The following is a 48913-nucleotide window of genomic DNA, read 5'->3' on the forward strand; positions in this document are numbered from 1 at the left end:
CCTCCGGCCCGCCCGGGGCACTCTCCTCAGCGACGCTCCGGACCGCTCCCAGTGGCACACCGGACGCTCCGCGCGCCGCCGGACAGCCAATGCCGCAATCCGGGACACTCTGCGCACATCCTGCTGTGAGCCCGGGGAAAGGACGCGCTGCCATGCCCAAGGCCGCACCCACCCTGACTCCTGTCGCGCTGCTGCCCTCGCTGGCGCCGCTGCTGCACGAATGGCTCCCCAGACAGCGCTGGTTCGCGGGCAAGGGCCGCCCGGTCACCGGCTTCTCGCTGGCCTCGGTCACCGAGCTGCTCCCGGGCTGTCTGCACCTGCTCGTACGGGCCGAACAGCCCGGCGCCGCCCCCGAGCCCCCTGACGTCTACCAGCTGCTGCTCGGCGTACGGAAGATGCTGCCGCCGCCGCTCGCCCCCGCGCTCGTCGGCCACGCCACCGCCGGACCGCTGACCGGGCTCACCGTGTACGACGCGCTCCAGGACCCGCAGGTCGCCGCGCTGCTCCTGGAACGGCTGCGCACGCCGGGGCGGCTCGGCCCGCTGCGCTTCGGCTGCGACGCGGGCATCGCCGTCCCCGCCGGGCTCACGCCCCGCCTCCTCGCCGCCGAGCAGTCCAACTCCTCGCTGGTGTACGGAGATACGTTCATCCTCAAGGTGTTCCGCCGGATCCACTTCGGGATCAACCCGGACCTGGAGCTTCCGCTGGTCCTGGCCCGGCACGGGTGCCCCCGGGTGCCCGCGCCCGCGGCCTGGATCCAGACCGAGCGGCCCGAGCACGCCACGCTCGCCGTGCTCCAGCCGTTCCTGCGCGGCTCCCAGGACGGCTGGCAGCTGGCGCTGCGCGCACTCGCCGGCCGGCGCGACTTCACCCGGGAGGCGCACGCGCTCGGCCGGGCCACCGCCGAGGTGCACACCGCGCTCGCCGCCGCGCTGCCGGTGGTCACGCTCGGCCGGGCCCAGACCGAGCTGCTCGCGGCCGCGATGCGCGAGCGCCTGGAGGCGGCGGCGCAGGCGGTGCCGACGCTGCTGCCCCATGTGCCCGGGCTGCGCGCCGCGTTCGACGCGGTGACCCGGGTGGCCGGGTCCCGGCCCGCCCAGCGCGTCCACGGCGATCTGCACCTGGGCCAGACCCTGCGGACCGCCCGCGGCGACTGGGCGGTCATCGACTTCGAGGGCGAGCCCGCCCGGCCGCTGGCCGAGCGCCGCCGACCGCAGCCGCCGGTCCGCGATGTCGCCGGGATGCTGCGTTCCTTCGACTACGCCGCCCGCACCCAGCTGCCGTGGCGCCCCGACTGGGCCGAGTCCTGCCGGGACGCGTACTGCACGGGCTACGCGGCGGCCGCGGGCACCGACCCGCGCGACGAGCCCGAGCTGCTGCGGGCGTACGAGACCGACAAGGCGGTGTACGAGGTGCTCTACGAGGCCCGCCACCGCCCCGACTGGCTCGCCGTCCCGATGGCGGCGGTCCGCCGACTGGCCCAGGACTGACCCCGACCCCCGCACCACCCCCCGAGGAGGCCGTACCCGTGACCGCCCGCCCGCCCACCGGCGACCGCCCGCAGAACCCCGATCCCTCCCGGCCCGCCCGCGCCGCCGCGCCGTCGAAGCCGAAGCGCGGCGGGAGCCACGGCGTCCGGGCCGCGCGGCCGCTCGCCGCCGACGACCGCGCCCGGCTGCTCTCCGGGGCGCACCACGACCCGCACGCACTGCTCGGCGCGCACTCTTCCCCCAGCCCTCAACTCCGTTCGGGCAGGGGAGGCCCCAATGGCGGCGGCGTCGTGTTCCGGGTGCTGCGCCCGTACGCGCAGGCCGTGACCGTCCTGGCCAACGGGCTCCGCGCCGAGCTGCACGACGAGGGCGACGGTCTGTTCTGCGGGGTGCTGCCGCTGCGCCAGGTCCCCGAGTACTCGCTGCTCATCACCTACGACGACAACGAGACCGAGGCCGAGGACCCGTACCGCTTCCTGCCCGCGCTCGGCGACCTCGATCTGCATCTGATCGGCGAGGGCCGCCACGAGGAGCTGTGGACGGCGCTGGGCGCGCGCCCGATGACCCACCAGGGCGTGCCCGGCACCCGGTTCACCGTCTGGGCCCCCAACGCCCTCGGCGTCCGCGTCACCGGCGACTTCTGCTACTGGGACGGCACCGCGTACCCGATGCGCTCGCTCGGCTCCACCGGCGTGTGGGAGCTCTTCCTGCCGGGCGTCGGCGACGGCGCGCTCTACAAGTTCGACATCACCCGCCCCGACGGCTCGCACACCCTGCGGGCCGACCCGATGGCCCGGCGCACCGAGGTGCCGCCCGCGACCGCGTCGATCGTGACCGAGTCGCACCATGTGTGGCAGGACGAGCGGTGGATGGCGGCGCGGGGCGACCGGCCGGTCCACGAGTCCCCGTTCTCGGTGTACGAGGTACACCTGCCGTCCTGGCGACCGCGTCTGACATACCGTCAACTCGCCGAGCAGCTCCCGGCGTACGTACGCGACCTGGGCTTCACCCACGTCGAGTTCCTGCCGGTGGCCGAGCACCCCTTCGGGGGCTCCTGGGGCTACCAGGTGACCGGCTTCTACGCGCCCACCGCCCGGATGGGCACCCCGGACGACTTCCGCTTCCTGGTGGACGCGCTGCACCGGGCCGGCATCGGGGTGATCGTCGACTGGGTTCCCGCGCACTTCCCGAAGGACGACTGGGCGCTGGCCCGCTTCGACGGGCGCACCCTGTACGAGCACGAGGACCCGGCGCGCTCCGAGCACCCCGACTGGGGCACCCTCGAATTCGACTACGGCCGCAAGGAGGTCCGCAACTTCCTGGTGGCCAACGCCACGTACTGGTGCGAGGAGTTCCACGTCGACGGGCTGCGGGTGGACGCCGTCGCCTCGATGCTCTACCTGGACTACTCGCGCGAGGAGGGCGAGTGGGCGCCCAACGAGCACGGCGGCCGGGAGAACCTCGACGCGGTGGCCTTCCTCCAGGAGATGAACGCCACGGTCTACCGCCGCTGCCCGGGCGTGATCACCATCGCCGAGGAGTCCACGGCATGGGACGGCGTGACCCGCGCGACCCACCACGTGGGCCCCGGCGGCTTCGGCGGGCTCGGCTTCGGCCTGAAGTGGAACATGGGCTGGATGCACGACTCGCTGGGATACGCGGCCCACGAGCCGGTCCACCGCAAGTACCACCACCACGAGATGACGTTCTCGATGGTGTACGCGTACAGCGAGAACTACGTCCTGCCGGTCTCCCACGACGAGGTCGTCCACGGCAAGCGCTCGCTGGTCTCCAAGATGCCCGGCGACTGGTGGCAGCGGCGCGCCACCCACCGCGCCTATCTGGGCTTCATGTGGGCGCACCCGGGCAAGCAACTCCTCTTCATGGGCCAGGAGTTCGCCCAGGGGGCGGAGTGGTCGGAGGCGCACGGCCCCGACTGGTGGCTGCTCGACCCGTCGTACTCGGCCGAGCCGGACCACCGGGGCGTACGGGACCTGGTCCGCGACCTCAACACGGTCTACCGCGACGCCCCGCCGCTGTGGCAGCGGGACACCGACCCGGGCGGCTTCGCCTGGGTGGCGGGCGACGCGGCGGAGGACAACGTCTTCGCCTTCCTGCGCCACGACGCCTCCGGCGCCCCGCTGCTCGCCGTCTCCCACTTCTCCCCGGTGGTCCGCCACGACTACCGGCTCGGCGTCCCCGACACCGTCCCCGCCTGGGCGGAGGTCCTCAACACGGACGCCGCGCGCTACGGCGGCGGCGACATCCGCAACGAGGACCCCCTCAAGCCGGACTCCACGCCGGCCGACGGGCAGCCGGTCAGCATCCGGCTGACCCTGCCGCCGCTGGCCACGGTGTGGCTGCGGCCGGTGTGACTCAGCCGTCCAGCGCCTCTGCCAGCGCCTTCGGCAGGGGCTCCGAGTGCAGCACGCCGAGCCGCTGGGTGGCCCGGGTCAGCGCCACGTACAGGTCGCTGACCCCGTACTCGGCCGGCTCCACCACCAGGACCGTGTCGAACTCCAGCCCCTTGGCCTGACGCGGGTCGAGCAGGACGACCGGGCGGGTCAGATCGGGCTCGCCCGGCGGGACCTCCGGGAGCGCGGCGTGCAGCGCGGGGTGCAGGGTGCGGGGCGCGACGACCGCGAGGCGCCCCGCCCCGGGGGTCTCCGCCTTCACCGCGTCGGCGACGGCCCGCGCGAGGGCGTGCGGCGCCGCCTCACGCGCCCACGGCCGCACCCCCGTGGCCCGTACCGAGCTCGGCGGCTCGAACGACGGGTCCACCGCGCGGCAGACCTGCGCCGCCACCTCCATGATCTCGGCGGGCGTACGGTAGTTGACCCCGAGCCGCACATGTTCCCAGCGGTCCTCCACATACGGCTCCAGGATCCGCCGCCAGGAGCCGACGCCCGCCGCGTCGGCGGTCTGGGCGGGGTCCCCGACCAGGGTGAGCGAGCGGGTCGGGCAGCGGCGCATCAGCAGCCGCCAGGCCATCGCGGAGAGCTCCTGCGCCTCGTCCACGATGATGTGGCCGAACGCCCAGGTGCGGTCGGCGGCGGCGCGCTCGGCGGCGCTGCGGTGGTCGGCCTCCTCGTGGCGGTCCGCGAACCTCTCGGCGTCGATGATGTCGTGCGCCGCGAGCACCTCGGACTCCTCGTCCTCGAACTCGAAGCTCTCCGAGCCCGCGGAGAGGTCGAGGACGCCCTGCGCGTACGCGATCCGGTCCTGGCGCTCGGCCTCGGCGGCGGCGCGGGCAGCCGAGTCGTCCTCGCCGAGCAGTTCGGCGGCCTCGTCGAGCAGCGGCACGTCGGCCGCCGTCCAGTCACCGCCCTCGCGGCGGATCAAGTCGGCGTCGGAGTCCGGCAGATGGGACGGATCGGCCAGGAAGTCCGCGACGAACCCCTGTGGGGTGAGCACGGGCCAGAACTCGTCGATGGCGGTGTGCACCTCGCGGCTGGTGGCGATCTCCTTGCCGAGCTGGGCGAGGTCGTCGGGGCCGAGCAGGTTGTCGCCGCCGAACACATCCGCGCCGATCCGCTCCGCGAGCTGCGCGGTGAGCGCGTCGATGATGTGGAAGGCGAAGTGCGGGCGGGCCAGGTTGTGCGGCAGCCCGGACTCGCGGGCGCGCCAGCGGGCGTCCTCGGCCATGGCCCGGTCGAGGCTGAGCGTCCCGTACCCCTCGTGGTCGATCTCGGCGGCGGTGTGCGGCACGGTCTGCCGGTCGCGCACTGCTTTCGCCAGCACGTCGGCCATCTCGCTCCGGCCCTTGACCTCGGCGGCGGCCGGGGTGTCGGTACCGGTGGCGTGCACACCGGGGAAGAGCTCGCCCATGGTGGCGAGCAGCACGCCGGTCTCGCCGAGCGCCGGCAGCACCTCCCCGATGTAGCCGAGGAACGCCGGGTTGGGGCCGACGATCAGCACGGCACGCCGGGCCAGCTGCTCGCGGTAGGCATAGAGCAGATACGCCGCCCGGTGCAGCGCGACCGCCGTCTTGCCGGTGCCGGGCCCGCCCTCGACGACGAGGACGCCGCGCCGCGGGGCGCGGATGATCTTGTCCTGCTCGGCCTGGATGGTCTGCACGATGTCGTGCATCCGGCCGGTGCGGGCCGCGTCCAGCGCCGCGAGCAGCACGGCGTCGGCGTCCGCGCCCTCGTGCCCGGTGCGGGCCGCGTCCGTGAGGTCGAGGATCTCGTCGTGCAGCGCGGTGACCGTGCGCCCCTGGGTGGTGAGGTGCCGCCTGCGGCGCAGCCCCATCGGGGTGTACCCGGTGGCGAGATAGAACGGGCGCGCCACATCGGCCCGCCAGTCGATCACCAGGGGCGTACGTTCCCGGTCGTCACGGCGGATTCCGATGCGGCCGATGTGGTGGGCGCGCCCATCGGAAAAGTCGAGGCGGCCGAAGCAGAGCCCGTTCTCGCCGCCGTCGAGCGCGCTGAGCAGCCCGGACTGCTCGGCCACCAGCACATCGCGTTCGTGGCGCGCCTGGAGACCGGTGCCGACCTGCGCCAGGGCGCGCCGCACCGACACCTCGGCCTGCTCGCGCAGGTCTTCGAGGCGCGCGTAGAGCCCGTCGATGAATTGCTGTTCTTTCCGAATTTCCTCGGTTGACAATTCCGCTCCTGACGCGATACAGTGCTTTCCGTAAGGGCTTTTCGTGTGTTTTCAAGAGAACGCACACGAAGAACTCACTATACGCAGAGAAAAACCCCGGCCGCAATATCGGACCGGGGCTTTTTGGTTTCTCCCGCACTTTCTACAGCACGTCTTCGAGCTCCTGCATCAGACGGCGCTTGGGGCGCGCGCCCACCATCGCCTTCACCGGCTCGCCCGCGCGGAACACCATCAGCGTCGGCATCGACAGCACGCCGTACTTCACGGTCGTCTCCGGGTCCTTGTCCACGTCCAGCTGCACCACCTTGAGCCGGTCGCCCTCCTCGAAGGCGATCCGGCTCAGCACCGGCGCGAGCTGCCGGCACGGCCCGCACCACTCGGCGGTGAACTCCACCAGCACCGGCAGATCCGCCGCCAGCACCTCCGCGTCGAAGGTCGCATCCGTCACGACGTCCACACCCACGGCCTGCACGCTCATCCCAACCCCTCCTCGATACCCGTCATTTCGCACCCGGGGGCCCCGGGCACCAGCGAACCGGCCTCCAGCTCGGCGCGGGCCGTCTCGGCCCGCCCCAGCTGCGCGCCGACCTGATCGCGTACGGACTGGAGCTGCCCGATGAGCCCGTCGAGCTCGGCCAGCTTGCGCCGGTACACGGCGAGCGACGCGGGGCAGGTGTCCCCCGCCGGGTGGCCCGCCCGCAGGCACTCCACGAACGGCCTCGTCTCCTCCAGCTCGAACCCGAAGTCCTGCAGGGTCCGGATCTGGGTGAGCAGTCGCAGGTCGTCCTCGTCGTACGCGCGGTACCCGTTCTCCGCCCGGCGCGCGGTCAGCAGGCCGCGCGACTCGTAGTAGCGCAGCGCCCGGGTGGTGGTCCCGGCCCGCGCGGCCAACTCGCCGATTCGCATGCGGCGACGGTAATCCTTGACGCGGACGTCAAGGCAAGCGTTTCGCCGGCGACCGCGTTCGGGGGAGCGTGCCGTCACCCCGGCGGCAGCAGCGGTTTCCCGCTCACCGGGGACGACAGCACGATCGACGTCGTGGTCCGCCCCAGCGCCGACACCTCCCCCAGCACCTCCTCCAGGTGGACCGTGTCCGCGACCGCGACCTTGATGATCCAGCAATCCTCGCCCACCACGTGGTGGACCTCCCGGATCTCCTCGCGCTCCATCAGCTCCAGCGTCCTGGGGTGCTTCAGGGTGTAGCCGCCGTGCGGGTTGACCCGGATGAACGCCTGGATGCCGTAGCCGAGCCGCGCCGGGTCGATCCGCGCCCCGTACCCCGTGATCGCCCCGCTCGCCTCCAGCCGCCGCAGCCGTTCCGTGACGGCGGCGGGGCTCAGCCGCACCCTCCGGCCCAGCTCGCTCAGCTTGATCCGGCCCTCCGACTGGACCAGTTCGAGGAGCTGCCGGTCCACCTGATCGAAGGCCGGTGAGGAATCGTGGGTCAACGCCCTTGAACTCCGTGGTTCCTTCGGTACAGCGGACAGTTCTCCCATGTTTCCCCCTTCAGGACGCCGCCCGCCCACGTAACACTGTGTACATGGCAAACGACATGACGCAGAACACCCGAAACGTGCTGGTCATCGGCGGCAACCGATACTTCGGCAAGCGGCTCATCGCCCGGCTCGTCACCGCCGGTGACCACGTCACCGTACTGAACCGGGGGTCCTCACCGCCCCCGCCCGCCGCCGTCCACCTCGTCGCCGACCGCGACGACGAGGCCGCCCTCGAAGCCGCCCTCGGCGACCGGACGTTCGACGTCGTCTTCGACCAGGTCTGCTACACCCCGCGCCAGGCCGCCGCCGCCCGCCGCGTCTTCGCCCACCGCACCCGCCGGTACGTGATGACTTCGACGGTGGAGGTGTACGAGTACGAGGACTCGGCCCAGCCGGTGCGCGAAGCCGCCGTCGACCCCCTCGGCATCGCCTTCGACCTTGAACTCCCCTGGGAGGAGGGCGACTTCCTCGCATCCCATTACGGGGAAGGCAAGCGGCAGGCCGAAGCCGTGTTCGCCGCCGCGCCCGGCTTCCCCTACGTCTCCGTCCGCGTCGCCCACGTCCTCGGCGGCGCCGACGACTTCACCGGGCGCGTCGGCCACTACGCGGACCGTCTCCGCGACGGCGAGCCCGTCGCCGTACCGACCCCCAACCACCCCGCCACGTACATCAACGTCGACGAGATCGCCGACTTCCTCTTCTGGACGGCGGGGCAGGACTTCACCGGGCCCGTGAACGCCGCCTCGCACGGGCCGCTCAGCACCGAGGACATCGTGGCCGCGATCGGCGGCGGGCCCGCGCGGTACCGGGCGGTGGACGTCGGGGAGGTCTCACCGTTCTCCTTCCGGCGCTCGTACGGCATGGACAACAGCCGCGCCGAACAGCTCGGGTTCACCTTCTCGCACACCGAGGACTGGCTCACGGCCGCCGTGGCCGAGACGCTCAAGGGGAGCAACTGACATGCGGTACCGCGCACTTGGGGACGTGAGGGTCGGCGCCATCGGGTACGGCGCCATGCCCCTGTCCATCGAAGGGCGGCCCGACGAAGCGCGCGCCCTCGCCACCGTCCACGCGGCGCTCGACGCGGGGATGACCCTGCTCGACACCGCCGACTCGTACTACGCCCCCGGCGGCGAACCAGGTCACAACGAGCTGCTCCTCGCCCGCGCCCTCGCCTCGTACGGCGGCGACACGGACGGCGTCCTCGTCGCCACCAAGGGCGGGCGCGGGCGCACCCGCGACGGGGACTGGAGCGTCGACGGGCGGCCGGAGCATCTGAAGCGGGCCGCGAAGGAGTCGCTGCGGCGGCTCGGCACCGAGGCGATCGGCCTCTACCAGCTGCACAAGCCGGACCCGGCGATCCCGTACGCGGACTCGCTCGGCGCCGTGCGCGAGCTCCTCGACGACGGTACGGTCCGGCTCGCCGGGATCTCCAACGCCGACGCGCACCAGATCCGGCAGGCGAAGGAGATCCTCGGGGACCGGCTGGTGGCGGTGCAGAACCGCTACTCCCCCGCCGTCCGCGACGCCGAGCCCGAGCTGCGGCTCACCGCCGAGCTGGGGATCGCGTTCCTGCCGTGGAGTCCGCTCGGCGGCATCTCCCGCAGTTCGCTCGACGGGGCTTCGGGCATGGCGGCCGACTCCTCGTACGCCGGGTTCCACGCGGTCGCCGACGCCCGTGGCGTCAGCCCGCAGCAGATCGCCCTGGCGTGGCTGCTCGACCGCTCCCCGAACGTGATCCCCATTCCGGGCGGCAGCCGCCCCGAGTCCGTACGGGACTCGGCGGCGGCCGCCGATCTGGTCCTCACCGGGCAGGAGCTGGCGCTGCTGCCGTGACGGGCCCGTGCGTCAGGCCGTGCGCCGCCTGCGGATCCTGCGGACGATCAGCCAGATCACCAGGACGACCAGCGCCACGAAGAGCAGGAAGATCACCAGGAGGAAGATGCCCAGCTTCTTGAGGAAGCCCTTCTTCTTTTTCTTCTTCGGCTTGGCGAGCGTCACATGGGAAGCGTGGCCGGCCGTCCGGTGCGCCGCCGCCGGTGCGGCGGCGGGCGCGAGCGCGTCGGACGCCGGCTGCGCCGACACCGTCCGCACCACCGCGCTCGGCGCCGCCTCGGCCGCCGCCGGGGCCACCAGGGCCGTGCCCAGGATCAGGGCGAGTACCACTGCGAACTTCTTGCTCATCGTTCCGGTTCCCTTCACGTCGTCTCCACCGCGAGACCGGCCGTCGCCTCGACTTCCATCAGCGACGCGCTGTGCCTCTCCGCCTCAAAGGCTGCCCGCCCTCCGCGCAGGCCGAACAGGCGCTTGGAGAGCAGGATGTAGAGCACGGCGAGGACATTGAGCCCGAGCGTGACGATCTTGAGGTAGCTGATCTTCTCGATGAGCTCGTAGATCTCCAGCGGCAGGAACGCCGCCGTGGCGACCACGGTCAGGTACTCCGCCCAGCGCTCGGCCCGCCACAGCCCGACGGCCTCGACGATCTCGATCAGCGCGTACACGAGCAGCGCCGCCGCCACCGCCACCAGCGTGGAGTGCTTGTAGCCGAAGGACTTCTGGATGGTGCCCACGACGGGCGAGTGGTCGAGGTCGTAGTGGAAGTGCCGGAACACCGGGCGCAGGACGTCCAGGTTCTCGTCGAAGAGCCGGCGCACCGCGTCCTGGCTGTTGCTGAACTTCCACACCGCGGCCGCCACCAGGACGATGAACACCCCGCGCACCAGCCGCTCCACCGCCAGGAACCGCAGGATGAACAGGTCCCGCAGTACCTTGCCGCGCGGCACCAGCGGCGCGTCCTCGGCGGGCCCCGAGCCGTGCGGGGTACCGAGGGCGAAGTCGCCGCAGCGCAGACAGCGCCAGGCCTCGCCGAGCCCGGTGTGGGCGCGCAGCCGCCGGCGCAGCTCCGCCTCGCTCGGCTCGTACGTCACATGCCCCCGGCGCGCACAGGTGCGCCGGTCCCAGTCGATCTTCATTCCGCTCGCTTTCCCCGCCACCCGCTTCCGGACGGACGCCCCGCACGGTAGTGGACACCTGTCCGGACGCGTTCAGGGGGCAGCGGGTTCCCGCGCCTCGGGCACCTCCGGGGCGGGGGCGCCCTTGGCGAGCGTGACCTCGTGCTTCTGCGGCGCGGGCGCCGGCCCGGCAGGTCCGGCCGGACCGTGCGCGTCGCTCGCCGCGAACGTCACCTCGTCGAACGGGACCCGCCCCGCCAGGACCTCCTCGACCCGCGCCATGTCGATCTCCTTGGTCCAGGTGCCCACCAGGATCGTGGCGACGGCGTTGCCCGCGAAGTTGGTCAGCGCCCGCGCCTCGCTCATGAAGCGGTCGATGCCGACGATCAGGCCGACGCCGTCGACGAGTTCGGGGCGGTGCGACTGGAGGCCGCCGGCCAGGGTCGCCAGACCCGCGCCGGTGACTCCGGCCGCGCCCTTGGAGGCGACGATCATGAACAGGAGCAGCGAGATCTGCTGGCCGGCGCCGAGCGGGCTGCCCATCGCGTTGGCGATGAAGAGCGAGGACATCGTGAGGTAGATCGCGGTGCCGTCCAGGTTGAACGAGTAGCCCGTGGGCACGGTGATGCCCGCCACCGCCCGGCTCACGCCCAGGTGCTCCATCTTGGCGATCAGCCGCGGCAGCGCCGTCTCGGAGGACGAGGTGGAGAGGATCAGCAGGAACTCGCGGCCCAGGTACTTCAGCAGCCGGAAGATGTTCACCCCGGTCAGCAGGCGCAGCAGCGTACCGAGGACGACGAAGACGAAGAGCGCACAGGTGATGTAGAAGCCGATCATGATGACGGCCAGTGACTTCAGCGCGTCCATGCCGGTCTCGCCGACCACCGCCGCGATGGCGCCGAACGCGCCCACCGGCGCCGCCCACATCACCATCGACAGGATCCGGAAGACCAGCTTCTGGATGTGGCCGATGCCGCGCAGCACGGGCTCACCGGCGGAACCCATGGCCTGGAGCGCGAAGCCGACGAGCAGGGCGATCAGCAGGGTCTGCAGGACCTGGCCCTCGGTGAAGGCGGAGACCATCGTCTTGGGGATGATCCCGAGCAGGAAGTCGGCGGTGGACTCACTGGCCCCCGCCGCCTGCTTGGCGCCCGCGTGCCGGGCCGCCTCGGTGAGGTGCAGGCCCGAGCCGGGCTCCAGGATGTTGCCGACGGCCAGGCCGATGGCGAGCGCCACGGTCGACATCACCATGAAGTAGCCGAGCGCGAGTCCGCCGACCGCGCCGACCTTGGCGGCCTTGCGGACCGATCCGACGCCGAGCACGATCGTGCAGAAGATGATCGGCGAGATCATCATCTTGATCAGGTTCACGAAGCCGGTGCCGATGGGCTTCAGCTCGACGGCCACCCCGGGGGCGGCGAAGCCGACGGTGATGCCGATGAGCACCGCGGCGATCACGGCGAGGTAGAGGTAGTGCGTGGGGGTGCCTCCCTGGCCCTTAAGGCCTTGGGGGCGGTCCCGCCGGGCGGCTGCTGCGGTCACGGGGTGCCTCCTGCTGATTCGTACGCGTCCCGCGTACGTGCGTCTGTGTCCCGATGGCTCGATGGATCCCCGCGACTATCCATCAGGCTGTGACACCGGTCACCCTTGCGTGCATTTCGTTCACGCCGCTTGTCCGAACGGTGACCTGCGCGGGTGCACACTGTCCGGCATGCGCATACCCCGTCCCCGCAGCCTCGCGGGCCAGCTCTTCGCCATGCAGGTGGTGCTGGTCGCGGCGATCGTGGCGGGCTGCGCGCTCTACTCGTACGTCCAGGACCGGGCCCAGGCGGAGGAGACCGCCCGGCGCCAGACCACCGCGATCGCGACCGCCGTCGCCACCTCGCCCGCGGTGGTGGAGGCGGTCCGCTCCCCGGACCCGACGGCGGTCCTCCAGCCGTACGCGGAGACCCTGCGGCACACCTCGGGCGTCGACTTCGTGGTGATCCTCGCGCCGGACGGGACCCGCTGGACGCATCCGGTGCCCGGCGAGATCGGCCGCAAGTACCTCGGCGACATCCGGCCCGCGCTGCGCGGCGAGACGTTCAGCGAGACGCACATGGGCGTGCTCGGGCCGTCCGTGCGGGTCGTCTCGCCGGTGCGCGACCACGGCCGGATCACCGCCCTGGTCAGCGCGGGCATCACCATCGACAAGATCAGCGAGCAGGTGCGCAAGCAGGTGGCGGCGCTGCTCGCGGTCGCCTCCGGGGTGCTGGCGTTCGGCGGGCTCGGCACGTACGTGATCAACGCGCGGCTGCGGCGGCACACCCACGGGATGAACGCGGCCGAGCTGAGCCGGATGCACGACTACCACCAGGCCGCGCTGCACGCGGTGCGCGAGGGACTGCTGATGCTGGACGGGCAGCGCCGGATCGCGCTGATCAACGACGGCGCCCGGGAGCTGCTCGGGCTCGGCGAGGACGCGGTGGGACGGTCGGTGGCCGGGCTCGGCTTGCCCGCGCCGCTCGCTGGGGCGCTGCTCGCGAGCGAGCCGAGGGCGGACGAGGTCCATATGACGGCCGACCGGATCGTGGTGGTCAACACCCGCCCGGTCTCCAGCGGTGGCCGCCGGGGCACCGTGGTGACCCTGCGCGACCACACCGAACTCCAGTCGCTGGCGGGCGAGCTGGACTCCGAGCGCGGGTTCACCCAGGCGCTGCGGGCCCAGGCGCACGAGGCCGCGAACCGGCTGCACGCGGTGGTCTCGCTGATCGAGCTGGGCCGCGCCGGGGAGGCCGTGGAGTTCGCGACCGCCGAGCTGGAGCTCGCCCAGGCCCTCACCGACCAGGTCGTCACCGCGGTCGGCGAGCCGGTGCTCGCCGCGCTGCTGCTCGGCAAGGCCGCCCAGGCCAACGAGCACGGCGTCGAGCTGACGCTGACCGAGGGCAGCGCCATCGAGGACGGGCTGCTGCCGCCCACGCTTGCGCCCCGCGACCTGGTCACGGTCCTGGGCAACCTGGTGGACAACGCGGTGGACGCGGCGCAGGGCAGCGCCGGCGCCCGTGTCGCGGTCACCCTCACCACCGAGGACCAGGAGCTGGTGGTGCGGGTCGCGGACAGCGGGCACGGGGTCGACCCGGCCGCCGTGGACGCCGTCTTCGAGCGCGGCTGGTCGACCAAGAGCCCGGGGCGGGGCATCGGCCTGGCGCTCGTGCGTATGACGGCCGTGCGGCACGGTGGAAGCGTGGAGCTGACGCAAGGGCCTTACGGGGGCGCCGAGTTCACCGTGCGGCTGCCGCTGCGCAGCGGGGCGGTGGCGGTATGACGGCCGCCGGAGGGTCCGCCGGCGGTCCCATCAGAGTGCTGGTCGTCGAGGACGACCCGGTCGCCGCCGACGCGCACCAGCTGTACGTCGGCCGGGTGCCCGGCTTCACGGTGGCCGGGGCCGCCCACTCGCGGGCCGAGGCGCTGCGGGTGCTCGACCGCGTCGAGGTCGACCTGCTCCTGCTCGACCTCTATCTGCCGGACGGGCACGGCCTCCAGCTGGTGCGCTCGCTGCGGGCCGCCGGGCACGGCGCGGACGTCATCGCGGTGACCTCGGCCCGCGATCTGACGATGGTGCGCGAGGGCGTGTCGCTCGGCGTCGTCCAGTACGTCCTGAAGCCCTTCACCTTCGCCACCCTGCGCGACCGGCTGGTGCGGTACGCCGAGTTCCGCGCGACCGCCGGGGAGGCCAGCGGGCAGGAGGAGGTCGACCGGGCGCTGTCCACGCTGCGCGCCCCGCAGCCCACGGCCCTGCCGAAGGGGCTCAGCGCGCCCACGCTCCAGGCGGTGACCCGTACCCTGCGGTCCTCGCCGACGGGCGTCACCGCGTCGGCCGCCGCCGAGACCGTCGGCATCTCGCGCATCACCGCACGCCGCTATCTGGAGCACCTGGTCACCACGGGCCGCGCCGAGCGGACCCCGCAGTACGGGCAGATCGGCCGCCCGGAGCTCCAGTACAGATGGGTCGACTCCCGCCGCTGACAAGTGACTTGATGATCCGTCAGGCGATCACGACGGCCGACGGGCCCCATTGACCATGCCCCGGGGCGGCTTTACGTTCACCGGGCAGCCATTCGTGGCCCGAGGAGGTCGTGCCGTGCGCCCCACCGCCGTTGCCCCGCTGGTCCTCGCCACCGCGCTCGCCGCCGGTTCGCTCGCCGCCTGCGGCGGCGGCTCCGGCGGTGACTCCGCCACCGTCAAGGTCGCCTACAACCGCTCCACCGACAACAAGGTGCGCTTCAAGGACGCCTTCCTGGAGTCGGTGAAGGAGCAGTTCGAGAAGGACCACCCCGGCAAGAAGGTCAGACTCGTCCCCGTCCAGGCCCCGGACAACGACTACGCCACCAAGGCCCAGCAGATGATGCGCTCGGCGAAGACCGCGCCGGACCTGGTCTACGAGGACACCTTCCGCATCAACTCCGACATCAAGGCCGGGTACCTGAGACCGCTGGACGACCAGTTGGCGAAGTGGGACGCCTGGAGCCGCTTCGTCCCCACGGCGAGGGCGGCCGCCAAGGCGGAGGACGGCGCGACGTACGGCGTCCCGGACGGCACCGACACCCGGGGCCTGTGGTTCAACAAGCAGCTCTTCGCCAAGGCGGGCCTGCCCGTCGACTGGCAGCCCCGGAACTGGGCGGACATCCTCGACGCGGCCCGCACGGTCAGGAAGAAGGTCCCCGGCGTCATCCCGCTCAACGTCCTGACCGGCAAGGCGGTCGGCGAGGCGGCGGTGATGCAGGGCTTCGAGATGCTGCTGTACGGAACCGGTGAGAACCCGCTGTACGACCCGGCCGCCAAGAAGTGGGTCACCGGATCGCAGGGCTTCAAGGACGCGCTGGACTTCGTACGGACGGTGTACGGGGAGAAGCTCGGCCCGGACGTCTCCGACGCGCTCGACCCCAATGTGAACACCCGCGTCGCCACCGAGTGGCTGCCCGAGGGCAAGCTCGCGATCGCGCTGGACGGCTCGTGGCTGGGCCAGTTCTGGGGAGCCAAGGGCGCGAAGGAGTGGCCCGACTGGCCGGCCGTGCTCGGGCAGGCCGCGATGCCGACCAAGGACGGGCAGGCGCCCGGCCGGGTCTCCCTCTCCGGCGGCTGGACCTGGGCGATCCCGCGGAAGGCCGGGAACCCGGAGCTGGCCTGGGAGTTCCTCAAGCAGATGCAGACCCCGGCCAACGCGGTGAAGTGGGATGTGGTGGACGCGCAGATCGCGGTGCGCGACGACGTGGCGAAGGATCCCGCGTATCTGAAGTCCATGCCGGGCATCGACTTCTTCACCGGCCTGGTGAAGTACACCCACTACCGCCCGGCCCTGCCGGTCTACCCGCAGGTCTCCTCCGCGATCGGGGAGGCGATGGAGGCGGTGACCACGGGCGACTCGTCGACGGAGAAGGCGGCCGAGGCGTACGACGGGCAGCTGCGGACGATCGCCGAGGGGGCGGTGACCCGGTGAGGGCCCGGCCGGTCCGCTGGCTGCCGCTGGCCCCCGCCACCCTCCTCCTGCTGGTCTTCCTCGCCGGGCCCATCGGCTACTGCGTCTACATCGCCTTCACCGACATGCAGCTGACCGGCTCGTCCGGCACCAGCTTCGTCGGGTTCGACAACTTCCGGCGGGCGTTCGCCGACCCCGGCTTCCGCAACGCGGTGTGGCTGACGGTGGTGTTCACCGTGGTCTCCTCGGTCCTGGGGCAGAACACCCTGGGCCTCGCCCTGGCCGCCCTGATGCGGCGCGCCTCACGGCCGGTGCGCACGCTCACCGGGACGCTGGTGATCGCGGCCTGGGTGCTGCCGGAGATCGTCGCGGCGTTCCTGCTGTACGCCTTCTTCCGCCGCGAGGGCACTCTCAACACCCTCCTCCACTGGCTCCATCTGCCCACCCAGAACTGGCTGTTCAGCCTCCCCATCCTGGCGGTCTCCTTCGCCAACGTCTGGCGTGGCACCGCCTTCTCCATGCTGATCTACTCGGCCGCGCTCGCCGAGATCCCGCAGGAGATCACCGAGGCGGCGGAGGTGGACGGCGCGAGCGGCCTTCGCCGCCTGTGGCACATCACGCTGCCGATGATCCGCCGCTCCATCGGCACCAATCTGATGCTCAACACCCTCCAGACGCTCTCCGTGTTCGGGCTGATCTGGGCGATGACCCGGGGCGGGCCGGGCCGGCGCAGCCAGACGCTCCCGGTGTTCATGTACGACCAGGCGTTCCTGAAGAGCCTGATCGGGTACGGGACGGCGGTGGCGCTGCTGCTGCTCCTGGTGGGGGCGCTGTTCTCCGTCGTCTATCTGCGGCTGATGAAGGCGGAGGTATGAGGGTGCCCCGACGCACGGTGCCCGGACGCGTGCCCCGGCGCGCGCCCCGACGCGGGCCGCGCCGCCGGACCCGGGAGCGGCTGGCCGCCGACGCCGCGCTGTTCGCGGTCGCCGCCGCGTTCGCGCTGCCGCTGCTGTGGCTGCTGCTCTCCTCGCTCGACACGGACGCGGACCTGCGGGTCCGGGTGCCGGGCAACCCCGCCCTGGACAACTTCTCCGCCGTGTGGACCGACGAGATCACCTTCACGCCGATGCTCAACAGCCTGGTGCTGTGCGGCGGCGCGACCGCCTTGACGGTGGTGTGCGCGGTGCTCGCCGCCTATCCGCTCTCCCGCTACCGCTCCCGGCTGACCCGCCCGTACCTCCTGACCGTCCTGTTCACCACGTGCCTGCCGATCACCGCGGTGATGGTCCCGGTGTACGGGCTCTTCGTGCAGGTCGACCTGATCGACACGGTGTACGGCACGGCCCTGTTCCTGGCCACCGCGCAGCTCCCGTTCGCCATCTGGCTGATGAAGAACTTCATGGACGGCGTGCCCAGGGTCCTGGAGGAGGCGGCGTGGACGGACGGGGCGTCGATGCCGCAGACGCTGTGGCGGGTGGTGCTGCCGCTGATGGGGCCGGGCGTGACGGTGGTGACGATCTACACCTTCATCATGCTGTGGGGGAACTTCTTCGTCCCGTTCATGCTGCTGCTCTCGCCGGACCGGCTGCCCGCCTCGGTCTCGATCTTCACCTTCTTCGGCAACTACGGCTCGGTGGTCTACGGCGAGCTGGCGGCGTTCTCCATCCTCTATTCGACGCCGGTGCTGCTGCTCTACGTGGTCATCGCCCAGCGCCTCGGCGGCGGCTTCGCGCTGGGCGGGGCGGTCAAGGGGTGAGCCCCGGGGAGACATCGCGTGCGAAGCCGTCACCGACAACCCGTCACCGATAAGCGGAGACGTACATTCCTACGAGCTGACAGATTTGGGTGAACACACCGTGGTCAGCCGTCACCCTGTGCACCTACGGTGTGCGCGTGCACCTCACCCCGCCGTTCAACGCCCCCGCCATGCGCCGTCTGCGCGAGGCGCTGGGCATGGCGCCCGGCCATGTCGCCTACGGCCTGTACGCCCAGTACGGGCTGCGGGTCTCCCCCGAGACCGTGTCCGCCTGGGAACGGGGCTTCGAAACGCCCGGCGCCCGTGAGCTGACCGCGCTGGCGGGAGTGCTGTGGTGCTCGCCCGGCGACCTGATGGCCGCGGCCGCCACCCTGCGCGAGCACCGGATGGCGCGCGGGCTCAGCCCGGAGGACCTGGCCCGGCGCGTGGGACTCGACGCGGGGGCGTACCTCCGGATGGAGGAGGCGGGCCGGTGGCGCGGCAACGAGCGCCAGTCCGAGGCGCTGGCGGAGGCGCTCGGCCTGTCGCTGCGCGAGTACGTCACGGCGACCGGGCAGCACGAGGACCTGGCGGAGCTGCTGCGCAGCGCGGTCACCACGCGCTGGCAGGCGTACGTCCGCCCGGCGTCCAAGCTCCTGCCGCTCCCGCGCCACCACCTCCAGGACGTCCTGGAGCAACTGCACACCGACTACCAGGGCCGGATGGTGTCGACGATGAGCTGGGGGTCGAACGGCTCCACCGCCGAGCCGACGGCGGGCGACGCGGGCCGCGAGTTCCTGGACCGGATAGTCGACCACTTCTGGGCCCTGGCGCAGGTGTAGGGGGTGCAGGGGCGCAGCCCCGCAGGGGTCCGGGGGCGCAGCCCCCGGGAAACCCACCTCCACCCCCACCCACCCCCGGAGGGTCAAGGGAACGGGCGGGGTGGGGAGACCCTCAGAACACCGACTCCGCCTCGAACATCCGCTCCGCCGGGACCGTCTTCAGCTCGGTGACCGCCGACGCCAGCGGCGCCATCACCACGTCCGTGCCGCGCAGCGCCGTCATGTTGCCGAAGTCGCCCCGGTGCACCGCCTCCACCGCGTGCCAGCCGAACCGGGTGGCGAGGACGCGGTCGTACGCGGTGGGCACGCCGCCGCGCTGGACGTGGCCGAGGATGACCGGGCGGGCCTCCTTGCCCAGGCGCCGCTCCAGCTCGATGGCCAGCCGGTTGCCGATGCCGGCGAACCGCTCGTGACCGTACTGGTCGATCGCGCCCTTCTCGTACGGCATGGCGCCCTCGGCGGGGTGCGCGCCCTCGGCGACGCAGATCACCGCGAACTTCTTGCCGCGCGCGAAGCGCTCCTCGACCATCTTGACCAGGTCTTCGACCTCGAAGGGCCGCTCGGGCAGACAGATGCCGTGGGCGCCGCCGGCCATGCCGGACTCCAGCGCGATCCAGCCCGCGTGGCGCCCCATGACCTCGACGACCATGACGCGCTGGTGCGACTCGGCGGTGGTCTTCAGCCGGTCGATGGCTTCGGTGGCGACCATGACGGCCGTGTCGAAGCCGAAGGTGCGGTCGGTCGCGGAGATGTCGTTGTCGATGGTCTTCGGTACGCCGACCACCGGCATCCCGGCGTCGGAGAGCATCCGGGCCGCCGTCAGCGTGCCCTCGCCGCCGATCGGGATGAGCGCGTCGATGCCGTAACGGCGGGCCAGCTCCGCACAGTTCTCGGCGGCCTCGCGCAGCCGGGCGCGCTCCAGGCGGGCCGAGCCGAGGATGGTGCCGCCGCGCGCGAGGATGCCGCTGACGGAGTCCAGGTCGAGCGGGCGGTAGTGACCGTCGAGCAGGCCCTTGAACCCGTCCTCGAAGCCGATGACCTCGTCGCCGTGGCCGGTCAGGGCCCGGTGCACGACCGACCGGATCACTGCGTTCAGGCCGGGGCAGTCGCCGCCCGCGGTGAGGACTCCGATGCGCATCGTGACTCAGTCTCCTGCTCTGTGGTGCCGTGCCCGCCGACGCGAGGAACCGGGCCGACGCCCCGATTGTCCCACGCACCTCACGGCCCACGCCCTTCCACCGCCGCCGCGCCGCTCCGGCCGGAGGCCTTTGGTCCCTTGGGTCCGGGACCTTCGTCCACACCTCCGCCCGGCGGGCGCTGTAACCACCCGCAGGGGTATTGTCAAGAGGGCGAGGCTGCCCCGTCGCGATTTTTTTCGCCCGCCGGAGCCGCCCGCCTCAAGCACCGCCCGAGCCGCCCACCAGCTACGACGACACAGACAGACGACACAGACAGGGGAGAGCACGCGTGACGCGCAGCGTGTACGTGACCGGGATCGACCGGGGAGACGGCCGACAGGTCGTCGAGCTGGGAGTCATGGAGCTCCTGACCCGCCAAGTGGACCGGGTGGGCGTCTTCCGTCCCCTCGTGCACGACGGCCCGGACCGCCTCTTCGACCTGCTCCGCGCCCGCTACCGGCTGTCCCAGGACGCCGCGACCGTGTACGGCATGGACTACCACGAGGCCTCCGCGCTCCAGGCCGAGCGCGGCACCGACGAGCTGGTCTCGCAGATGGTCGAGCGCTTCCACAAGGTCGCCCGCGAATACGAGGTGGTCCTGGTCCTCGGCACCGACTTCGCCGACACCCAGCTCCCCGACGAGCTGGCGCTCAACGCGCGCCTGGCCAACGAGTTCGGCGCGTCCGTGATCCCGGTGGTCGGCGGCAAGGGCCAGCCGGCCGAGTCGGTGCGGGCCGAGGCGCGCAACGCCCACCGCGCCTACGAGGCACTGGGCTGCGACGTGCTCGCGATGGTGGTCAACCGGGTGAACCCGCAGGACCGCGAGGCCATCGCGGACCGGCTGAAGGCCCGCCTCCCGGTGCCCTGCTACGTGCTGCCCGACGAGCCCGCCCTCGCCGCGCCCACCGTCGCCCAGATCACCTCGGCGCTCGGCGGAACAGTGCTGCTCGGCGACGACGCCGGGCTCGCCAGGGACGCGCTCGACTTCGTCTTCGGCGGCGCGATGCTGCCGAACTTCCTCAACGCCCTGACCCCGGGCTGCCTGGTGGTGACCCCGGGCGACCGCGCCGACCTGGTGGTGGGCTCACTGGCCGCGCACAGCGCCGGGACGCCCCCGATAGCGGGCATCCTGCTGACCCTGGACGAGCGGCCCGGCGAGGCCATCCTCAAGCTCGCCGACCGGCTCGCGCCCGGCACCCCGGTGGTCGCCGTGACCGGCGGCTCCTTCCCGACGGCCGGTGAACTCTTCGCCCTCGAAGGCAAGCTGAACGCCTCGACCCCGCGCAAGGCGGAGACCGCGCTCGGCCTCTTCGAGCGGCACACCGACACCGCCGACCTGCTGGCCCGGATGTCGGTGGCCCGCAGCGGCCGCGTCACCCCGATGATGTTCGAGCACGAGCTCATCGAGCAGGCCCGGGCGAACCGCCGCCGGGTCGTGCTCCCCGAGGGCTCCGAGGAGCGCGTGCTGCGCGCCGCCGACGTCCTGCTGCGCCGCGACGTCTGCGAGCTCACCCTGCTCGGCGACGTCGAGGTCATCCGCAAGAAGGCCGCCGACCTCGGCATCGACGTCACCAAGTGCGAGATCATCGACCCGCACACCTCGGAGCTGCGCCAGCGCTTCGCCGAGCGGTACGCCGAGTTGCGCGCGCACAAGGGCGTGACGGTGGAACTCGCGTACGACGTGGTCGCGGACGTCAACTACTTCGGCACCCTGATGGTCCAGGAGGGCCTGGCCGACGGCATGGTCTCCGGCTCGGTGCACTCCACCGCCGCCACCATCCGCCCCGCCTTCGAGATCATCAAGACCAAGACGGACGCCTCGATCGTGTCGTCCGTCTTCTTCATGTGCCTCACCGACAAGGTGCTCGTGTACGGCGACTGCGCGGTCAATCCGGACCCGAACGCCGAGCAGCTGGCCGACATCGCGGTCCAGGCGGCCGCCACCGCAGCCCAGTTCGGCGTGGACCCCCGGATCGCGATGCTCTCGTACTCGACCGGCACCTCCGGCTCGGGAGCCGACGTCGACAAGGTCCGCGAGGCCACCAAGCTGGTCCGCGAGGCGCGCGAGGACCTGCGGATCGAGGGCCCGATCCAGTACGACGCGGCCGTGGAGCCGTCGGTGGCCGCGACCAAGCTGCCGGGCTCGGAGGTGGCCGGGCAGGCCACCGTCCTGATCTTCCCGGACCTCAACACCGGCAACAACACCTACAAGGCCGTGCAGCGCTCGGCCGGCGCCGTGGCCGTGGGCCCGGTGCTCCAGGGTCTGCGCAAGCCGGTCAACGACCTCTCGCGCGGCGCCCTCGTCCAGGACATCGTCAACACCGTCGCCATCACGGCCATCCAGGCCCAGGCGCAGGCAAAGGGGCAGGAGACCTCCGCATGACCAGCACCGACCCGACTCCGTCGCGCGTCCTCGTGCTCAACTCCGGCTCGTCGTCGGTGAAGTACCAGCTGCTCGACATGGCGGACTCAGCGCGTCTCGCGGTGGGCCTGGTCGAGCGGATCGGCGAGGAGACCTCCCGCCTGGTGCACACCCCGCTGACCGGTGGTGGCAAGCGCGAGCTGACCGGCCCGATCGCGGACCACGGGGCGGCCCTGAAGGCGGTCTCCGAGGAGCTCGCCAAGGACGGGCTCGGCCTGGACTCGCCGCAGCTCGCCGCGATCGGCCACCGGGTGGTGCACGGCGGGCTGAGGTTCAGCGCGCCGACCGTCATCACCGAGGAGGTCATGGCGGAGATCGAGCGGCTCGTCCCGGTCGCCCCGCTGCACAACCCGGCGAACATCACCGGCATCCGCACCGCGCAGTCCCTGCGCCCGGACCTGCCGCAGGTGGCCGTCTTCGACACCGCCTTCCACACCACGATGCCGGAGCACGCGGCCCGGTACGCGATCGACGTGGAGACCGCCGACGCGCACCGCATCCGCCGCTACGGCTTCCACGGCACCTCGCACGCGTACGTCTCGCGCGAGACCGCGAAGCTGCTCGGCAAGGACCCCTCCGAGGTCAACGTCATCGTGCTGCACCTGGGCAACGGCGCCTCGGCGTCCGCGGTCCGGGGCGGGGTGTGCGTGGACACCTCGATGGGGCTCACCCCGCTTGAGGGCCTGGTGATGGGCACCCGCTCGGGCGACATCGACCCGGCGGTGACCTTCCACCTGGAGCGGGTCGCCGGGATGTCCACGGACGAGATCGACACCCTGCTCAACAAGAAGAGCGGCCTGGTCGGGCTCTGCGGCGACAACGACATGCGCGAGATCCGCCGCCGGATCGACGAGGGCGACCAGCGCGCGGCGCTCGCCTTCGACATCTACATCCACCGGCTGAAGAAGTACATCGGCGCCTACTACGCGGTGCTGGGCAAGGTGGACGCGGTCGCCTTCACCGCCGGGGTGGGCGAGAACGCGGCGCCGGTGCGCGAGGCCGCCGTGACGGGTCTGGAGGAGCTGGGGCTCGCGGTCGACGGCGAGCTCAACGCCGTACGTTCCGACGCGCCGCGGCTGATCTCGCCGGAATACGCGCGGGTGGCCGTGGCAGTGGTACCCACGGACGAGGAGCTGGAGATCGCGACGCAGACGTACGCGCTGGTCCGGTCCGGTGACGGCGCGAGCGGTACGGGCGCCTGAAAAGGACCGGTTCCCAGGCCACGCCTGAGCGCCCCTCCGCCCATTTGTACATTCCACCAGACGGAATATTCCGGAACGAAACAAACCGATAGGATCGCCTCATGCGCCGTTCCAAAATCGTCTGCACCCTGGGCCCCGCCGTCGACTCCTACGAGCAGCTGACTGCTCTGATCGAGGCCGGTATGAACGTGGCCCGCTTCAACTTCAGCCACGGATCCCAGGCAGAGCACCAGGAACGGTACGACCGTGTCCGCAAGGCCGCCGCGGACACCGGCCGCGCGGTGGGCGTGCTCGCCGACCTCCAGGGACCCAAGATCCGCCTGGAGACCTTCGCCGAGGGCCCCGTCGAGCTGGTGCGCGGTGACGAGTTCGTCATCACCACCGAGGACGTCCCGGGCGACAAGTCGATCTGCGGTACCACCTACAAGGGGCTGCCGGGTGACGTCTCCAAGGGCGACCCGATCCTGATCAACGACGGAAACGTCGAGCTCAAGGTGACCTCGGTCGAGGGCCCCCAGGTCAAGACCATCGTCATCGAGGGCGGTGTCATCTCCGACCACAAGGGCATCAACCTGCCCGGCGCGGCGGTGAACGTCCCGGCCCTGTCCGAGAAGGACATCGAGGACCTGCGGTTCGCCCTGAGGATGGGCTGCGACCTGGTCGCCCTCTCCTTCGTCCGGGACGCCGACGACGTCAAGGACGTCCACAAGGTCATGGACGAGGTCGGCCGCCGGGTGCCGGTCATCGCCAAGGTCGAGAAGCCGCAGGCCGTCGAGCACATGGAGGGCGTCGTCATGGCGTTCGACGGTGTGATGGTGGCCCGTGGCGACCTGGCCGTCGAGTATCCGCTGGAGCGGGTCCCGATGGTGCAGAAGCGCCTCATCGAGCTGTGCCGCCGCAACGCCAAGCCGGTGATCGTGGCGACCCAGATGATGGAGTCGATGATCACCAACTCGCGCCCGACCCGCGCCGAGGCCTCCGACGTGGCCAACGCCATCCTGGACGGCGCGGACGCGGTCATGCTCTCCGCCGAGTCCTCGGTCGGCGCCTACCCGATCGAGACGGTCAAGACGATGTCCCGCATCGTCGAGGCCGCCGAGGAGGAGCTCCTCTCCAAGGGCCTCCAGCCGCTCGTCCCGGGCAAGAAGCCGCGTACGCAGGGCGGTTCGGTGGCCCGCGCGGCCTGCGAGATCGCGGACTTCCTGGACGGCAAGGCGCTGGTCGCGTTCACCAAGTCGGGTGACACGGCCCGCCGCCTCTCGCGCTACCGCGCGGCCCAGCCGATCCTGGCCTTCACCACGGACGCCGGCACCCGCAACCAGCTGGCGCTGAGCTGGGGCGTCGAGTCCTTCGTCGTCCCGCACGTGGACAACACGGACGCGATGGTCGACCTCGTGGACGCGGAGCTGCTGAAGCTCAAGCGGTACAGCGAGACCGACACGATGATCATCACGGCGGGCTCGCCCCCCGGCGTCCCCGGCACCACGAACATGGTGCGGGTGCACCATCTGGGTGGCGGCCAGAAGGGCTGACGCGTCCTCAGTGGTACGTGAGGGTCGAGGGCGGCACCATGGACTTGTCCGGGGTGCCGCCCTCGCGCGTACGCGGCGGAGGACCGTCATCCGGAGCCCGTTGCCCACTCGCGGAGTGCCCGCAACAGGATCTACACATTCCGTGGGGTACGTTCGCGTTCATGCGCGCCCCGATAACTGTGCAGTTCAGCCGCCCGCTGGCCATCGCGGCCCTCACCGCGGCGGCGGTGGTCTCCGGTGTCGCCCCCGCGGCGGCCCACCCAGTGAAGCCGGGCACGCCGTCGCCCGGGAAGCCGAGCCCCGGGGTACCGCGCGCCGGAGCCCCCAAGCAGCCCCCGGCGTCCATGTCCACGCTGGGCGGCGAGCAGTTGGGCCGCCCGGGCCCGCAGACCGGCGAGGGCGCCCCCGCGCTGCCCGCGGGCCTGTCCGCGCTCTCCTGGATGGTCTCGGACGCGGACACGGGCCAGGTGCTTGCCGCGAGCAACGCCCACTGGCCGCTGCCACCCGCCTCCACCCTCAAGATGCTCTTCGCGGACACGGTGCTGCCCGTGGTGCCGGCCACGGCGAGCCACAAGGTGGAGCCGGCGGAGCTCACGGGAATGGGCGGCGGCAGCAGCGCGGTGGGCATCGTGCCCGGCCAGACCTACCAGGGCGCGGACCTGTGGCGGGGCGTCTTCCTCCGCTCCGGCAACGACGCGGTGCACGTGCTGGCGTCGATGAACGGCGGCGTCCCCAAGACGGTGACGGACATGCAGGCGAAGGCGGACGCGCTGGGCGCCAAGGACACCCACGTGCGCAGCCCCGACGGCTACGACGCGGAGGGCCAGGTCTCCTCGGCGTACGACCTGACCCTCTTCCTCCGCTCGGGCCTGCGCAACAAGGACTTCAAGGAGTACTGCGCGACGGCGGACGCGAACTTCCCGGGCGGCCCGAACACCAAGGGCAAGCCGTTCGGCATCTCCAACACCAACCGCCTGCTGTCGGGCATCGGCGGGGTGGCCAAGTATCCGGGCCTGATCGGCGGCAAGAACGGCTACACCACCCACGCCGGCAACACCCTGGCCGAGGCCGCCACCCGCGACGGCCACACCATCCTGGTGACGGTGATGAACCCCCAGGAGAACAAGCGGGACAAGGTCTACACGGAGACGCGCGCGCTACTGGACTGGGGCTTCACGGCGGTGGGGAAGGCGAAGCCGGTGGGCACGCTGGACGCGGCGAAGCCGTCTGCTGCCGCCAGGCCCGCGGGCACGGCGGCAGCGAAGACGGACTCGTCCGGGATGGGCGTCCTGGGCTGGACGGGCTTGGGCGCGGGGGCCGCGGTCGCGGCGGGGGTGGCTTATGTGGTGCTGAAGCGGCGGCCGGAGAAGAGGCGGCGGGTCTGACGGGTTCGGGTCGCCGCGTTCGTGTCCCGGAGCCCTTCCCCTGCTTCGGCTGGACACGTTCTCGCCCCGGCCGGACAGCCGCGGTTCCGCACCAGCCTGCCGCACTCGTGCCAGTCAGCCCCACTCGTGCCAGTGCGGGTATACCGCTCTCCAGCCCACACCCCCTGTGCTGCTCCGCGCCCTCCTCACGCCCCCTGGAGCGCGGGGAGCGGGCCTCCCGATGACCGGCGGCCGTAACGGGGACGACGACTTGCACGTCCGGCGCCCGGCCCCGGCCGTCCATCGCGGTCGGGCATCGGCCCGCAGGTAGACCGGCGGCCGACGAGTGACACGAAAGGGAGCTGACCGCCCCTCACACGGGCATGACCTGCACGTCGTACTGCGGGATCCACTTGTCCCTCGTCATCAGGGTCATCCCTTCGATCTGCGCTTGAGCGACCAGTATCCGGTCGAAGGGGTCCCGGTGATGCGCCGGAAGCCGGCCTGCCCGCACCCCATGCCCGGCGGTGATGGGCAGGCCGGTGAACTGGCTGTCGCGTACCCGCTCGGCCAGGTCTTGCGGGCCTTCCAGTTTCCCGAGGGACTGTTTGATGGCGATCTCCCACGGTGATACAGCACTGACGTACACCGCGGGTTCGGTGTCGAGCAGATCCTTGATCTCACCGGACAGCTCAGCAGAGTCGTCCAGCCACCACAGGACCACATGGGTGTCGAGCAGCAGTCGCATCAGCGCATCCCGAAAGCGTCGGCGATGTCGTCGGGCAGCTCATCGAAGTCGTCAGGGATGTGGATCTGCCCTCGGAGCGAGCCCCGACCGGTCCGCTTCACCTTGGGGCGCAGCGGCACCACCTTGGCCACCGGCTCCCCCGCCTTGCTGATCACGATCTCCTCACCGGTCGCAACCTGCTCCAGGATCCGCGAAAAGTGCGTCTTGGCTTCATGGACGTTGTACTGACGGGCTGCTTCCATGGCTGCCTCACGATACGATCACCAGGTGGACTAAGTGCTGGACTAAGGGTAGCTCTCCGAGAGACACGACGCACCCATCACTTGCGCGGCGGGCGATCGACCCCGTCGTGAGGGAGTCCTTGGCCAGGCCGCTCCCCGACGGCGCCCGGCCGCAGGTGCGGGAAGTGCGCGGCTGGCGGCTTCGCCACGCCGCCGGTCCGAACGGTGGATCACCACCGGTCACCCGCGGTGAACGGGTCATCGCGGCAAGGGATTTGGCGGGAGTCAAGGCAGTTGCGCCAACGGCCTGCCCGGTCGATCGCCCCCGCGGACCGGCCCGGCCGGTGATGCGGCACCCAGGCGTCCGCTCCGGCGCCGGGGTCAAAGACGGATCGCCGCATACGCCCCGAGCCACCCCGTCGCCAACCGGTCGCCCTGGTGAAGACGGCCGCGCCGCTGTCGCCGGCCGAGGAGTCGGACGGGCCTCCGGGAGGCAGGAGGAGGGTGGTTTCCTCGCCGTCGCCGATGTGCAGGGTGGTGGTCGCGCCGTTCCACAGCCGGATCACCGAGCCCGGCGGGGCAGCCACCCTGACCCTGTCTTCCTGGAGGTCCAGACGGACGCCGGTGGCGCGCTCCGCGAGCAGGGCGTGGTAGCGGTCCGGGGGCAGGGCGCGGTCGCCCGGTGGGGTGGTGCCGGTCCAGTCGGGGGCGTCGATGCCGCGGGCGCGGGCCGCCTGCCACATGCGCGGAACGAGGCGGGGCGCGTGCGGCACGGTGACCATCCGCTCGCACATCCACAGCAGTCGTCCCGCGCCACGGCGGGCCCGAGTGTGTGCCAGCGGATGCGAAGCGCGAGGTCGCCGGCGACCACGGCCGCCCAGGGATGGACCGTACCAATGGGTCCCTGCGCGCCGAGCCAGGCAAGATAGCGCCGGGCCTCCTCCAGGATGCCGGTCATGGAGTCGACGGGGATGCCGAGGACATAGCCGGGACGGCCGCGGAAGAGGCGCGGGCGGCCCCGCGACCAGCAGCAGGACCGCTCGGGCGAGGTCACCGGCCTCGGGTTTCGGCTCGTCGCCCCCAGGTGCACCGGCCTCCTCGGGCTCGTGGTCCATCTCGCGCAGCACGCGACGCAGCGCCGCACGTGCCCGGTCCGTGAACGGGGCCTGTTCGAGTGCCGGAAGGCGTGTACTGAGCAGGGCCGCGAGCACATGCTCGGCAGCGAAGGCGTTTTCGGGCACAGGGGCCTCGTGCACCGCTGTGGCCAGTTCGTTGGACAGAGTGGCGTCGACCATGAAGCGGCTGGTCAGCCGACCCAGCGCGGTCGGTTCCAGACGGCCCTCGTCCGTGGTGGCACGCAGGCAGCCCACCGTGGCGAGGAACCGGGCCGCCTCGTGCAGGGGCTCGACGCTGTCCTCGCCCTGGTGTTCGGCGAACGTTCCCGCCCATCACCGTTCGGCCTCGTCCGGGGCCGTCAGCCGTTCCTGGACCACCTCCGCGAGGAGGTGGTCGGGCAGGTGGTCGCCCAGCCGGGACCGTACGGCGTATCCGGCGGCGAGCCGGGCCTGCCAATGTGCGCGCTCAGCCGGGTCGGTGAGCAGGAAGGCCCAGCCCTCACGCTCCCCCGCACCGATGCGGCCGGCCCGCCCGAACATCTGCTAAACCATGGACACCTCGATACGATCCAGGCCGATGGTGGTGTCACTGACGATCACCGCCCGGGCAGGAAGGTTGACGTCCGCGGCAACGGTCGAGGTAGCGACCAGGACGTCCGCCTCACGGGCGCGAAACGCGTGTTCGGCCTCGCGCTTGCCGGGCCAGTCCCGGTAGTGCAGCCGCACACCCGCTTTCGTGCACAGGCGCTCGACGAGTTCCGCTTCGTCCGCGTCCACGCCGGCGGTCGGCACCCCCCGGTCGGCGGCCAGCGCGAGAGCCGTCGACCGCACCCGGCGCTTGCTACCGCAGAAGACCAGCACGCTGCCGCCGTCCGCGGTGACGTCACGGGCGATCCGTACGGCGGCCTCGGTACGGACGGCGGCCCGCGCCGCCCAGTCGGCCGGGGGCAGGACAGGCAACTGCCAGGTGAGCCGAGTGGGCCGCCAGGCGGTGCGGACCAGGCGGGCGCCCAGCCAGTCGGCGACCTCGTCCGCGTTGGCGACCGTCGCGGAGAGACCGACGATGCGTGTTACCGCACTCTCCTCCAGCACCCGTGCGAGCAACGCCTCCAGGACGGCCCCACGGGCCGGGTCCCCGAGCAAGTGGATCTCGTCGACGACCAGGCAGCCGACCTCCGCGAGCGCGTCGCGCAGCGATCCCGCACGGCAGATCGCCTCGAACTTCTCCGTGGTCGCCACCCACACGTCGGCCGCCCGGATCAGCTCGGTGTCCACCACGGCCTCGCCGGTCAGACGCACCACACGCAGCCCCTGGCGCCGCCACAGCTCCAGCTCACGGTCGAGTTCATCGGTGAGCGAGCGTTGCGGCACCAGCCAGGCCGCCTTGCGGCCCCTGGCGTGCGCGTCAAGCGCCGCGACCATGCCGATGGGGGTCTTTCCCGCACCGGTGGGCGCCACCACCACCAGGTGCCCAGTGCCTTCCCGCACCAACGGAACAGCGGCGGCTTGCGCCGGGTTGAACGCCGGGTACGGCAGCAGTGCGGCCCACTCGGCGGACACCAGCTCCTCGACCGGTACGTAGGTGTCGCCATCGCTCTCCGGCAGTTCCTCCAACGCCTCCCCCTGGGTGGCGAAGGCATCCCGGGCCGCTGCGGCCCAGGGGCCCGTGACCGATGGGGTTCCCCCTGTTCGAGCGAAGCCGAGAAGGCGTCACCTGGGACCGGGCGAGCGGGACGCGGTGACTGAACCGACGAGCGTACGACTGGACCCGCATGCCCTGCTGACGTTGCGGATCTCGCGGAACAGCGGCCGGACCTGGGGGCCTGAGCGGGTGGTTCGCAGCACCGAACCCCTTTCGTCACCTCAGACGTGACTAACGGACATGCTCCCCGCTCCTCATACCCTCGACGAAGTCCTGCATGGCGGCCCGTCCGAACACCAGGGCAGGTCCGGTGGGACGCTTCGAGTCGCGTATGGCGACGAGGGCCGCGCCGAGCCCGGCTGTCTCGACGCAGTCGCTCTGCGCCGCACTGTAACTGGATTTCATCCAAGTGACAGACAGCGCTGCAGCGTTCGGGATGACCTTACTCATGGTTCGCGTCCTTCAGCTCGGTGATCAGGGCGAGGGAGTCCTCGAACGAGAGCGCCGCAGCTTGCATCCGTTCGAAGCCCTGGCCATAGATTTGCACACGCTCCCGGTCTTCCACGTAGAGGGCGTCAGCCAAGCTCTCCAGGTGCACGACGTCGAGGTCCCGGTGCTCGGCGAAACCGAGGATCGTGAAGGGGCCCGTCACCCCGGGATGCAGAGCAGTGCCGTCCGGCAGCACCTGGATGCTCACGTTCGGGAGCAACGCACGGTCGATCAGCCGCTGCAACTGGTCACGCATCGTCGAAGGATTCAGGCAAGTCGCGTTGAGTGCCGACTCATGGATGACGGCCCACAGTTCGAGCGGCTCATCGCGCGTCAGCACCACCTGCCGAGCCAGCCGCACCTCAACCAGTGCGTCCACCCTGTTCTCGATCGCGGCCGTCATCGCGGTGCTGCTGATCGCTTCCTTCGCGTACGCGGCGGTCTGGAGCAGGCCCGGGATCAGCCCGTACTGAAACGTACTGATCCGGGACGCCTCCGCCTCCAGACTGATCAAGTCCTCGTAGAGCGGCGACAGAGCGCCCTTGTACGAGTGCCACCACCCCCGCTTGCTGCCCTCACGGGTGAGGGTGAGCAGGGCCGCCCGCAGGTCGGAGTCACTGACACCGTAGATGTCGAGCAGTGCCTCAACATCCGCTGCCTTGGCCGCTGTTCGGGCCGACTCGATGCGCGAGATCTTGGGCGTGTTGAGCTTCTGCTTGGCGCCCTTGGCGGCGACCTCCTCCAGCGTGAGCCCGGCCTCGTCACGGAACGCGCGCAGTTTGGAGCCGAGTCGGCGCCGCCGAACCGTAGGTGCACTCATCCACGACTTCCCTCCACGTCCCCGTGTCGATGCGGCAAGTCTGCACCGTCCTGCGATCACCATGCCATCGGCGCAGGAGCAATGCGACACATCCCTGGCACGGAAGAGTGAAAATTTTCATTTCTACAGCGACAGTCTTGCACGGTGAGTAAGTTGACCGACGCCTTGCGATGGAGCGCACTCGATGAGTGCTGCTCCCTGGCCAACTGCACCGCCCTGGAGGCTCCATGCACCCCATGGCAGACCACAGTCCAACGTGTTACGAGCAGCACCTCCACGCCCGACCGGAAGTCCTCGCGGCCGTCCGCCAAGCCATTCGCGCGCACCTCGACTCCTGGGGACTCGGCCACCTGGCCGACCCGGCAACCCTCTGCCTGACCGAACTGCTGGCCAACGTCGGCAAACACACCGGCTCCTCGGAGTGCCTGCTCACCGTCCACCACCACGGCGACCGAATCCGCGCCACGGTGAGCGACACGACACGCGCTCTGCCGGTCATGAGGGAACCGGATTTCCTGGCCGAGAGCGGCCGGGGCCTCTTCCTGATCGAGCACACGGCCCACGCATGGGGCGCAGCCTCGACCTCGACCGGAAAGGAGGTCTGGTTCGAGTTACACATCAGACCACCGCAGCCCGGACCCAACGAAATCGCCCCGACGACCGTGGCACCGGTCGCCGGGGCACGTCGACCGATCTCGTAGGAGCAGACGACATGAGCGACCATATCCGCGCCCCCCGGGCCGGGACACCCCACCCACTCATCCGCGACGGCGCTCGCGGCGAGTGGAGGTGTTCATCCTGATGGAAATGCAGCAATGGCGAGACGGGTGGACCCGCGCCTCTGACGCCACCGAAGCACTCAGGAAGGCGCTAGACGAACTTGGGGCCACGGAGGGGATGCGGGAAGGGCTCCGGCCGATCGTCAGCGGCAGGGGAACTCCGAGGGTGGAGCTGGGCATGATCCCGGCTCCATTGGCGGAGGCTATTGCGGAAGCGATCCGGGCAGGATTGGGGAATGCGGTGCCCGCCAGGCTCAGAGGCGAATAGGGTGCTGTCGGATTTGACCGGCTCACCGGGACCATCGCGTAGATGAAAGGCGCCAGATGCGTTCGGCGGGTTGAGCCGCAAGAGGAGGTGGGGCTGCACACGATCTACCCACGTGCAGCCCCACACTTCCGTCCGCTCCTTCTCCGATCAGTCCACCGTGCCCGACTCCGCCGGGAACTCCGGCGGCCAGGGCTTGGACCAGTCGTACAGGTACTCCCGGCCGCCCATCAGCTCGTACTCGGCTTCACGCCAGCCAGGGTTACCGCCGACGACGAAGCTGCCACCATCATCGGGCTCCAGCATCCACGTGTACGCGCTGTCATCCGCAGGGATGCCATGCCGCTCACTCAGCACGGCGAACTCGGCCGCGGTGGCTCGCCGGATATGGAGACCGTTCCGGTAGTAGGGCTTGAGGAACATCAGCTCCACATGCCCGATATAGACCTCGATTCGCGTCGTGGTCCGGTCCACGGCCAGCGCGTCGCTCTGCAGCATCAGCTGGCGGTGCGACGGGTCGAAGCCGACGACTCTGAACAGCCGCCCCTCCCGGATGAAATCCGTCATGACTGCGATGATCTCCTCAGTTGTCGGGTACAGGCGTGCCGTTGGCCAGCTTGAAGCGTTCCGGGCGGACCCTCACGGCCTTGCCCTCGGCGTTGGTCATGTACCACTGGATTGACGACCAGTTGCGTCCACCTTCGCCCTCTCCCAACCTGACTGCTGTCCGGAGTTTGGTCATCTCCCAAGCAGTGCCGTAACCGCGGCTCCGTACCGTCTCCCAGTCACCCGGCTTGATGGTCTCTCCTCGCTTCAAGAGCAGCTCCAGCGCCTCGTCAACGGTCTTGGCGCCCTCGACGCCGTCCAACGACACCGTGATAGGGACCCTTGGATTGCTCACAGCCCTTTCCACGCCGACGGTCCAGATCGGCCGCTTACCCATGCCCAGCCCCTCGGGCAGTTCCCTACCGAACGACTTTCCGTTAAACGTCCGGGCACCGAGGCTCTCTGCCAGATCGTCGGCCATGGGATTGATCCCCAGCAGGATGTGGTCCCCATCGTTGACAAGGTCCTTGAGGATTGCATCGATGCACTCGTTATGGACGAGGACGGGCGTAGAGCCCGAGTACACATAGTACGTGTGGCCGTTGTCGACCTCGAAGTTGAAGACCTGCGTCTTCCCCGTGACGAGAGTCGTACCGAGGACCCGCTCCGTGGAGCCGTCCTTCGTCTGAAACCGATCGCCTGTCCGCAGGTTGCGGGACTCGACCCAGCCCCGGCCCTGCACCCAGAACCGGTGGGAGTCGGTGGCCTCAACCCTTCCACCGGCTGTGCGGATTTCTACGAGCTGGTCCACCGTGCGGTTGAACAGCTTGAGAACCGGTTGCAGGGACTTCTTCCCCGTGGCCAGATCGATGGACCAGACCCGGTCACCGACCTTGACCTGCTCGATGGGTTTCGGGCCTTCCGAGGTCGCGACCTTGGTCCCAGCCGGGAAACAGCGCCCGACCAGCGCCTCGGCTCCCACCCGTTCCAGACCGGCAATGGCCTCGGCACTGAGCCCGGAGAACCGGAGGCCCCAGAGGGCTTCGCTGATCCGGGCACCGTTCCTTACAGCCGCCCGCACCCCGACGGCGTAGCGCAGTCCAGCGCCGAGAGCCGCGGGAACGACGATGCTGCCGACGAGCCAGAGGCAACCGCTGAGCTTTCCTTGTCGGCAGTCGATCACGTCCCTGAAGGCCGCGACGACCAGCGACTTCCAGATGGCCTCAGTCATCTTCAGGCCGTTGATGTGAACACGGTTCTCACGGAATCGGACATCCAACGGCGAGCTTGCCAGGTAGTCGCGCTGGATGCTCGCGCCGCAGTTCGCGCGCGAGACGCCGGGCAGGGGGCACGACTCCAGGAAGAAGTCCATTTGACCGTAGACGTGGTATTCGAGGTCGATCTCGCAACCGATCTCGCCACCGCTGTGCGTGCCGACGCAATCACTCTTGGGGTCGATGTCGACGAGAGTGTTCGGGCTGGGGCGCATCACCACGCCGTCCAGCCCGACAGGTCCGTCGGTGGACCTGTCGCTCTCCCGTTTCGCTGCGTCCTGGGTGGATTCCGTGCGCTGGGCCGCCTGCTGGGCCTCGTCGGCGAGCTCCTGCGCGTGCGCCGCTGCCGTTTCGGCGGTAGTGGCGTCCTTCTCGGCCTGGTCAGCAACACCGCGTGCGGCTGAGGCATCCGATTCGGCCGCATCAGCGGCGTTGCGGGCGGAGGCTGCGTTCGATTCGGCCGCGTCTGCCGAACCGCGGGCATCCTGTGCGTAACCGCCGGCCTCGGTGGAGGCGGCAAGTGCTGCTGCCGCGTCCTCAGTGGCCTGGCGGTCATATTCGATGGTGTTGGCCTCTGCCTTCTTCGCCGCCTTGGCCGCGTCCGCTGCTTCCTTGGCCGATGCCTGAGCTTTCGCGACGGAAACAGCGGCCCGCGCAGCGGAGGCGGCGGCCTCGGCGGCAGCGGTGGCGGCAGCCTTCGCGTCAGCGTCGGCCTGCGCAGCGAGCTTGGCTGCGTCGGCCGCCGCCTTCGCGGCCTGATCAGCCTTGGCCTTGGCAACCGCCTGCTGCTGTTCGGCTGCATTCTTGGCTGCCTGGCCGGTCAGCACGGCGAGGCCCGCCGAGGTGTCGGTCTCCTTGTACGGAGAGCCCAACTCGATCGCGTCATTGGCAGGTTGCACAACCTGAGCTGCGGAGTCGCGGGCAGCCAACGACGCCTGCGAAGTGGCGTAGGCGAAGCCCGCCGCCTGAATCGAGGTGCCCAACGCCGCGTTCGCCTCGTTGCGGGCGATGGTGGCATCAGCTTTGGCCTCGACCGCCTTGGCTCGGGCTGTGTCAGCCAGCGCCTTGGCAGTACGGGCATTCTGCGCGGCGGCCTCGGACGCGGAGATCGCATCGGCGGCTGCCGCGTGTGCCTTCGTCACGGCCGCGTGAGTGATCGCGACATCCCGCTGTGCACCGTCGGACGCCGCCTTGGCACGTGCTGCCGACGCTTCCGCCTTCGTCGCCGCTTCGCGGGCATCTGCTGCGGCCGTGGTGGCCGCGTTCGCCGCAGTGCGGGCGTTGGCAGCGGCGGTTGTCGCCTCGTTGGCGGCGGTCCGCGCCTGGGTTGCCGCGGCGCGCGATGCCTGTGCCGCGTCGGTACTCTCGTCAGCGTCGGCCTTCGCTTCGAGAGCACTGGCCTTGGCCGTCAGGGCATCCCGATTGACTTCGGCGTCGGTGGCGTTGTCACGAGCCTTGGCCGCCTTGCTCTCGGCCGCGACCGCCGCGTCTTTCTTCTCGGAGGCCGTCTTGCCCGCCGCCTGCGCCTCACTCAACTTCGTGGCGGCCGTTGACCGGTCGCTTTGAGCCTGCTTGTCAGCGGCAGCGGCCTTCGCCTGCTCGGCAGCCGCGATCTCCTTCTGCGCCTTGGCGTTGTCACGCTCGGACTCGGCTGTGGCTCGCTTGGCCTTGGCGTCCGCCGCGGCGTTCTTGGCCGTCTTCTCGGCAGCCTCCGCCTTGGCCTGGGCCGCCTTGGCCTTGGCCGCGTTCTCGGCGGCCTTGGTGGCCTGGAGCGCGGCGCCGTCCGCGGCGGCCTTGGCCTGGGCCGCGGCCTCCTCGGCGGCCTTCCGGCGGAACTCGGCCTTGGACGCGTGGGCCTGCGTCATGGCCAGGGCGTTCAGCGTCTTGCCGTCCGCAACCGACGCACGGGTCGCGTTCATCGCGGTCTCCGTGGCCTTGGACGCGGCCAGTGCGGCAGCGGCCGACGCCTTGGTGATCTGGGCGGCCTGCTGCGCGTACATCAGGCCCCGGCCGCGCGGCAGACCCGCGGCGTCGGCGATGGCGTAGGCAGCCTGCTGGGCCGTGTCCACCTTGGCTGCTTGTGCCTTCGCGTCCAAAGCCGCGCGGGAGGCGACGAACACCCGGCCGGTGGCGCGGGCCTGGGCATTGACGATGCGCCTTTCGACGTCGGCGAACTGGTCCGGCGTGGGACGGCGTGGATCCGTCTTCGGGTCGCTCTTGGCCCAAGACGCCTGCCAGGACTGCAGAACGCTCTCGATCGTCGACTGGGCGATGGCTTCACCCATCGCCTGCGCGGCGATCTGCAGGTCCTCGTTGGCCTTGGCCTCGGCACCGAGGATGGTGTCGCTCTGGTCCTTCTGGCCGGCTATCTCCGACTGCCACTCCGTGGACGCTATGGTCAGCTCGGGGCCGAGCACCTTGTTCGGGTCCGGAGGGTTCTGGCTGGCGCAGGAAGCGAAGCGCGCCTTGAGGTTCTCGACGTCAATCCGGAACTCCAGTGTGCCCGGGTCCGGCGCTGTGGTGGGAAATCCGCCGGTCTGGAGGAAGAGGCGGGCGTCGTCCGCATACATGCCGTGCATGAACGTCATGCCCTCGAAAGACTGACGCTCTTCGAGGGTGCTGCCGGAACCCGAGGAGTAGCGGGCCTTCCCGATCTCCGTAACCGCGGCCGCTGCCTCCCTGCTCGCCAGCGGAGTGAGATTTTCGTAGAAGTCACTCTCTTGGGTCCAGAACTGGCCTGCGATCCAATTCGCATAGCCCGTCGCGCCGAAGACGCCTCCCAGGTTGTAGCTCGGAATGTCAGCGCCGGTGGGCCAAAGGGCCGGTATCTCCTTCCACCAGGCAGTGACACGGCCGTGGTCTTCATCGGAGGAGCTGGACAGTTCATTCATTTTCGCACGCGCCCAGTCCCGGTCCTTTTGATAGGCCTGACTGAGCGGCGTGTGATCCCAGAAGTTGGGGGCTGCCGCGGCGCGCAGCTCAGCGTCGGTGCCGTGCAGTCCTGCCCGAGCCACCGCCCTCATCTCGGCGCCGCCCTTGCGCAGGGCGAAGCCGAGCCTGCATTGGTCCTCACGGACCGACGCCGCCATGGCGAGTTCGGCTGGGTCGGGCCCGTCCGAACTTGCCGCGGCCGAGCTGGTGGCGGGGAGGGGTTGCACCCCGCTGCCGGAGACAGTAATGGCCACCGAGGTGACCAGGGCGGTGGCGGCCGCCAGCTTCGACCATCTGGCGAGGCGCCAGCGTCTGGCCCAAGGCGCGTTGGTACGCATGGAGAATCAGCCTTCTGCTGGTTGGGAAAGGGAACGCGGCGCTCAGAAGAGGGTGTCGAAGCCGCCCCAGCCACCGGTGCCGATCTGCACCCGGGGAGCGAAGGGGGCGCTCGGATTGCCGGTGCCCTTGAACAACCACAGCGCTCCGGCCTTGTCGCTGCCGATCAAGTCGGCTTTGCCGTCACCGTCGTTGTCGCCGGTGGAGACCAGCAGGACGTACGCGTCCCAGCCCTTGCCGATGGTGAAGCGGCCCCCCAGAGCTGCGTCCGCTACCGCGTTGCCCGTACCCGGGTAGATATAGAGCGTGCCGTCCGTACCCCGCGCTATGAGGTCGGATTTGCCGTCACCGGTGTAGTCACCCCTGCCGGCCAGCCGGTCCATGCCGTTCCAGCCGCCACTCCCGATCCTGATCCTTGTCTCCAACTGGCCGTCGTCCCGGCCCTGGTAGAGCCAGAGAACCCCTGCGCCATCTCGCCCGATCAGATCGGGCTGGGCGGTCCCGCCCATGTTCCCCACCGAAACCAGGAGATTGAACATGTCCCAGCCCCCACCGATGAGCCTGGTGTCGTTGTCCCGCTCAGCTGTGTAGTAGAGGTTCCCGTTCATGCGGTAATAGAGATCATTTCCCGTACCGTCGGTCGAGATGTTCGCTTGCACGATGGCCGTCGTGTCACCGAATCCGCCGCCCACGTCCACCCCGGCATCGACGCCGCCGTTGCCCGTCGGCTCATAGTCGACGAGATGACCATTGGTCTTCCGCGCGAACAGCGGGAACATCTGCGGCGTTTGGGTAGGCGCACCAGCCGTGTTGGGCTTCTGCGCTGCCGTGTCGCTCGTCCCGTCCACCATGCCCGGCAGGGTCGATCTCCCCACCAACACCGCGACAACGGCTATCGCGAAAGCCGTCGCATACATCACCGCCCTGCGCACCGGGCGACCGACTGAACTCAGCATGAAGAATGATCTCCTCACAGGGGCGTACGAGCGCAGACATGCACGTGGGCACGCCAGATTGACTCGCCGACTCCCCCATGAATGCCCCCGCGCCGGGTCCACGACCGCAGCACTTGCGACTCTAGTGAGGGTCACGAATTTCTGTGAAGCCTATTTGAGCCACCTGTGAAGGAGTGATGAAAATGAGACGACTGTGGCCCGCACTGGAATCGGTGCGGGCCACAGTCGACTGCGGCTCCCGGATGGGTCTTTCGCGGCTGCGTGTTACTCGGGATTGCCGTCCGTAATGTAGTTCTGCAGGCCAGGCACAGTGAGCGTGCCGCCGAACTGGCCCGCCTGGTGGACCGTCGCGTTCGTGAAGAAGACCCACGGGATGTTCAGTGGCGGCGGGGTCTGCGGGCTGAACGTGATCGGGATGAGGCCGAAGAGGTTGCCCTTCAGCTCCTCCGTGTACATCGTCACCGTGCCGTTGCGGATCGTCGACTCGGAACCCGCGCGCGCCTTGACGTGGGCGGTGGTGGGCTTGCCGTTCACCTCCGGGCCGTAGACCAGCTGGTGCAGGTTGTCGATGTCCACCGACTTCGCCGTGAACTTCAGGACCTTCTTGACCTTCCCGCTGCCCGTCTTGACCTCGACGATGCCCTCGTAGTTCAGGCCGCTCAGGGTCAGCTTGGAGGTCTTGAGGATCCACGGCTGGTCCGGCAGCAGCGGGACGTCCGCGGCCAGCTTGGCGTTGGCCAGGGCCTTCGGGTCCGCCGTCGGGCACGGGAAGGGCTGCTTGGCGCCGTCGGGGACGTTGGTGTCCTTCTTGGCGTCCAGGCCCTTCGCGTTGTCCGCCAGGTCCTCGACCTTCTGGCCCGCCTGCTTGGCCGCGTCACGTATCGCGTCGGCCGTCTTGTCCACGGTCTTCGTCACCGGCTTGGTGGCCGGCTTGGTGGCCGGCTTGGTCGGCGTGGTCCTGGGCGTCGGGGCCTTGGTCGACGGCTTCGTCGTCGGCGTGGACGTCGCGGTCGACGACGGCTTCGGGGTCACCGGTGCCGACGACTTGCTCGGGTGTACGCCCAGGATGTCGCCCAGCACGTCACCCAGGCCCAACGGGTCCAGCGGGTTCGTGGACTTGGTGGGGGCCGGTGCCGGAGGCGTCGTGGACGGCTTCGTCGTGGGCGCCTGCGTGGAGGTCTTCCCGGAAGAGCCGGACTGCTGCTTCGCCTTGTCCGCCGACGGCGTGGTCGTCGGGGTCGGCTCCTTGTCCTTGTCGTCGACCTTGTCCGAGGACGGGGACGGGGACGAGGACGTCGGGCTCGGCGTCGGCGTGGTCGACTTGCTCGACGACGGGCTCGGCGACTCGCTCGGCTGGTCGGAGCGCGTCACACAAGGGCCAGGCGCGAACGGGATGTCCGTCTTGTCTTCCGCCATCGCGAGCTTGGGCGTGAGGCTCATCCCGACGAACATGGCTGTCGGCATGGCGGCCAGCGCCATCGCCTTGCCCGCGGGCATGTGCAGCTTCGTCAGCAGCGACTTCCTCGGGGCCGCGTGGCGCGGCCCGCCTCTCTCACGGGAGTCGTCGCCTCCGGTCGAGTCCAGCCGCGTCTCGTCACCCCGCACTGTTCCTCCCGCCATTGGCGTCGACTGTCGTTTCGGTGATGGCGGTTCCGTGCCCCTCCTCGCGCGGGCCGGGGACGCTTCCCTCTTCCGGGAGTGCGTCCGGCTCATCGCCCGAGGGCTCGGCGGCCTTGCCGCGCAGATCGCGCCGTTTCGGCTTCGCGGGCACCCACGCCACCGCGAGCGCCCCGCCGAACAGGGCAAACAGGAAGCCGATGACGAAGCCGCCGAAGTTCGCGACGGGCAGGGAGATCAGCGCCAACAGGATGGCCGCGATACCGGCGAACACCCGGACAATGTGGTGGAACCACATCGTCACGCCCAGCGTCACCAGAAGTACGCCGATGATCAGCGAACCCGCCCCGGCCGTGGTCGACATGGCCAGCGTGATGTTGCCCAGGTGCATGTTGGCGTACGGGAAGTACATGATGGGCACGCCGCCCGCGATGGTGAACAGCCCTGCCCAGAACGGCCGGCTGCCCCGCCAGGCCCGGTAACGAAGCCGCCAGTAGGTGAACCCTCGGGAACCTGTGGTCTCGGCGCTCATGGAAAACAGCTCCCTGCTACCGCTGTTGCTGTAAGAAGAAAGAGTTTCCCGGCGGCCGAAGGAGCCATACTCCGTCGGCCACCGGGTGAGGTGCCTGCTAGTGCTTCTTCAACTCGCACTCGTTGGCGCCACCGGACAGCCGCAGCTTGAGGCCGTTGAGCTTGAAGCTGGCCGCCGTGGTTGCCCACGCACGCTGCTGCACCTTGTCCAGAACGACCTCCTGGGCGCGCTGCGCGAAGCCGTACTGGCTGGGGCTCTCGCCCGGCGTGCCCTTCTTGCCGGGCTGGATCTCGACGCGTTGGTCGCCCGTGCCCTGACCCTCGCCCGCCGCCACACCGATGTCGATGTTCTTGAACGTCGCGTCGGTTTCGAGCTGGGTCACATCAAGGTAGATGTTGTCCGCTACGACGGGCTTGCCCGCCTCCGTGCCCGCCTCGATCTTCATCGTGACGGCCTTGCCGATGCCCGGGATGTCGAACGGGAGCGGCGTCACGACGGACTGACACATGTTGGTGATCTCGGCGTGGTTGAAGCCGGACACAACCACTGGGTGGTTCTTGCCCGCGCCGCTGTCGATCGACCCGTACTGAAGCATGTTGTGGCCGACCAGCTGATCCGCCGTGACCTTGAAGTCAACACCGGAAACACTGAACGACGCCGCCAGCGCACCCTGGGCGAGCCCGATGCCTATCGCCGCCGTGGCAGCCACGCTGGGCACCATGACCAGCGCGAACCGCTTCCATCTGGTCCCGCCACGAACTTGGGACTCCATGACTTTCCTCCTTCTCGGACGTACATCTCCGGGACGGACCCTCGCAGGCTGTCCAGGGATGGGAGAAGTGCTACGTCCTCGGGAAGGAGCGCCCGACTCGGAGGCGCGTACCGCGTCCGAATACCGGCGATCACCCCCGAGCGACAACCACTGGTCGCGCCTGACGCGTATCACGCACAACCTGCTGGACAGGCCCCGCCGATGAGCGGAGACCCCCCTGTCCACGGTCGACGGCAGGGCCGTCGGCCGGCCCGGTGGGGACCCAGGAAACGCCCAGCCCCGAGTGGCTGCGGGCTGGTGCGTTATTGGACCGAGCGTGGCCGATCGTGGTCCATTCGGAGGAGGGGCGCAAGGGGGTTCGTTACTTGCCAGTAACGGAGGGATAACCGTGGCGCGACAGCCCGGCATCGGGCCGCCACCCTTCGTACCCCCAAGTCACCAGACAGAAGGGGAAATAGACGTCTCAATACGGACGTAAGAAGCAGTTCAATTTACTGCCAGTAACAGCGACCGCATTTACCAAGTTTTGGTAAAGTGCGGCCGCCGCTTGTCTCCGTGTCGCCAAATCGTCAGCGGTGCACACGCACGCGATGAGCGGTGCACATGCACGCGATGAGCGGTGCACATGCACGCGATGACAGCTCAGCGCCCCTGGAGCGGCCCGGAGGCGGGGCCCCTGGTTCAGTAAAGAACTCGTGCCAGCGCGCTCCGCGCCTTGGTCACCCGCGGGTCGTCGGAACCGACCACTTCGAAGAGTTCGAGCAGTCGCATCCGCGCCGCGTTGCGGTCCTCGCCCGAGGTGACCCGGGCGGCCTCGACGAGCCGGCCGAACGCGTCCTCGACGTGTCCGCCCACCAGGTCCAGATCCGCCGCGGCGATCTGGGCGGTGACGTCCGCCGGCTTCTCCGCCGCGTCCTTGCGGACCTGCTGCGGGTCCATGTCCTGGACTCGGCGCAGCAGTTCGGCCTGGGCGAGGCCGAGCTTGGCCTCGGGGTGGCCGGGGTCGTCGGCGAGCACGTTCTTGTACGCCTGGACCGCGCCGGCCAGATCGCCGGCGTCCAGGGCCGTCACGGCCGCTTCGAGCAGGGCGTCGTAAGGACCGGCCGCGACCGCGGCGGAGGCCTGCGCGGAGTCCGCGTTCGCGTTCGCGTTCGCATCCGCGTCGACGGCGATGCCGGTGAGGCCGAAGCGCTCCTCGGCGACCTGGATCAGCTGGTCGAGGGTCTCGCGGATCTGCGCCTCGGGGGCCGCGCCCTGGAAGAGGGGCAGTGCCTGCCCGGCGACCACCGCGAAGACCGCCGGGATCCCCTGGATCCCGAACTGCTGCATCAGCATCTGGTTGGCGTCGACATCGATCTTGGCCAGAAGGAAGCGGCCGCTGTACTCGACGGCGAGGCGCTCCAGCAGCGGGCCGAGCTGCTTGCACGGCTCGCACCACTCGGCCCAGAAGTCGATGACGACCGGCACCTCGGCCGAACGCTGGAGGATGTCGCGCTCGAATCCGGCCTCGTCGACATCGATCACGAGGGCCGACGGCGGTACGGCCGCGCCCCCGCCCTGGCGGGCGGCCTCGACTCGGGCCTGCTCCGCCTTGGCCTTGGCCTCACCGGCCGCCTTCACCGCGGCGAGGTCGACGACGCCGCTCATGGACATGTTCCTAGGCTGCATGCGTACATCCTCCCCCTTCCGCGCGCGTGCGTGGTCAATCCGGTGGCAGGATCCCGGCGCACCTGGGTCCCCACCCGGCGCCTGCGGCCCTGCGTGCGCAGCTGCGTCCGCTGCTGCGTCTGCTGTTGTTCTGTCACTGCTTCGTGGTCGTCGCTCAAGACCGCTGGAGTCTTTCGCTACGAGTCGTAGCGTAACTGGAGTGGGTACGGGACGGCCTCGAACTCGCCGTGATCTCTCCCACAGCGCTTTCCTTACTGGCCGGTATGGTCGTACGTCATGTGTTCCGATTCCAGCCCCGGCAGAACCGCGCGCCCAGGCCGCCCCCGCAGCCCCGGGGCGGACGCGGCGATCCTGCTGGCGACCCGGCAGGCGCTGGTCGAGCTGGGCTGGTCGAAGCTGACGATGGGGGACGTGGCGACCCGCGCGGGCGTCGCCAAGACGACGCTGTACCGGCGCTGGGCGGGCAAGAACGAGCTGGTCGTGGACGCGGTGGCGGTCCTCTTCGACGAGCTCGAACTCCCCGACCTCGGCAGCCTCGCGGCGGACGTGGAGGGCGTGGTGCTCCAGTTCGCGTCCATCCTGGAGCGCCCTGAGACCAAGACGGCCCTGATGGCCGTGGTCGCCGAATCCACCCGCGACGACGCCCTGCGCGGCCGGATCCGCTCGGCGATCGTGGACCGCCAGAAACGGCTCGTACTGATCGGCCGCGAGCGGGCGCAGGTGCGGGGGGAACTCCCGTACGAGGCCGACGCGGCGGCCTCCGCGCGCCACGCCGACCTCATCTTCGATGTGGTGGCGGGGGCGGTGGTGCATCGGGCGCTGGTGAGCGCGGAGCCGGTGGATCGGGAGTGGGCGCGGGCGTTCACGCTCCTGATCTGCACGGGCTTGCAGGCGACCGCCTGATTCCCCCCTCGGGGGCTACGCCCCCGAACCCCTGTTCACCTGCGGGTTCGGTGGGGGCTGCTCGCGCAGTTCCCCGTCTTGGCCCGGGGGTTGGCCGCGGGCCGGCTGCGGCTGCTCGCGCAGTTCCCCGCGCCCCTTCATGGCCCGGAGTTTGGCCGCGGGCCGACTGTGGCTGCTCGCGCAGTTCCCCGCGCCCCTAAAAGCAGGCAGAAGGGGGCCGGGCCAAGATTCAGCCCCTCCGGCGTTTGAGGAGCGGGGCAGGGGCCGCAGGACCCGCCCTTCAGGGGCGCGGGGCTGTGACATGGGCGGCTCCGCAGCGTGGGCGCGACCAGCCACACACTGCCCCGCAGACGAACGGGGCCCGGGGCGAAGCCCCGAAGGCGGGGGCGGGGGCGCAGCCCCAGCGGGGGTACCGGTGGCGAAGCCCCCGTAGCGGGGCGCAGGGGCGCAGGCCCCGCCAGGGGCGCAGGGGGCGCCAGGAGCGCAGGCCCCGCCAGGAGCGCAGGCCCCGCCAGGAGCGCAGGCCCCGCCAGGGGCGCAGGCCCCGCAGGCCCCGCAACGGGGGGCCGGGGGCGTAGCCCCCGGGAAACCCGTCTCAACCCCCACCCACCCCCGGAGGGTTAAGGGAACGGGCGGGGAGGGGCCACATCACACCGCGTACCGGGCCGCGCCCTCCACCCCCACCCAAGACTCCACCCACTCCGACGTCCGCTTCAGCCCCTCCCCCAGGGACACCTCCGGCTCCCACCCCGCCCACTCCCGCGCCCGCGAGTTGTCGGACAGCAGGCGTTCGACCTCGCTGCCCGAGGGCCGCAGACGCGCCGGGTCGACGACGATCCGCGCGTCCCGGCCGGACGCTGAGATCAGCGCCCGAGCCAGGTCCCCGACAGCGATCTCGCGGCCCGACCCGAGGTTCACCACCTCTCCCACCGCCCGGTCGCACGACGCCACCGCCAGGAACCCCCGCGCGGTGTCCGTCACGTACGTGAAGTCACGCGTCGGAGTGAGCGAGCCGAGCCGGATCTCCTTCACCCCCGCGTGGAGTTGGGACAGGATCGTCGGGATCACCGCCCGCGCGGACTGCCGGGGCCCGTACGTGTTGAACGGCCGCACCACCGTCACCGGCAGCTCGAACGCGTGCCAGTGCGACAGCGCCATCATGTCCGCGCCTATCTTCGACGCGGAGTACGGCGACTGCGGCTGGAGCGGATGGTTCTCCGCGATCGGCACCGTCCGCGCCGTCCCGTACACCTCACTCGTCGAGGTGTGCACCAGCCGCCGCACCGAGTGCCGGCGGCAGGCCTCCGCGATGTTCTCCGTGCCGACGACGTTCGTCTGGACGTACGCGCCCGGCGAGTCGTAGCTGTACGGGATGCCGATCAGCGCGGCGAGGTGGAAGACGGTGTCGCACCCGGCGACCGCGTCCGAGACCCGCCCGGCGTCGCGCACGTCGCCCGCGATCATCTCGACCGCCGGGTGGTCGAGCAGATGCGCGAGGTGGCCCTTCTCCGCGTACGGCTTGTAGTGCACCAACGCCCGCACCCGCGCGCCCTGTTCGACCAGCAGGTCCACCAGGGTCGAGCCGATGAAGCCCTCGGCTCCGGTGACCAGGACGGTCCGGTTGTTCCAGCTCATACCGCGTGCTCCTTCATGGAAGAGATCGTCGTGGGCGCGGCCAGTTCGAGGACCCTCGCCGCCAGCAGCTCCGCCGCCCGCGCATGGCACCCGGGATCCGCCGCCCCCGCCATCAGGGCGAGCCGCGCCGGGTCGGCGAGGAGCGGCTCGACGAGCTCGGCCAGCCGGTCGGCGGTGGTCTCGGCGTCCGGGAGCAGCAGCCCGGCCCCGGCGTCCGAGAGCACCCGCGCGTTGTGCGTCTGGTGGTCGCCGGGCGCGTGCGGATACGGGACGAGGACCGCCGGTACGCCCGTGCTGGCCAGCTCCGCGACCGTCGCCGAACCGGCCCGGCACACCACCAGATCGGCGGCCGCGTACGCGAGATCCATCCGGTCGAGGTACGGCACGGCCCGCGCGCCCCACAGCCCGGTCAGCCGCCGCCGGGTCTCATCGAGCGCCGCGGGACCGGTCTTGATCAGCAGGTGGACGTCGTCGCGCCCCTGCCAGCGCCGGGCCAGCCCGACCGCCGCCTCGGTGAGCCGGGCCGCGCCCAGGCTGCCGCCGTTGACGAGCACGAGCCGCGCCCCGGGCGGCACGTCCAGCGCCCGCCGGGCCTCGGCCCGCAGCGACGGCCGGTCGAGCCGGGCCAGCGCCGAGGAGATCGGCATCCCGGTGGTGACGGCGTCGGCGCCGCCCGCCAGATGTGCCCGGCTGCGGTCGAAGGCGACCGCGATGTTCCGGGTGAGCCGGGCCGCGAACTGGTTGGCCCGACCCGGCACGGCGTTGGACTCGTGGATCAGGCTGGGCAGTCCGGCGAGTCTGGCGCCGACGATGACGGGCGCGCTGGGATAGCCGCCCATCCCCACGGCGACCTGCGCGCCCTGCGCCCGCAGGATCGCCCGGCACTGCGCGCCGGACTTCAGCAGTGCGGCGGGCAGCAGATAGCGGCGGGCGCCGAGGGCCGGGTCGAAGGGGATCATGTCGACGGTGTGCAGCCGGTATCCGGCGGCGGGGATGAGCTCGCCCTCCAGGCCCCGCTCCGTACCGACGAACGAGATCACCGCGTCCGGGACGGCCCGGCGCAGCGCCTCGGCGAGCGCGAGCCCGGGGTAGATGTGGCCGCCGGTGCCGCCCGCACCGATCACGACAGAGAGTGGTGTGCGCATGCCCCGAAGGTTCGCGGGGTGGCTTAAGAGGCTTCTAAGAGCGGCGTTTGGCAGTCTTTGCCCATGAGCAGCAGCGCACACACCCGGCCCCCGGCCCGCATCCTCGTCGTCGACGACGAGCCGGAGGTGCGGGCCGCCGTGGAGGACGGCCTCGCCGTCGAGGGGTACGAGGTGCGCGGCGCCGCCGACGGGCTGGCGGCGCTCGCCGGGATCGCCGCCTGGCAGCCGGACGCGGTGGTCCTCGATGTGATGATGCCGGTCCTGGACGGGCTGGCGGTCTGCCGCCAGCTGCGGGCGCTCGGCGACCGCACCCCCGTCCTCGTACTGACCGCGCTCGACTCGGTGAGCGAACGCGTCGACGGCCTGGAGGCGGGCGCGGACGACTATCTCGTCAAGCCGTTCGCACTGGACGAACTCATCGCGCGCGTACGGGCGTTGCTGCGCAGGGCCGCGCCCGAGGAGCCGGACCCGGAGCGGCTGGTCTTCGCGGACCTGGTCCTGGACCCCGCCACCAGGACCGGCCACCGCGCCGGACGCCCGCTGGAGTTCAGCCGCACCGAGTCCGCCCTGCTCGAACTGCTCATGCGCCATCCCGGCCAGGTCCTGCCGCGCGAGATGATCCTGGAACTCGTCTGGGGCCGCGACTTCGGCCCGGACTCCAACTCCCTCGCGGTGTACGTGGGTTATCTGCGCCGAAAGCTGGAGGCGGGCGGCGAGCCCCGGCTCGTCCACACCGTCCACGGCGTCGGCTACCGGCTGGACACCGCGTGAGCGCGCGCCGCCGGCTCGGCGCGCGGTGGCGGCGTCGGCGTCCACTGCGCACGCGGCTCGCCGTGGCCGCCTCGGCGGCGGTGGCGCTGGTCGCGCTCGGCGTCTGCACGGCCGCGTTCTTCGTGATCCGCTACGAGCTGTTCCACCAGCTCGACCTGAACCTCACCCAGTCCGCGACCCTGGCCGCCCAGCAGAACCGGGGAACCGGCCCCGGCGTGATCAACGGCGAGTGCCGCTTCCTCTCCGCCCCGGCCTGCTCCCAGATCGTCCCGAAGGACCCGGCGAAGGACCCCGCCAAGCCGTATCTGCTGCCGGTCCCGCCCCAGGCCCGCCAGGTCGCGGCCGGGCAGCGCCGCCCGTACTTCACCAACCTCAGGATCTCCGGCCACCCGGCCCGCATGCTCACCACGACGCTGCCGCACGGCGAGGCGCTCCAGGTCGCCCTGCGCGCCGACACGGTGGAGGAGGGTGTACAGCAGGCGGCCCGGCTGCTCACCGGGGTCGGCGCGGCCGGGGTGCTGCTCGCCGCCGCGCTCGGCTACTGGGTCTCGCGCACCGGCCTCGCCCCGGTCGCCCGGCTCACGGCGACCGCCGAGCACATCGCGGCCACCCGCGACCCCAGCCACCGCATCGAGCTGCCGCCGGGCCCGTTGGGCAAGGAGGACGAGGTGACCCGGCTCGCGGCGTCCTTCAACACCATGCTGGGCGAGCTGGAGCAGTCGGTGACCGCCCAGCGCAGGCTGGTCGCGGACGCCTCCCACGAGCTGCGCACCCCGCTCACCGCACTGCGTACCAACGCCGAACTCCTGGCCCGCTCCGACCGCCTGACGGAGGCTCAGCGCACCAGGGCCTCAGCGGCCCTCGGCCGCCAGATCCGGGAGGTGACGGTGATGGTGAACGATCTGATCGACCTGGCCAGGGACGAGGAACCCACCCCGCTCCTGGAGGAGGTCCGCCTCGCCCCGCTGGTGGCGCACACGGTGGACACGGCCCGCGCGCACTGGCCGTCCACCCCGTTCCGCCTCGACCTGGCGGACGCCTCCGTCACGCTCCCGGGCGTCCCGGCCCGGCTGGCCCGACTGCTGTCCAACCTCCTGGACAACGCGGCGAAGTTCAGCCCCCCGGGTGCGGAGATCGAAGTGACGCTCTCGGCCCGCGAGTTGACGGTACGGGACCACGGCCCCGGCATCGCGGAGGAAGACCTCCCGTACGTCTTCGACCGCTTCTACCGCGCCGACCGCGCCCGAGCCCTCCCCGGCTCGGGCCTGGGCCTGGCGATGGCCCGCCAGATCGCCCGCGCCCACGGGGCGGAGCTGTCGGTCCGGAACGCCCCGGGCGGGGGGGCGGAGTTCCGCGTGACGTGGTCCGCGTGACCCCGCTTCGCGGGGAGCTCATGCCTTTCGGCCGCGGACTGTGCGTGGCTGGTCGCGCAGTTCCCCGCGCCCCTGGGTAGTTAGGGGCGCGGGGAACCTG

At 70.8% G+C, this 48913-nt stretch carries 42 protein-coding genes; 18 read left to right on the forward strand and 24 right to left on the reverse strand.

What is annotated here, in order from left to right:
• Positions 1 to 152: 152 nt before the first annotated feature.
• Both ACFWA7_RS24355 and glgB read left to right on the forward strand, forming a co-directional pair.
• A complete protein-coding gene (locus ACFWA7_RS24355) occupies positions 153 to 1490 on the forward strand; it encodes a maltokinase (RefSeq protein ID WP_385825178.1) in 1338 nt (445 codons plus the stop codon).
• A gap of 185 nt (positions 1491 to 1675) precedes the next feature.
• Positions 1676 to 3865 carry a 1,4-alpha-glucan branching enzyme gene (glgB, locus tag ACFWA7_RS24360; RefSeq protein WP_385825215.1) on the forward strand — a complete coding sequence of 730 codons (2190 nt, stop codon included), beginning with the start codon at positions 1676 to 1678 and terminating at the stop codon, positions 3863 to 3865.
• A 1-nt stretch (position 3866) separates the two neighbouring features.
• Here the strand turns inward: glgB and ACFWA7_RS24365 are convergent, their stop codons facing one another.
• The 4 genes from ACFWA7_RS24365 to ACFWA7_RS24380 form a co-directional block, all read right to left on the reverse strand.
• The gene (locus tag ACFWA7_RS24365; RefSeq protein ID WP_385825180.1) at positions 3867 to 6098 is read right to left on the reverse strand and encodes a HelD family protein; all 2232 of its coding nucleotides are present in this window, start codon (positions 6096 to 6098) and stop codon (positions 3867 to 3869) included.
• A gap of 142 nt (positions 6099 to 6240) precedes the next feature.
• Positions 6241 to 6576: a thioredoxin gene (gene trxA / locus ACFWA7_RS24370; protein WP_385542758.1), complete on the reverse strand. Its 336-nt coding sequence runs from the start codon at positions 6574 to 6576 to the stop codon at positions 6241 to 6243.
• The gene (locus ACFWA7_RS24375; protein WP_385825183.1) at positions 6573 to 7004 is read right to left on the reverse strand and encodes a MerR family transcriptional regulator; all 432 of its coding nucleotides are present in this window, start codon (positions 7002 to 7004) and stop codon (positions 6573 to 6575) included. Before ACFWA7_RS24375 ends, trxA begins: the two co-directional genes overlap by 4 nt.
• Positions 7005 to 7078: 74 nt before the next feature.
• Positions 7079 to 7594, reverse strand: coding sequence for an Lrp/AsnC family transcriptional regulator (locus tag ACFWA7_RS24380; RefSeq protein WP_385542754.1), 516 nt, complete (start codon positions 7592 to 7594; stop codon positions 7079 to 7081).
• Positions 7595 to 7638: 44 nt separating this feature from the next.
• Here ACFWA7_RS24380 and ACFWA7_RS24385 point away from each other — a divergent pair, with 44 nt between their 5' ends.
• Positions 7639 to 8553, forward strand: coding sequence for an NAD-dependent epimerase/dehydratase family protein (locus tag ACFWA7_RS24385; RefSeq protein WP_385825185.1), 915 nt, complete (start codon positions 7639 to 7641; stop codon positions 8551 to 8553).
• Position 8554: 1 nt separating this feature from the next.
• Positions 8555 to 9430 (forward strand): aldo/keto reductase, encoded by an 876-nt coding sequence (locus ACFWA7_RS24390; protein ID WP_385825187.1) that lies wholly within the window; start codon positions 8555 to 8557, stop codon positions 9428 to 9430.
• A gap of 12 nt (positions 9431 to 9442) precedes the next feature.
• Here the strand turns inward: ACFWA7_RS24390 and ACFWA7_RS24395 are convergent, their stop codons facing one another.
• The 3 genes from ACFWA7_RS24395 to ACFWA7_RS24405 form a co-directional block, all read right to left on the reverse strand.
• Positions 9443 to 9778 (reverse strand): hypothetical protein, encoded by a 336-nt coding sequence (locus ACFWA7_RS24395; RefSeq protein WP_385542746.1) that lies wholly within the window; start codon positions 9776 to 9778, stop codon positions 9443 to 9445.
• 14 nt (positions 9779 to 9792) lie between these two features.
• Positions 9793 to 10566 (reverse strand): DUF2127 domain-containing protein, encoded by a 774-nt coding sequence (locus ACFWA7_RS24400; RefSeq protein WP_385542743.1) that lies wholly within the window; start codon positions 10564 to 10566, stop codon positions 9793 to 9795.
• A 72-nt stretch (positions 10567 to 10638) separates the two neighbouring features.
• Positions 10639 to 12087, reverse strand: coding sequence for a cation:dicarboxylate symporter family transporter (locus ACFWA7_RS24405; protein ID WP_385542740.1), 1449 nt, complete (start codon positions 12085 to 12087; stop codon positions 10639 to 10641).
• A 169-nt stretch (positions 12088 to 12256) separates the two neighbouring features.
• Here ACFWA7_RS24405 and ACFWA7_RS24410 point away from each other — a divergent pair, with 169 nt between their 5' ends.
• The 6 genes from ACFWA7_RS24410 (at position 12257) to ACFWA7_RS24435 (ending at position 18577) form a co-directional block, all read left to right on the forward strand.
• The gene (locus ACFWA7_RS24410; protein ID WP_385825189.1) at positions 12257 to 13849 is read left to right on the forward strand and encodes an ATP-binding protein; all 1593 of its coding nucleotides are present in this window, start codon (positions 12257 to 12259) and stop codon (positions 13847 to 13849) included.
• A complete protein-coding gene (locus tag ACFWA7_RS24415; RefSeq protein WP_385542735.1) occupies positions 13846 to 14550 on the forward strand; it encodes a response regulator in 705 nt (234 codons plus the stop codon). The genes ACFWA7_RS24410 and ACFWA7_RS24415 overlap by 4 nt, the downstream gene beginning before the upstream one ends.
• Before the next feature lie 115 nt (positions 14551 to 14665).
• On the forward strand, positions 14666 to 16021 hold the full coding sequence (locus ACFWA7_RS24420) for an extracellular solute-binding protein (RefSeq protein WP_385542732.1): 1356 nt from the start codon (positions 14666 to 14668) through the stop codon (positions 16019 to 16021).
• Positions 16018 to 16875 (forward strand): carbohydrate ABC transporter permease, encoded by an 858-nt coding sequence (locus tag ACFWA7_RS24425; RefSeq protein ID WP_385825191.1) that lies wholly within the window; start codon positions 16018 to 16020, stop codon positions 16873 to 16875. Before ACFWA7_RS24420 ends, ACFWA7_RS24425 begins: the two co-directional genes overlap by 4 nt.
• The gene (locus ACFWA7_RS24430) at positions 16872 to 17756 is read left to right on the forward strand and encodes a carbohydrate ABC transporter permease (RefSeq protein ID WP_385825193.1); all 885 of its coding nucleotides are present in this window, start codon (positions 16872 to 16874) and stop codon (positions 17754 to 17756) included. Before ACFWA7_RS24425 ends, ACFWA7_RS24430 begins: the two co-directional genes overlap by 4 nt.
• A gap of 170 nt (positions 17757 to 17926) precedes the next feature.
• Positions 17927 to 18577, forward strand: coding sequence for a helix-turn-helix domain-containing protein (locus tag ACFWA7_RS24435; RefSeq protein WP_385542775.1), 651 nt, complete (start codon positions 17927 to 17929; stop codon positions 18575 to 18577).
• Positions 18578 to 18689: 112 nt separating this feature from the next.
• On the opposite strand, the gene ACFWA7_RS24440 is transcribed toward ACFWA7_RS24435, so the two are convergent.
• Positions 18690 to 19715, reverse strand: a complete 1026-nt coding sequence (locus ACFWA7_RS24440; protein WP_385542723.1) for an ATP-dependent 6-phosphofructokinase — start codon at positions 19713 to 19715, stop codon at positions 18690 to 18692.
• 329 nt (positions 19716 to 20044) lie between these two features.
• Here ACFWA7_RS24440 and pta point away from each other — a divergent pair, with 329 nt between their 5' ends.
• The 4 genes from pta (at position 20045) to ACFWA7_RS24460 (ending at position 26296) form a co-directional block, all read left to right on the forward strand.
• Positions 20045 to 22138 (forward strand): phosphate acetyltransferase, encoded by a 2094-nt coding sequence (gene pta / locus ACFWA7_RS24445; protein WP_385825195.1) that lies wholly within the window; start codon positions 20045 to 20047, stop codon positions 22136 to 22138.
• Positions 22135 to 23379: an acetate kinase gene (locus ACFWA7_RS24450; protein WP_385542717.1), complete on the forward strand. Its 1245-nt coding sequence runs from the start codon at positions 22135 to 22137 to the stop codon at positions 23377 to 23379. The genes pta and ACFWA7_RS24450 overlap by 4 nt, the downstream gene beginning before the upstream one ends.
• A 101-nt stretch (positions 23380 to 23480) precedes the next feature.
• Positions 23481 to 24911 (forward strand): pyruvate kinase, encoded by a 1431-nt coding sequence (pyk, locus tag ACFWA7_RS24455; RefSeq protein WP_385542714.1) that lies wholly within the window; start codon positions 23481 to 23483, stop codon positions 24909 to 24911.
• A gap of 161 nt (positions 24912 to 25072) precedes the next feature.
• Positions 25073 to 26296, forward strand: coding sequence for a D-alanyl-D-alanine carboxypeptidase family protein (locus ACFWA7_RS24460; RefSeq protein ID WP_385542711.1), 1224 nt, complete (start codon positions 25073 to 25075; stop codon positions 26294 to 26296).
• A 352-nt stretch (positions 26297 to 26648) separates the two neighbouring features.
• Here ACFWA7_RS24460 and ACFWA7_RS24465 read toward each other — a convergent pair whose 3' ends face one another.
• The 7 genes from ACFWA7_RS24465 to ACFWA7_RS24495 form a co-directional block, all read right to left on the reverse strand.
• Positions 26649 to 27023, reverse strand: coding sequence for a type II toxin-antitoxin system VapC family toxin (locus tag ACFWA7_RS24465; protein WP_385542708.1), 375 nt, complete (start codon positions 27021 to 27023; stop codon positions 26649 to 26651).
• Positions 27023 to 27265, reverse strand: coding sequence for a type II toxin-antitoxin system Phd/YefM family antitoxin (locus ACFWA7_RS24470; protein ID WP_062030294.1), 243 nt, complete (start codon positions 27263 to 27265; stop codon positions 27023 to 27025). The genes ACFWA7_RS24465 and ACFWA7_RS24470 overlap by 1 nt, the downstream gene beginning before the upstream one ends.
• Before the next feature lie 209 nt (positions 27266 to 27474).
• Positions 27475 to 28038, reverse strand: coding sequence for a hypothetical protein (locus ACFWA7_RS24475; RefSeq protein WP_385825197.1), 564 nt, complete (start codon positions 28036 to 28038; stop codon positions 27475 to 27477).
• A gap of 654 nt (positions 28039 to 28692) precedes the next feature.
• Entirely contained in the window at positions 28693 to 28899 is a 207-nt protein-coding gene (locus ACFWA7_RS24480) for a hypothetical protein (RefSeq protein ID WP_385825199.1), read from the reverse strand.
• A gap of 3 nt (positions 28900 to 28902) precedes the next feature.
• Positions 28903 to 29973 (reverse strand): DEAD/DEAH box helicase, encoded by a 1071-nt coding sequence (locus ACFWA7_RS24485; protein WP_385825201.1) that lies wholly within the window; start codon positions 29971 to 29973, stop codon positions 28903 to 28905.
• Between the two features lie 259 nt (positions 29974 to 30232).
• A complete protein-coding gene (locus ACFWA7_RS24490) occupies positions 30233 to 30406 on the reverse strand; it encodes a DUF397 domain-containing protein (protein ID WP_385825203.1) in 174 nt (57 codons plus the stop codon).
• Positions 30407 to 30443: 37 nt separating this feature from the next.
• The gene (locus ACFWA7_RS24495; protein WP_385825205.1) at positions 30444 to 31310 is read right to left on the reverse strand and encodes a helix-turn-helix domain-containing protein; all 867 of its coding nucleotides are present in this window, start codon (positions 31308 to 31310) and stop codon (positions 30444 to 30446) included.
• A 227-nt stretch (positions 31311 to 31537) separates the two neighbouring features.
• Between ACFWA7_RS24495 and ACFWA7_RS24500 the strand changes: the two genes are divergently transcribed.
• Entirely contained in the window at positions 31538 to 32011 is a 474-nt protein-coding gene (locus ACFWA7_RS24500) for an ATP-binding protein (protein ID WP_385825207.1), read from the forward strand.
• Between the two features lie 493 nt (positions 32012 to 32504).
• Here ACFWA7_RS24500 and ACFWA7_RS24505 read toward each other — a convergent pair whose 3' ends face one another.
• From ACFWA7_RS24505 to ACFWA7_RS24535, 7 genes are all read right to left on the reverse strand, one after another.
• On the reverse strand, positions 32505 to 32921 hold the full coding sequence (locus ACFWA7_RS24505) for a hypothetical protein (protein ID WP_385825209.1): 417 nt from the start codon (positions 32919 to 32921) through the stop codon (positions 32505 to 32507).
• A gap of 16 nt (positions 32922 to 32937) precedes the next feature.
• Entirely contained in the window at positions 32938 to 37443 is a 4506-nt protein-coding gene (locus tag ACFWA7_RS24510) for a polymorphic toxin type 27 domain-containing protein (RefSeq protein ID WP_385825211.1), read from the reverse strand.
• 42 nt (positions 37444 to 37485) lie between these two features.
• A complete protein-coding gene (locus ACFWA7_RS24515; RefSeq protein ID WP_385825213.1) occupies positions 37486 to 38397 on the reverse strand; it encodes an FG-GAP-like repeat-containing protein in 912 nt (303 codons plus the stop codon).
• Positions 38398 to 38661: 264 nt separating this feature from the next.
• Complete coding sequence (locus ACFWA7_RS24520) at positions 38662 to 40002, reverse strand: hypothetical protein (RefSeq protein WP_385825218.1); 1341 nt, start codon at positions 40000 to 40002, stop codon at positions 38662 to 38664.
• Complete coding sequence (locus ACFWA7_RS24525; protein WP_385542702.1) at positions 39992 to 40546, reverse strand: DUF6114 domain-containing protein; 555 nt, start codon at positions 40544 to 40546, stop codon at positions 39992 to 39994. The genes ACFWA7_RS24520 and ACFWA7_RS24525 overlap by 11 nt, the downstream gene beginning before the upstream one ends.
• Positions 40547 to 40643: 97 nt before the next feature.
• Positions 40644 to 41318: a DUF6230 family protein gene (locus tag ACFWA7_RS24530; protein WP_385542699.1), complete on the reverse strand. Its 675-nt coding sequence runs from the start codon at positions 41316 to 41318 to the stop codon at positions 40644 to 40646.
• 681 nt (positions 41319 to 41999) lie between these two features.
• Entirely contained in the window at positions 42000 to 42986 is a 987-nt protein-coding gene (locus ACFWA7_RS24535) for a tetratricopeptide repeat protein (protein WP_385542696.1), read from the reverse strand.
• 276 nt (positions 42987 to 43262) lie between these two features.
• Here ACFWA7_RS24535 and ACFWA7_RS24540 point away from each other — a divergent pair, with 276 nt between their 5' ends.
• Positions 43263 to 43889 (forward strand): TetR/AcrR family transcriptional regulator, encoded by a 627-nt coding sequence (locus ACFWA7_RS24540; RefSeq protein WP_385542694.1) that lies wholly within the window; start codon positions 43263 to 43265, stop codon positions 43887 to 43889.
• A 648-nt stretch (positions 43890 to 44537) separates the two neighbouring features.
• Here the strand turns inward: ACFWA7_RS24540 and ACFWA7_RS24545 are convergent.
• Positions 44538 to 45524, reverse strand: coding sequence for an SDR family NAD(P)-dependent oxidoreductase (locus ACFWA7_RS24545; RefSeq protein ID WP_385542691.1), 987 nt, complete (start codon positions 45522 to 45524; stop codon positions 44538 to 44540).
• Positions 45521 to 46669, reverse strand: a complete 1149-nt coding sequence (locus tag ACFWA7_RS24550) for a glycosyltransferase (RefSeq protein WP_385542689.1) — start codon at positions 46667 to 46669, stop codon at positions 45521 to 45523. Before ACFWA7_RS24550 ends, ACFWA7_RS24545 begins: the two co-directional genes overlap by 4 nt.
• 63 nt (positions 46670 to 46732) lie before the next feature.
• Between ACFWA7_RS24550 and ACFWA7_RS24555 the strand changes: the two genes are divergently transcribed.
• A complete protein-coding gene (locus ACFWA7_RS24555; protein ID WP_385542686.1) occupies positions 46733 to 47440 on the forward strand; it encodes a response regulator transcription factor in 708 nt (235 codons plus the stop codon).
• Positions 47437 to 48813, forward strand: coding sequence for a sensor histidine kinase (locus ACFWA7_RS24560; protein WP_385542683.1), 1377 nt, complete (start codon positions 47437 to 47439; stop codon positions 48811 to 48813). The genes ACFWA7_RS24555 and ACFWA7_RS24560 overlap by 4 nt, the downstream gene beginning before the upstream one ends.
• The last annotated feature ends 100 nt before the right edge of the window (positions 48814 to 48913 follow it).

It is taken from the genome of Streptomyces sp. NPDC059994, assembly GCF_042737755.1.
Lineage (GTDB): Bacteria > Actinomycetota > Actinomycetes > Streptomycetales > Streptomycetaceae > Streptomyces.

Excerpts from the sequence above, each read along its gene's own strand:
- ACFWA7_RS24510 (WP_385825211.1), bottom strand. The coding sequence starts at position 37,443 with ATGCGTACCAACGCGCCTTGGGCCAGACGCTGGCGCCTCGCCAGATGG.
- ACFWA7_RS24385 (WP_385825185.1), top strand. The coding sequence starts at position 7,639 with ATGGCAAACGACATGACGCAGAACACCCGAAACGTGCTGGTCATCGGC.
- ACFWA7_RS24430 (WP_385825193.1), top strand. The coding sequence starts at position 16,872 with ATGAGGGTGCCCCGACGCACGGTGCCCGGACGCGTGCCCCGGCGCGCG.
- ACFWA7_RS24355 (WP_385825178.1), top strand. The coding sequence starts at position 153 with ATGCCCAAGGCCGCACCCACCCTGACTCCTGTCGCGCTGCTGCCCTCG.
- trxA (WP_385542758.1), bottom strand. The coding sequence starts at position 6,576 with ATGAGCGTGCAGGCCGTGGGTGTGGACGTCGTGACGGATGCGACCTTC.
- ACFWA7_RS24415 (WP_385542735.1), top strand. The coding sequence starts at position 13,846 with ATGACGGCCGCCGGAGGGTCCGCCGGCGGTCCCATCAGAGTGCTGGTC.
- ACFWA7_RS24470 (WP_062030294.1), bottom strand. The coding sequence starts at position 27,265 with ATGGAAGCAGCCCGTCAGTACAACGTCCATGAAGCCAAGACGCACTTT.
- ACFWA7_RS24495 (WP_385825205.1), bottom strand. The coding sequence starts at position 31,310 with ATGAGTGCACCTACGGTTCGGCGGCGCCGACTCGGCTCCAAACTGCGC.
- ACFWA7_RS24460 (WP_385542711.1), top strand. The coding sequence starts at position 25,073 with ATGCGCGCCCCGATAACTGTGCAGTTCAGCCGCCCGCTGGCCATCGCG.
- ACFWA7_RS24375 (WP_385825183.1), bottom strand. The coding sequence starts at position 7,004 with ATGCGAATCGGCGAGTTGGCCGCGCGGGCCGGGACCACCACCCGGGCG.
- ACFWA7_RS24380 (WP_385542754.1), bottom strand. The coding sequence starts at position 7,594 with ATGGGAGAACTGTCCGCTGTACCGAAGGAACCACGGAGTTCAAGGGCG.
- ACFWA7_RS24535 (WP_385542696.1), bottom strand. The coding sequence starts at position 42,986 with ATGCAGCCTAGGAACATGTCCATGAGCGGCGTCGTCGACCTCGCCGCG.
- ACFWA7_RS24475 (WP_385825197.1), bottom strand. The coding sequence starts at position 28,038 with ATGTGCGAGCGGATGGTCACCGTGCCGCACGCGCCCCGCCTCGTTCCG.
- ACFWA7_RS24545 (WP_385542691.1), bottom strand. The coding sequence starts at position 45,524 with ATGAGCTGGAACAACCGGACCGTCCTGGTCACCGGAGCCGAGGGCTTC.
- ACFWA7_RS24480 (WP_385825199.1), bottom strand. The coding sequence starts at position 28,899 with ATGTTCGGGCGGGCCGGCCGCATCGGTGCGGGGGAGCGTGAGGGCTGG.
- ACFWA7_RS24500 (WP_385825207.1), top strand. The coding sequence starts at position 31,538 with ATGCACCCCATGGCAGACCACAGTCCAACGTGTTACGAGCAGCACCTC.
- ACFWA7_RS24435 (WP_385542775.1), top strand. The coding sequence starts at position 17,927 with ATGCGCCGTCTGCGCGAGGCGCTGGGCATGGCGCCCGGCCATGTCGCC.
- ACFWA7_RS24490 (WP_385825203.1), bottom strand. The coding sequence starts at position 30,406 with ATGAAATCCAGTTACAGTGCGGCGCAGAGCGACTGCGTCGAGACAGCC.
- ACFWA7_RS24400 (WP_385542743.1), bottom strand. The coding sequence starts at position 10,566 with ATGAAGATCGACTGGGACCGGCGCACCTGTGCGCGCCGGGGGCATGTG.
- ACFWA7_RS24390 (WP_385825187.1), top strand. The coding sequence starts at position 8,555 with ATGCGGTACCGCGCACTTGGGGACGTGAGGGTCGGCGCCATCGGGTAC.
- ACFWA7_RS24395 (WP_385542746.1), bottom strand. The coding sequence starts at position 9,778 with ATGAGCAAGAAGTTCGCAGTGGTACTCGCCCTGATCCTGGGCACGGCC.
- ACFWA7_RS24515 (WP_385825213.1), bottom strand. The coding sequence starts at position 38,397 with ATGCTGAGTTCAGTCGGTCGCCCGGTGCGCAGGGCGGTGATGTATGCG.
- ACFWA7_RS24555 (WP_385542686.1), top strand. The coding sequence starts at position 46,733 with ATGAGCAGCAGCGCACACACCCGGCCCCCGGCCCGCATCCTCGTCGTC.
- ACFWA7_RS24440 (WP_385542723.1), bottom strand. The coding sequence starts at position 19,715 with ATGCGCATCGGAGTCCTCACCGCGGGCGGCGACTGCCCCGGCCTGAAC.
- ACFWA7_RS24525 (WP_385542702.1), bottom strand. The coding sequence starts at position 40,546 with ATGAGCGCCGAGACCACAGGTTCCCGAGGGTTCACCTACTGGCGGCTT.
- pyk (WP_385542714.1), top strand. The coding sequence starts at position 23,481 with ATGCGCCGTTCCAAAATCGTCTGCACCCTGGGCCCCGCCGTCGACTCC.
- ACFWA7_RS24540 (WP_385542694.1), top strand. The coding sequence starts at position 43,263 with ATGTGTTCCGATTCCAGCCCCGGCAGAACCGCGCGCCCAGGCCGCCCC.
- ACFWA7_RS24450 (WP_385542717.1), top strand. The coding sequence starts at position 22,135 with ATGACCAGCACCGACCCGACTCCGTCGCGCGTCCTCGTGCTCAACTCC.
- ACFWA7_RS24410 (WP_385825189.1), top strand. The coding sequence starts at position 12,257 with ATGCGCATACCCCGTCCCCGCAGCCTCGCGGGCCAGCTCTTCGCCATG.
- ACFWA7_RS24505 (WP_385825209.1), bottom strand. The coding sequence starts at position 32,921 with ATGACGGATTTCATCCGGGAGGGGCGGCTGTTCAGAGTCGTCGGCTTC.
- ACFWA7_RS24550 (WP_385542689.1), bottom strand. The coding sequence starts at position 46,669 with ATGCGCACACCACTCTCTGTCGTGATCGGTGCGGGCGGCACCGGCGGC.
- ACFWA7_RS24530 (WP_385542699.1), bottom strand. The coding sequence starts at position 41,318 with ATGGAGTCCCAAGTTCGTGGCGGGACCAGATGGAAGCGGTTCGCGCTG.
- ACFWA7_RS24465 (WP_385542708.1), bottom strand. The coding sequence starts at position 27,023 with ATGCGACTGCTGCTCGACACCCATGTGGTCCTGTGGTGGCTGGACGAC.